This window comes from Brevibacillus sp. GCM10020057 (genome assembly GCF_042683565.1).
Taxonomy (GTDB): domain Bacteria; phylum Bacillota; class Bacilli; order Brevibacillales; family Brevibacillaceae; genus Brevibacillus.
This window is the reverse complement of record NZ_JBHUJW010000011.1, coordinates 113,279-167,389: the sequence shown is the minus strand read 5'-3', so window position 1 is coordinate 167,389 and position 54,111 is coordinate 113,279. Positions and strand designations below refer to the sequence as shown.

At 54.5% G+C, this 54,111-nt stretch carries 64 protein-coding genes, 1 pseudogene, 1 riboswitch and 1 other annotated feature (1 of these 67 running past the window's edge); of the genes and pseudogenes, 25 read left to right on the top strand and 40 right to left on the bottom strand.

The window, feature by feature from the left end; translation table 11 throughout:
- The 4 genes from ACFSO0_RS04390 to ACFSO0_RS04375 form a co-directional block, all read right to left on the bottom strand.
- Positions 1-770, bottom strand: the 5' portion of a protein-coding gene (locus ACFSO0_RS04390; protein ID WP_376876932.1) for an ABC transporter permease. 28 nt of this gene lie to the left of the window's left edge; the window shows 770 of its 798 coding nt (coding positions 1-770); the start codon lies at positions 768-770; its stop codon lies beyond the left edge, outside the window.
- 15 nt (positions 771-785) lie between these two features.
- Positions 786-1,580, bottom strand: coding sequence for an ABC transporter permease (locus ACFSO0_RS04385; RefSeq protein WP_376876872.1), 795 nt, complete (start codon positions 1,578-1,580; stop codon positions 786-788).
- Entirely contained in the window at positions 1,573-2,583 is a 1,011-nt protein-coding gene (locus tag ACFSO0_RS04380) for an ABC transporter ATP-binding protein (protein WP_376876869.1), read from the bottom strand. Before ACFSO0_RS04380 ends, ACFSO0_RS04385 begins: the two co-directional genes overlap by 8 nt.
- 102 nt (positions 2,584-2,685) lie before the next feature.
- On the bottom strand, positions 2,686-3,528 hold the full coding sequence (locus tag ACFSO0_RS04375) for a protein phosphatase 2C domain-containing protein (RefSeq protein WP_376876866.1): 843 nt from the start codon (positions 3,526-3,528) through the stop codon (positions 2,686-2,688).
- A gap of 149 nt (positions 3,529-3,677) precedes the next feature.
- Between ACFSO0_RS04375 and ACFSO0_RS04370 the strand changes: the two genes are divergently transcribed.
- The 6 genes and pseudogenes from ACFSO0_RS04370 (at position 3,678) to ACFSO0_RS04345 (ending at position 8,047) form a co-directional block, all read left to right on the top strand.
- Positions 3,678-4,970, top strand: coding sequence for a glutamate-1-semialdehyde 2,1-aminomutase (locus tag ACFSO0_RS04370; RefSeq protein WP_376876863.1), 1,293 nt, complete (start codon positions 3,678-3,680; stop codon positions 4,968-4,970).
- Between the two features lie 151 nt (positions 4,971-5,121).
- Positions 5,122-5,262, top strand: coding sequence for a hypothetical protein (locus ACFSO0_RS04365; RefSeq protein WP_376876860.1), 141 nt, complete (start codon positions 5,122-5,124; stop codon positions 5,260-5,262).
- A 316-nt stretch (positions 5,263-5,578) separates the two neighbouring features.
- Positions 5,579-6,259 (top strand): zinc metallopeptidase, encoded by a 681-nt coding sequence (locus tag ACFSO0_RS04360; RefSeq protein WP_376876857.1) that lies wholly within the window; start codon positions 5,579-5,581, stop codon positions 6,257-6,259.
- Between the two features lie 91 nt (positions 6,260-6,350).
- Positions 6,351-7,169: a pyrroline-5-carboxylate reductase dimerization domain-containing protein gene (locus ACFSO0_RS04355; RefSeq protein ID WP_376876854.1), complete on the top strand. Its 819-nt coding sequence runs from the start codon at positions 6,351-6,353 to the stop codon at positions 7,167-7,169.
- A pseudogene (locus ACFSO0_RS04350) lies at positions 7,166-7,663 on the top strand (NAD(P)-dependent oxidoreductase); the annotation flags it as partial. The gene ACFSO0_RS04355 and the pseudogene ACFSO0_RS04350, both read left to right, overlap by 4 nt.
- Positions 7,640-8,047, top strand: a complete 408-nt coding sequence (locus tag ACFSO0_RS04345) for an NAD(P)-dependent oxidoreductase (RefSeq protein ID WP_376876929.1) — start codon at positions 7,640-7,642, stop codon at positions 8,045-8,047. The pseudogene ACFSO0_RS04350 and the gene ACFSO0_RS04345, both read left to right, overlap by 24 nt.
- Positions 8,048-8,317: 270 nt before the next feature.
- On the opposite strand, the gene ACFSO0_RS04340 is transcribed toward ACFSO0_RS04345, so the two are convergent.
- The 6 genes from ACFSO0_RS04340 to ACFSO0_RS04315 all read right to left on the bottom strand — a co-directional run bounded on the left by ACFSO0_RS04340 (position 8,318) and on the right by ACFSO0_RS04315 (position 13,726).
- Complete coding sequence (locus ACFSO0_RS04340; RefSeq protein ID WP_376876851.1) at positions 8,318-8,863, bottom strand: flavodoxin family protein; 546 nt, start codon at positions 8,861-8,863, stop codon at positions 8,318-8,320.
- A 5-nt stretch (positions 8,864-8,868) separates the two neighbouring features.
- Positions 8,869-9,552, bottom strand: a complete 684-nt coding sequence (locus ACFSO0_RS04335; protein ID WP_376876848.1) for an MFS transporter — start codon at positions 9,550-9,552, stop codon at positions 8,869-8,871.
- Between the two features lie 38 nt (positions 9,553-9,590).
- On the bottom strand, positions 9,591-10,808 hold the full coding sequence (locus ACFSO0_RS04330) for an MFS transporter (protein ID WP_376876845.1): 1,218 nt from the start codon (positions 10,806-10,808) through the stop codon (positions 9,591-9,593).
- Positions 10,809-10,882: 74 nt separating this feature from the next.
- Entirely contained in the window at positions 10,883-12,667 is a 1,785-nt protein-coding gene (locus ACFSO0_RS04325; protein ID WP_376876842.1) for an ABC transporter ATP-binding protein, read from the bottom strand.
- Positions 12,668-12,727: 60 nt separating this feature from the next.
- Positions 12,728-13,264, bottom strand: a complete 537-nt coding sequence (locus tag ACFSO0_RS04320; protein ID WP_376876839.1) for a DUF402 domain-containing protein — start codon at positions 13,262-13,264, stop codon at positions 12,728-12,730.
- Positions 13,265-13,312: 48 nt separating this feature from the next.
- Complete coding sequence (locus ACFSO0_RS04315; RefSeq protein ID WP_376876836.1) at positions 13,313-13,726, bottom strand: GNAT family N-acetyltransferase; 414 nt, start codon at positions 13,724-13,726, stop codon at positions 13,313-13,315.
- 649 nt (positions 13,727-14,375) lie between these two features.
- On the opposite strand from ACFSO0_RS04315, the gene ACFSO0_RS04310 reads away from it, so the two are divergent.
- A complete protein-coding gene (locus tag ACFSO0_RS04310) occupies positions 14,376-14,528 on the top strand; it encodes a hypothetical protein (protein WP_376876833.1) in 153 nt (50 codons plus the stop codon).
- Between the two features lie 140 nt (positions 14,529-14,668).
- Positions 14,669-14,836, top strand: coding sequence for a YrzI family protein (locus ACFSO0_RS04305; protein WP_376876830.1), 168 nt, complete (start codon positions 14,669-14,671; stop codon positions 14,834-14,836).
- Between the two features lie 210 nt (positions 14,837-15,046).
- Here the strand turns inward: ACFSO0_RS04305 and mutY are convergent, their stop codons facing one another.
- Positions 15,047-16,150 carry an A/G-specific adenine glycosylase gene (gene mutY / locus ACFSO0_RS04300; protein ID WP_376876827.1) on the bottom strand — a complete coding sequence of 368 codons (1,104 nt, stop codon included), beginning with the start codon at positions 16,148-16,150 and terminating at the stop codon, positions 15,047-15,049.
- Between the two features lie 31 nt (positions 16,151-16,181).
- Positions 16,182-16,463, bottom strand: a complete 282-nt coding sequence (locus ACFSO0_RS04295) for a hypothetical protein (protein ID WP_376876823.1) — start codon at positions 16,461-16,463, stop codon at positions 16,182-16,184.
- Between the two features lie 189 nt (positions 16,464-16,652).
- Between ACFSO0_RS04295 and ACFSO0_RS04290 the strand changes: the two genes are divergently transcribed.
- Both ACFSO0_RS04290 and ACFSO0_RS04285 read left to right on the top strand, forming a co-directional pair.
- Positions 16,653-17,648, top strand: a complete 996-nt coding sequence (locus ACFSO0_RS04290) for a metal-dependent hydrolase (protein WP_376876820.1) — start codon at positions 16,653-16,655, stop codon at positions 17,646-17,648.
- Between the two features lie 162 nt (positions 17,649-17,810).
- Entirely contained in the window at positions 17,811-18,368 is a 558-nt protein-coding gene (locus tag ACFSO0_RS04285) for a pyridoxamine 5'-phosphate oxidase family protein (protein ID WP_376876817.1), read from the top strand.
- 83 nt (positions 18,369-18,451) lie between these two features.
- Here the strand turns inward: ACFSO0_RS04285 and mle are convergent, their stop codons facing one another.
- The 8 genes from mle to ACFSO0_RS04245 form a co-directional block, all read right to left on the bottom strand.
- The gene (mle, locus tag ACFSO0_RS04280; protein WP_376876814.1) at positions 18,452-19,315 is read right to left on the bottom strand and encodes an alpha/beta fold macrolide esterase; all 864 of its coding nucleotides are present in this window, start codon (positions 19,313-19,315) and stop codon (positions 18,452-18,454) included.
- 371 nt (positions 19,316-19,686) lie between these two features.
- Positions 19,687-20,133: a carboxymuconolactone decarboxylase family protein gene (locus tag ACFSO0_RS04275; protein ID WP_376876811.1), complete on the bottom strand. Its 447-nt coding sequence runs from the start codon at positions 20,131-20,133 to the stop codon at positions 19,687-19,689.
- 78 nt (positions 20,134-20,211) lie between these two features.
- The gene (locus ACFSO0_RS04270) at positions 20,212-21,009 is read right to left on the bottom strand and encodes a dioxygenase family protein (RefSeq protein WP_376876808.1); all 798 of its coding nucleotides are present in this window, start codon (positions 21,007-21,009) and stop codon (positions 20,212-20,214) included.
- A gap of 135 nt (positions 21,010-21,144) precedes the next feature.
- Positions 21,145-21,552 carry a DUF2000 family protein gene (locus tag ACFSO0_RS04265; protein WP_376876805.1) on the bottom strand — a complete coding sequence of 136 codons (408 nt, stop codon included), beginning with the start codon at positions 21,550-21,552 and terminating at the stop codon, positions 21,145-21,147.
- Positions 21,553-21,615: 63 nt separating this feature from the next.
- The gene (locus ACFSO0_RS04260; RefSeq protein ID WP_376876802.1) at positions 21,616-22,392 is read right to left on the bottom strand and encodes an AraC family transcriptional regulator; all 777 of its coding nucleotides are present in this window, start codon (positions 22,390-22,392) and stop codon (positions 21,616-21,618) included.
- A gap of 16 nt (positions 22,393-22,408) precedes the next feature.
- Positions 22,409-22,984, bottom strand: a complete 576-nt coding sequence (locus ACFSO0_RS04255) for a LysE family translocator (protein ID WP_376876799.1) — start codon at positions 22,982-22,984, stop codon at positions 22,409-22,411.
- Between the two features lie 190 nt (positions 22,985-23,174).
- Positions 23,175-24,869 carry a glycerol-3-phosphate dehydrogenase/oxidase gene (locus ACFSO0_RS04250; RefSeq protein WP_376876796.1) on the bottom strand — a complete coding sequence of 565 codons (1,695 nt, stop codon included), beginning with the start codon at positions 24,867-24,869 and terminating at the stop codon, positions 23,175-23,177.
- A gap of 218 nt (positions 24,870-25,087) precedes the next feature.
- Entirely contained in the window at positions 25,088-25,696 is a 609-nt protein-coding gene (locus ACFSO0_RS04245) for a superoxide dismutase (RefSeq protein WP_376876793.1), read from the bottom strand.
- Between the two features lie 194 nt (positions 25,697-25,890).
- Between ACFSO0_RS04245 and ACFSO0_RS04240 the strand changes: the two genes are divergently transcribed.
- A complete protein-coding gene (locus ACFSO0_RS04240; RefSeq protein WP_376876790.1) occupies positions 25,891-26,661 on the top strand; it encodes a TSUP family transporter in 771 nt (256 codons plus the stop codon).
- A gap of 93 nt (positions 26,662-26,754) precedes the next feature.
- Here the strand turns inward: ACFSO0_RS04240 and ACFSO0_RS04235 are convergent, their stop codons facing one another.
- Entirely contained in the window at positions 26,755-26,940 is a 186-nt protein-coding gene (locus ACFSO0_RS04235; protein ID WP_376876787.1) for a hypothetical protein, read from the bottom strand.
- Between the two features lie 18 nt (positions 26,941-26,958).
- Positions 26,959-27,189 carry a YneF family protein gene (locus tag ACFSO0_RS04230; RefSeq protein ID WP_376876784.1) on the bottom strand — a complete coding sequence of 77 codons (231 nt, stop codon included), beginning with the start codon at positions 27,187-27,189 and terminating at the stop codon, positions 26,959-26,961.
- 153 nt (positions 27,190-27,342) lie between these two features.
- Here ACFSO0_RS04230 and ACFSO0_RS04225 point away from each other — a divergent pair, with 153 nt between their 5' ends.
- Both ACFSO0_RS04225 and ACFSO0_RS04220 read left to right on the top strand, forming a co-directional pair.
- Positions 27,343-28,164, top strand: coding sequence for an N-acetylmuramoyl-L-alanine amidase family protein (locus ACFSO0_RS04225; protein ID WP_376876781.1), 822 nt, complete (start codon positions 27,343-27,345; stop codon positions 28,162-28,164).
- 16 nt (positions 28,165-28,180) lie between these two features.
- Positions 28,181-28,483, top strand: a complete 303-nt coding sequence (locus ACFSO0_RS04220) for a hypothetical protein (RefSeq protein WP_376876778.1) — start codon at positions 28,181-28,183, stop codon at positions 28,481-28,483.
- Here the strand turns inward: ACFSO0_RS04220 and prpE are convergent.
- The 7 genes from prpE to ACFSO0_RS04185 all read right to left on the bottom strand — a co-directional run bounded on the left by prpE (position 28,468) and on the right by ACFSO0_RS04185 (position 33,838).
- Positions 28,468-29,289, bottom strand: coding sequence for a bis(5'-nucleosyl)-tetraphosphatase PrpE (gene prpE, locus ACFSO0_RS04215; RefSeq protein WP_376876775.1), 822 nt, complete (start codon positions 29,287-29,289; stop codon positions 28,468-28,470). The two genes, ACFSO0_RS04220 and prpE, sit on opposite strands and share 16 nt — an antisense overlap.
- Positions 29,290-29,386: 97 nt before the next feature.
- Entirely contained in the window at positions 29,387-30,016 is a 630-nt protein-coding gene (locus tag ACFSO0_RS04210) for a response regulator (protein WP_376876772.1), read from the bottom strand.
- 7 nt (positions 30,017-30,023) lie between these two features.
- Positions 30,024-31,172, bottom strand: a complete 1,149-nt coding sequence (locus ACFSO0_RS04205; protein WP_376876769.1) for a HAMP domain-containing sensor histidine kinase — start codon at positions 31,170-31,172, stop codon at positions 30,024-30,026.
- 13 nt (positions 31,173-31,185) lie between these two features.
- Positions 31,186-31,983 carry a cell wall-active antibiotics response protein LiaF gene (liaF, locus tag ACFSO0_RS04200; RefSeq protein WP_376876766.1) on the bottom strand — a complete coding sequence of 266 codons (798 nt, stop codon included), beginning with the start codon at positions 31,981-31,983 and terminating at the stop codon, positions 31,186-31,188.
- Positions 31,984-32,018: 35 nt separating this feature from the next.
- Positions 32,019-32,576, bottom strand: coding sequence for a class I SAM-dependent methyltransferase (locus ACFSO0_RS04195; RefSeq protein WP_376876763.1), 558 nt, complete (start codon positions 32,574-32,576; stop codon positions 32,019-32,021).
- Positions 32,577-32,667: 91 nt separating this feature from the next.
- Positions 32,668-33,363, bottom strand: a complete 696-nt coding sequence (locus ACFSO0_RS04190; protein ID WP_376876760.1) for a PspA/IM30 family protein — start codon at positions 33,361-33,363, stop codon at positions 32,668-32,670.
- A gap of 73 nt (positions 33,364-33,436) precedes the next feature.
- Positions 33,437-33,838, bottom strand: coding sequence for a LiaF transmembrane domain-containing protein (locus tag ACFSO0_RS04185; protein ID WP_376876757.1), 402 nt, complete (start codon positions 33,836-33,838; stop codon positions 33,437-33,439).
- Positions 33,839-34,145: 307 nt separating this feature from the next.
- A riboswitch (cyclic di-AMP (ydaO/yuaA leader) is annotated at positions 34,146-34,285 on the top strand.
- A 4-nt stretch (positions 34,286-34,289) separates the two neighbouring features.
- Here ACFSO0_RS04185 and ACFSO0_RS04180 point away from each other — a divergent pair.
- The 3 genes from ACFSO0_RS04180 to ACFSO0_RS04170 all read left to right on the top strand — a co-directional run bounded on the left by ACFSO0_RS04180 (position 34,290) and on the right by ACFSO0_RS04170 (position 37,137).
- Entirely contained in the window at positions 34,290-34,811 is a 522-nt protein-coding gene (locus ACFSO0_RS04180) for a C40 family peptidase (RefSeq protein WP_376876754.1), read from the top strand.
- Between the two features lie 220 nt (positions 34,812-35,031).
- Positions 35,032-35,754, top strand: coding sequence for a response regulator transcription factor (locus tag ACFSO0_RS04175; protein WP_376876751.1), 723 nt, complete (start codon positions 35,032-35,034; stop codon positions 35,752-35,754).
- Positions 35,755-37,137: a sensor histidine kinase gene (locus ACFSO0_RS04170; RefSeq protein WP_376876748.1), complete on the top strand. Its 1,383-nt coding sequence runs from the start codon at positions 35,755-35,757 to the stop codon at positions 37,135-37,137. It abuts the gene before it with no gap.
- Between the two features lie 174 nt (positions 37,138-37,311).
- Here the strand turns inward: ACFSO0_RS04170 and ACFSO0_RS04165 are convergent, their stop codons facing one another.
- From ACFSO0_RS04165 to ACFSO0_RS04155, 3 genes are all read right to left on the bottom strand, one after another.
- A complete protein-coding gene (locus ACFSO0_RS04165) occupies positions 37,312-38,655 on the bottom strand; it encodes a cytochrome P450 (protein ID WP_376876745.1) in 1,344 nt (447 codons plus the stop codon).
- Between the two features lie 131 nt (positions 38,656-38,786).
- Positions 38,787-39,350: a biotin transporter BioY gene (locus ACFSO0_RS04160; protein WP_376876742.1), complete on the bottom strand. Its 564-nt coding sequence runs from the start codon at positions 39,348-39,350 to the stop codon at positions 38,787-38,789.
- Between the two features lie 92 nt (positions 39,351-39,442).
- A complete protein-coding gene (locus tag ACFSO0_RS04155; RefSeq protein ID WP_376876740.1) occupies positions 39,443-40,009 on the bottom strand; it encodes a hypothetical protein in 567 nt (188 codons plus the stop codon).
- 157 nt (positions 40,010-40,166) lie between these two features.
- Here ACFSO0_RS04155 and ACFSO0_RS04150 point away from each other — a divergent pair, with 157 nt between their 5' ends.
- Positions 40,167-40,475 (top strand): hypothetical protein, encoded by a 309-nt coding sequence (locus ACFSO0_RS04150; RefSeq protein WP_376876737.1) that lies wholly within the window; start codon positions 40,167-40,169, stop codon positions 40,473-40,475.
- A 181-nt stretch (positions 40,476-40,656) separates the two neighbouring features.
- Here the strand turns inward: ACFSO0_RS04150 and ACFSO0_RS04145 are convergent, their stop codons facing one another.
- The 5 genes from ACFSO0_RS04145 to ACFSO0_RS04125 form a co-directional block, all read right to left on the bottom strand.
- Positions 40,657-41,181: an ankyrin repeat domain-containing protein gene (locus ACFSO0_RS04145; protein WP_376876734.1), complete on the bottom strand. Its 525-nt coding sequence runs from the start codon at positions 41,179-41,181 to the stop codon at positions 40,657-40,659.
- An 84-nt stretch (positions 41,182-41,265) separates the two neighbouring features.
- Positions 41,266-41,430: a hypothetical protein gene (locus tag ACFSO0_RS04140; protein ID WP_376876731.1), complete on the bottom strand. Its 165-nt coding sequence runs from the start codon at positions 41,428-41,430 to the stop codon at positions 41,266-41,268.
- A 30-nt stretch (positions 41,431-41,460) separates the two neighbouring features.
- On the bottom strand, positions 41,461-41,622 hold the full coding sequence (yhfH, locus tag ACFSO0_RS04135; protein WP_376876728.1) for a protein YhfH: 162 nt from the start codon (positions 41,620-41,622) through the stop codon (positions 41,461-41,463).
- Between the two features lie 182 nt (positions 41,623-41,804).
- The gene (gene ilvA / locus ACFSO0_RS04130; RefSeq protein ID WP_376876725.1) at positions 41,805-43,061 is read right to left on the bottom strand and encodes a threonine ammonia-lyase IlvA; all 1,257 of its coding nucleotides are present in this window, start codon (positions 43,059-43,061) and stop codon (positions 41,805-41,807) included.
- 92 nt (positions 43,062-43,153) lie between these two features.
- Positions 43,154-43,420, bottom strand: a binding site (T-box leader).
- A gap of 191 nt (positions 43,421-43,611) precedes the next feature.
- Entirely contained in the window at positions 43,612-43,953 is a 342-nt protein-coding gene (locus ACFSO0_RS04125; RefSeq protein WP_376876722.1) for a hypothetical protein, read from the bottom strand.
- Positions 43,954-44,131: 178 nt separating this feature from the next.
- On the opposite strand from ACFSO0_RS04125, the gene rlmD reads away from it, so the two are divergent.
- The 7 genes from rlmD to ACFSO0_RS04090 all read left to right on the top strand — a co-directional run bounded on the left by rlmD (position 44,132) and on the right by ACFSO0_RS04090 (position 51,477).
- Positions 44,132-45,514, top strand: a complete 1,383-nt coding sequence (gene rlmD / locus ACFSO0_RS04120) for a 23S rRNA (uracil(1939)-C(5))-methyltransferase RlmD (RefSeq protein WP_376876720.1) — start codon at positions 44,132-44,134, stop codon at positions 45,512-45,514.
- 2,004 nt (positions 45,515-47,518) lie between these two features.
- Positions 47,519-48,088 carry a DUF4256 domain-containing protein gene (locus ACFSO0_RS04115; RefSeq protein ID WP_376876718.1) on the top strand — a complete coding sequence of 190 codons (570 nt, stop codon included), beginning with the start codon at positions 47,519-47,521 and terminating at the stop codon, positions 48,086-48,088.
- Between the two features lie 291 nt (positions 48,089-48,379).
- Positions 48,380-48,943, top strand: a complete 564-nt coding sequence (locus ACFSO0_RS04110) for a cupin domain-containing protein (RefSeq protein ID WP_376876717.1) — start codon at positions 48,380-48,382, stop codon at positions 48,941-48,943.
- Between the two features lie 248 nt (positions 48,944-49,191).
- A complete protein-coding gene (locus ACFSO0_RS04105) occupies positions 49,192-49,506 on the top strand; it encodes a YciI family protein (RefSeq protein ID WP_376876714.1) in 315 nt (104 codons plus the stop codon).
- Positions 49,507-49,727: 221 nt separating this feature from the next.
- Entirely contained in the window at positions 49,728-50,072 is a 345-nt protein-coding gene (locus ACFSO0_RS04100) for a YojF family protein (RefSeq protein ID WP_376876711.1), read from the top strand.
- A 22-nt stretch (positions 50,073-50,094) separates the two neighbouring features.
- A complete protein-coding gene (gene bshB2, locus ACFSO0_RS04095) occupies positions 50,095-50,751 on the top strand; it encodes a bacillithiol biosynthesis deacetylase BshB2 (RefSeq protein ID WP_376876926.1) in 657 nt (218 codons plus the stop codon).
- Positions 50,752-50,928: 177 nt separating this feature from the next.
- A complete protein-coding gene (locus ACFSO0_RS04090) occupies positions 50,929-51,477 on the top strand; it encodes a histidine phosphatase family protein (RefSeq protein ID WP_376876708.1) in 549 nt (182 codons plus the stop codon).
- A gap of 71 nt (positions 51,478-51,548) precedes the next feature.
- Here the strand turns inward: ACFSO0_RS04090 and ACFSO0_RS04085 are convergent, their stop codons facing one another.
- The gene (locus ACFSO0_RS04085) at positions 51,549-51,740 is read right to left on the bottom strand and encodes a DUF2992 family protein (RefSeq protein WP_376876923.1); all 192 of its coding nucleotides are present in this window, start codon (positions 51,738-51,740) and stop codon (positions 51,549-51,551) included.
- A gap of 96 nt (positions 51,741-51,836) precedes the next feature.
- Between ACFSO0_RS04085 and ACFSO0_RS04080 the strand changes: the two genes are divergently transcribed.
- Positions 51,837-52,379, top strand: coding sequence for a superoxide dismutase family protein (locus ACFSO0_RS04080; RefSeq protein WP_376876705.1), 543 nt, complete (start codon positions 51,837-51,839; stop codon positions 52,377-52,379).
- Between the two features lie 83 nt (positions 52,380-52,462).
- Here ACFSO0_RS04080 and ACFSO0_RS04075 read toward each other — a convergent pair whose 3' ends face one another.
- Entirely contained in the window at positions 52,463-53,293 is an 831-nt protein-coding gene (locus tag ACFSO0_RS04075) for a 1,4-dihydroxy-6-naphtoate synthase (RefSeq protein WP_376876702.1), read from the bottom strand.
- Positions 53,290-53,955 carry a futalosine hydrolase gene (locus ACFSO0_RS04070; RefSeq protein ID WP_376876699.1) on the bottom strand — a complete coding sequence of 222 codons (666 nt, stop codon included), beginning with the start codon at positions 53,953-53,955 and terminating at the stop codon, positions 53,290-53,292. Before ACFSO0_RS04070 ends, ACFSO0_RS04075 begins: the two co-directional genes overlap by 4 nt.
- Positions 53,956-54,111 lie beyond the last annotated feature (156 nt).

Here is a 54,111-nt window from a genome sequence, read left to right as displayed (position 1 = left end):
ACTCCCCAGTTCCAGACGAGCAGCCCGAGGCCGAAGAAGATCACGGCCATCACCGGCGTCATGAACGCGTAGCTGTACCACGTTTCCTTGCGCAGGAAGTATGCCGCCGGATAGACGCCGACAAAGGCAAACGGCAGCACGTACGTCAGCATGAATCGGATGATCTTGTTGTAGACGTCAACCGGGTAGCGGCCGTATTGCTGAATGTTGTAAATCATCGGCGTAATCCCCGTCCGCGAATCGGAGAAAAAGCTGATGGCAGAAATCGCCGTGTACACCCCGCCGTAGATCAGTGCGCCGCTGACCGACAAGACGATGAAAATGAACGGATCGTACCAGGTAAAGCTGAGCTTGAGCTGAATGGCCGCATACCCCATGATGATCAGACCGGAGATCACGCCGAAAATCCGGTCCGGCGCGATCGATTCCAGACAGACCTGCGCCAGGTTGTGAATCGGCCTTGTGAGAATGCGGTCCATTTCCCCGCGAATGATGTAGCGCTCGTTGAAGTCCCAAAAGCCGAAGAAAATCGAGAACAGCGCGTACGGCACGAGAAAAAATCCGTAGATGAAGATAATCTCGTCGCGCTTCCAGTCGCCCATCAGCGGCACGTGCTCGAACACGACGATGATAAAGACGAGGTTGATCATCTCGGAGATCAAATTCGATGCCAGATCGCCTAGGAAGTCCGCCCGGTAGGCGAGTCTCGTCTTGAAATACTGCACCAGATAGTCGGCAAAAATGCCAAAGATGTGCTTCATGTTTTGCAGCTTTTGCATGTCTCCCTACCCCCCCTGCACGACCAGCCGATTGCGGGCCAGTCGCCATAACATCAGGATCGGGACGAGAATGACGACCATCCAGACGGCCTGAAAGCCGATCAGCTCCCACGCCCTGGCCGGGGTGATCGCCCCGGTAAAGATCAGGCTGGGATAGTAGTTGATCGCCTGGAACGGCAGCAAGCCCATCACGGTCTGGGCCCACCCTGGGAAGAAGCTGATGGGCAGCACAAGCCCGGACATCAGGTCGACGATGACCCGCTTGGCCCGCATCATGCCGTCGTTGCGGAACAGGAAGAACGTGAACAGCCCGGTCAGGAGATTCACCTGCGTATTGATGAAAAAGGCAAGCAAGAGGCTCAGCAGGTACAATCCCCAGCCCTGCGCAGTGGCAGGGAAATGAAACGGGATGATCAGGCTGACCAGAAAAATACCCGGACCCGCGAAAAACAGGAAGCGAAAAATGCCTTCCCCCAGCGCCTGCGCCGTCTTGACGGACAAGTAGTTGTACGGCCGGATCATCTCGATGGCGACCTTTCCTTCCCGCACATCCTGGGCGATTTCCATGTCAATGTTGTTAAAGTAAAAGGCACGAGACATCCAGGCGATCGCTACGTACGATGTCATCTGTTCGACAGACAGGCCGCCGAGCTGCTGCTGTCCGTTGTAGATCGCTCCCCACAAAAAGTAATACGCCCCGATGTTGATAGCGTAAATGATAATCCCGCTGTAGTAGTTCACCCGATAGGCCAGCATGGTCAAAAAGCGCATGCGGATCAGTTCCATGTAGAGTCTACGCATGACTGGCTACCTCGCCGTCTGTCTGGTAAATGTTGCGCACGATATCCTCGGTGCTCGTCTCCATGATTTTCACGTCGCTCACATCAAAGGACGACATGACAGTAGACAGGACGTAGGGGAGCATTTCCTGGCTGCGCGCCACCTGTACGCTCAAGGTATACTCGTTGACCTGCTCGATCCGACAGGGCAGATCGCCGAGCACGCGGCGCAGTTCGATCGACGGGGTGCGCTTTTTCATCTGGAACTGCACTTCTGTCCCATTGCCCCAGCGCTCCTTCAGATCGCTCAAGAGGCCGTCGAAGATCAACTTGCCTTTGTCCATGACCAGCACCCGTTTGCAGAGCGCTTCAATGTCGGACACGTCATGTGTCGTCAAGAGAATGGTCATGTTCTCCGTCTCGTTCAGATTGCGGAGAAAATCGCGGATCTTTTGCTTGACCAATACGTCCAGTCCGACCGTCGGCTCATCGAGGAACAGCAGCCTTGGCTTGTGGATCAGGGCAGCCGCCACCTCGCAGCGCATCCGCTGGCCGAGACTGAGCTTGCGTACCGGCTGGCTGACGAACGAGCCGATATCGAGCTCCTCGATCAGACGGTCCAGCCATTTGCCGCCCTGCTCGTCATCTACCTTGTAAACGCTCTTGAGCAGGCGGAACGATTCGAGCGGAGACAGGTCCCACCATAGCTGCGAGCGCTGCCCGAAGACGACCCCGATGGAGCGCACGTACTCTTCGCGCTCCCGGAACGGGACGAAGCCGTTGATGACGATGTCGCCGCTGCTCGGGGTCAGGATGCCCGTCAGCATTTTGATCGTCGTCGACTTGCCCGCCCCGTTTTCCCCGATCAGGGCGAACATCTCCCCTTCCTCCACCGTGAAGGAAAGGTTGTCGACTGCCTTGACCGTCTTGTACTCGCGGCTGAACAAATCGCGAAAAGCACCACCGAGACCCGACCGGGACTGGTGAATGCGGAATTCCTTTTGCAACTGCTTCACTTGAATCATCGGTTACCTTCCTTTTGATTGCTTCTGCAAGATTCCATCTGTAAGTGTATATGAGCGTGTGCGATTTGTGCAAAAATCAATGTGCTGGAATTAATGGTTACGTTAATCCATGTACAGCACAATCCCCGTCTTGTCGTCTGATTTCTTGAAGCGCACGTACTTGAGGCATTCCGGATCGCTGTTTTCCAGCGCGAGCAGCTCATCCGTGTACCGCTGCAGCCCTTTGTGTACAATCGGCAACACGGTTGCTTCCCAGCGCGGCGTTTCTCCGCCGTACGGGCGCGGCATGAACAGGCCGTCCGTCAAAAGGACAAGAGCATGAAGATGAATCCGGTTGATCCGGCCGTATTCTACAAACGCCTTGCTGGCCACATCTCCGTTTAGCACGCCGTATCCCCCGGCAGCATTGGCCAGATAACGGTTGGCGCACAAAATGTCCCGACACTGCTCCATCAGCTCGGTCCGTTGCGTGATGCCTTGCTGAATACACGACTCCCATCTGGCAAACGCCGCCTGCTCCAGATGGCTGACCTGCGGGTGCGTGAGAGGCCGTACCGTATCGTCTGCATAGACAGCGAAAATCATACAATCCCCTGTCTGCGCGAACTCGATGTGCGAATCCCCGACCCGGACAAGCGCACATGCAGCTCCCCACAACGCTTCTTTTTGCTCCAGATCAATCCCTTCCTCGCGCATGCACGCACCAAGCCGCTCATTGGCAGCGACCAGCAATTCGGTCAGATCCTGTTCCTCTCCCGCTTCCTCCATCTGCTGTTTCACGATTTGCGCGGCCAGCGCACCTGCCGTCAGCCCTTCTTCGTTTTCATAAGGCGTAAGAGAAGAAACCCCATCCACCACTGCAAAAAGGCGCTTCCCCTGATTCGCGACGTAGGCATCCTCGTTTCTTTTCCCGCTTCCTGCAACAGAGATGCATTCCATTTTCATCGTGACAACCGCCTTCTCCCTCGTATTCAATTGCTGAAAAATTGTATCATTTTTCCTTTTTCCCTTCCATACATCTCCGCTGCTGTCCACTGATTCCCAAGCATGTGGTAAGATAGTGGAGACCTTTTGGACAGAAAGAGGGAAAAAACATGAACCGTGAAAAATCCGCACACCTGCACCAGCAAGCCCTGGACGTGATTCTCGGGGGCGTCAACAGCCCTTCCCGCTCCTTCAAGGCAGTAGGCGGCGGTGCCCCTGTCACTATGGAACGCGCTCAGGGAGCGCACTTCTGGGACGTGGACGGAAACCGATACATTGACTATCTGGCAGCGTACGGCCCGATCATCACCGGACACGCCCATCCGCATGTGACCAAGGCGATCTGCGAGGCCGCTGCCAATGGCACCTTGTACGGCACGCCGACCCCATGGGAAGTGCAGTTCGCCACGATGATCCGCGAAGCGATCCCGTCGATGGAGCGAATCCGCTTCAACAACTCCGGTACCGAAGCCGTCATGACGTGCATCCGCGTCGCCCGCGCCTACACCGGACGGGTGAAAATCATCAAGTTCACCGGCTGCTACCACGGCCACTCGGACCTCGTGCTCGTGGCGGCAGGCTCAGGACCGTCCACGCTCGGCATCCCGGACAGCGCAGGGATTCCGCAGAGCATCGCCAATGAAGTGATTACCGTACCGTACAACGACATCGACGCATTCGCAGAGGCGATCAGCCGCTGGGGCAGCGAGACGGCGGCTGTACTCGTGGAGCCAATCGTCGGCAACTTCGGGATCGTCACACCGGAGCCAGGCTTCCTGGAAGCTGTGAACCGGATCGCGCACGAAGCCGGAGCGTTGGTCGTGTACGACGAAGTGATCACGGCCTTCCGCTTCTGCTACGGCGGAGCGCAAAACTTGCTGGGCGTCGAACCGGACTTGACAGCGCTCGGTAAAATCATCGGCGGCGGCCTGCCGATCGGGGCATACGGCGGTCGCAGGGAGATCATGGAACAGGTCGCGCCGCTCGGACCTGCATATCAGGCCGGAACGATGGCCGGGAACCCCGCTTCCATCCGCGCCGGCATCGCCTGCCTGGAAGTGCTGAAGCAGCCCGGCGTCTACGATGAATTCGAGCGGCTGGGCGCGATGCTCGAAGCCGGCATCCGCGAAGCTGCGCAAACACATGGCATTACCATTCAGCTCAACCGCGTCAAAGGGGCATTGGCCGTATACTTTACCGACGAGCCTGTCCGCAACTACGCCGGGGCGCAAAAGGCTGACGGCGAGCTGTTCGCCCGCTTCTTCCGCCTGATGCTCGACGAAGGCATCTGCCTCGCTCCGTCCAAATACGAAGCCTGGTTCATCACTACCGCGCATACAGAAGCGGACATCCGCGAGACGATTGCAGCCGTCGACCGCTCCTTTGCAGCGTTGAAAGCGTAAGGCTGTCGGGACGAGAGCGGCAATTCAGGGAAAAGCGGGGCGGCGGACAGGAAGCCTGACGGCACAGCTTATGCGTGGGAACGGTTCCCTCGCACCTGCCGCTCGCCTGCGGGAATACTACTCATGCAGTTACCCGCAAGGAGGGATCTTCGTGTCGAAAGGTGAACATACGTATCCGCAAGCTCCGGAAAAGACGCTGGACTCCAAGATGAGCTCCAAAATGATGGAAGTCGTCGGCTTTCAAAAGCCGAGAAAAACCGAACATCACAAGACGCAAAATCACGATCGTTAACTTGCCGAAACAGGCATATCCCGCCTCTCTCCTGGTTGGATGTGCCTGTTTTTTTCTGCCCGCAGAGCGACGAAAAAGACGCAGATGGACCTTTCGCATCCACGCAATGTGGTACTCCTCCTGCACATGAGGAGTATGTTTCCGCCATGCATATAAGCAGGTGATAATATTGTCAAAACCGGTTGCGAATTGTACAATAAATGGTGAAACTGCTGCTTGATATTTTCGTATATAGACATGTGGGATACAAATGAAATGAAAGGTATAAAATCGCAATCGTGACGTATATGAAGATAACTGTAAGGAGTGATGGTGAATGTTTTTCCATCCCATGGACTTTCTGATTATCATTGCGTTTGTGCTCTCTCTCTGGGCACAGTACCGGGTAAAGGGCACGTTTAACGAATACGCGAATGTCCCTGCCTCCTCCGGAATGACTGGCGCAGAGGCGGCGCGGCGCATGCTGGATGCCAACGGCTTGACGAATGTACCGGTCGAACACATCCCGGGTACGCTGACCGACCATTACGATCCGCTGTCGCGCGTCGTGCGTCTGTCCGATCCCGTGTACTTCGGCAACTCGATCTCATCCCTGTCGGTAGCCTGCCACGAGGTGGGGCATGCCATCCAGCACAAAGTGTCTTATCCGATGCTGGTAGCGCGCCACCGGATCTTTCCGGTCGTGAACTTCGCGTCGGGTGTCGCTCCACTGCTGCTGCTCGCCGGGTTCTTTTTGAAAATGGCTGGTCTGCTGCTGCTAGGCATCATTTTCTTCTCGGCGGCTGTCGCGTTTCAGCTGATTACGCTGCCGGTCGAGTTCAACGCCAGCAGCCGCGCGAAAAAGCTGATGGTGCAAATGGGCTTTATTCGCAACACCGAGGAGCGCGACGCCAGCAAGGTGCTTGGCGCAGCCGCCCTCACGTACGTCGCAGCAGCGTTGATTTCCGTCCTGGAGCTGGCGAAGTACATCATGATTTTCCGCTCCGAAGAAGACTGATACACAGATGCAAAAGGTACAGCCTCCCCGCTGCGGGCGCTGTACCTTTTTTGCATGGCTTGCGCTACAATGGCAGGGAGGAGGTTGGACCATGAATATCGGAATTATCGGATTGGGCAGTATTGGCCAAATGCTCGTGGCGGCTTTTTGCAAAAGCGCTGCAGTCGCTCCCGGGCAGCTGGTCGTATTCAACCGTACGCGGGAAAAGGCAGAACGTCTGCAGGCTGACTATCCGGTATCCATCGCCGAATCGGCCCAGGAAGTGTGCCAGCAGGCGGAGATCGTCTTCGTCTGCACGAAGCCTCTCGACATATTGCCTCTTTTGCGCGAGCTGTCGATCCCCGCAGGAACCCACGTCGTCTCCGTAGCGGCAGGCGTCAGCATCGCCGATCTCGAGCGTGTACATACAGGAGCGGTCAGCAAAGTCATCCCAACCGTCACTTCACAGGTGCTGCGCGGCGTCTCGCTGTACACTTGCAGCCAGCGCCTCACCCTGCAGCAGCGGGAAGCATTCTTGAGTCTCCTCTCCGCGATCAGCGTGGCCCAGGAAGTATCAGAGCGGGAAATCGAGACCGTGACGATCTTGACGAGCAGCGCCCCTGGCCTGATCGCAGGGATGCTCGAGTCGTTCGCCCAGGCCGCCGTACGCCGCACGCCTGAGCTGTCGATCGAGTTGGCCCGCAGCATGCTGGTCGAGACGATGCTTGGCACGGCCCTGCTGCTGCAAAAAGAACAACTCGGCTTTGACCAGCTGATCGAGCGGGTCGCCACGAAAGGCGGCATCACCGAAGAAGGACTGCGCGTGCTGGACAAGACGCTCCCGCGCGGCTTCGACGAGCTGTTTGCCATGACCGAATCCAAGCATGGCGCACTCAAACAAATGATACAGCAGCAAACTTCACCCCAATGATGCGTAAAAAGGAGATAGCAACGATGAAAATAGGATGGATCGGTTTGGGAAACATGGGCGTTCCGATGGCAAGCAACCTGCTCGCGGCAGGCTACGAGCTGTCCGTCTGGAACCGCACTCCGGAAAAGGCGAAGCCCTTAATCGCCAAGGGCGCGCGCATGGCTCCTTCTCTCTCCCGACTGGTAGAATAATCCGACATACTGTTTACAATGGTCAGTGACGATGAGGCTGCGCGCGCAGTCTACACCGGCCCCGAGGGAATACTCGCCGCTTCGTGCGCGGGCAAGCTGGCAATCGACATGAGCACGATCTCTCCACAGACGTCCCGCAATCTCGCAGCACGCTGTCAAGAGGCTGGCATGCGCTTTCTCGATGCCCCTGTATCCGGAAGCGTAGGGCCTGCCAGGGAAGGCACTCTCGTCATCATGGTCGGCGGAGAACAGGCGGACTACGAAGAAGCCAAGCCGCTCCTGGACAAGCTCGGCAAAGTCGCGTTCCATCTCGGCCCCAACGGCGCAGGCACTTCTGCCAAATTGGCGATCAATCTGCTGCTCGGCATCACCGTCCAGGGCGTCTCCGAAACGATTCTGTTCGCCCGCTCGCTGGGCATCGGCACCGAGCAGATGCTGAACATCATCTCCGAAAGCGCAGTCGGCACGCCACTCATCCGGGGGAAAGCAGCCTCCATCCTCGCTGACGACTACCCGGCTGCCTTTGCCCTCAAGCATATGGCCAAAGACCTGCGGCTGGCGAGCGAAGCCGGAGTATCTACACCACTTGCCGAGTCAGCGAACGCCAGCTACCGCCACGCTCTGGAAAGCGGACTGGGCGAGCTGGACCTGATGGCGATCCTCAAGCATTTGGAAGGCAGCAAGTAACGAGCCGGAGCATTTTTTGTCCGGCTGCACGGGATACGGCAGGAAATAACGGCCCCTGTTTCAGTCGCATTTTGCGTTGAAACAGGGGTTTTGTTCATTTGCACGCTACCGCATTTATTCGCCTGTACGCCGGGCCGGGGAAGCGACGAAGACACCAAAAAAGACCGGCACACAATTACCGGTCTTTCGCTGTCTCGATTCGCCTCCGCGCAGAAAGCAGACTGCACAGGCGAGCTGCCCGACAGACAAGCAGCCATTCTCGCGTGTCGCCTATTGCTCTGCCTTCAGAATCGCGTTCAATATTTTGGCATCCGCCAGCGCCCGTTTATCCTCGAGGACATCTCCCGGCTTGTTGCCCTGCCCGATAATGTACCCTTCAAACGGCGTGCCGACAAAGCCGAAAATGTACTGGAACTGCTGAATGAGCGGCAGTCCATTCACGCGTGGCTCATCGCCGCCTGTCGCGATCACGTACGCCTTCTTCTGCGGCATCGCCAGCTTGAAGTTGTAGCGCTTGTCGCGAAGCGTCTGCGACCAGCGATCGACGAAGTTTTTCATATGCCCGGACATGCTGTACCAGTAAATCGGCGTGGCGAAAATGAGCACGTCATGGTCCAGCACAGCCTGGATGACCTGGTCGTAGTCATCGTCGACTGGCGAGAAGCCTTCCGGATCGTGCCGCTGATCGCAAATGGGGCGAATCTCCTTTTCGCGCAGCAAGATTTGGGTGTGCGGCACCCCCTCCAGCACGAGCTGTGTCAATTGCTCCGTATTGCCGTTTTCCCGGGAACTGCCTTGCAAGACGAGTATTTTCATGTCTCTCACTCCATCTGTTCTACCTTCAGTGGCGGCGCTGCGCTCGGCTGACGCAGCCGCCATGCAAAAACCGCTGCGAAGCACAGAAAGCCCGCCGATAAAAAGTACGCCGTACGCGTGCCCAGCCATTCGGCGATGCCCCCCATGGCCAGGGCGGAAAAGCCAAAGACTGCAGAATCTATCGCTCCTTTGGCCGACATGACGTACGGAAGCCTGTCGGTTGCCGCAGCCTGCTGCAGGACGGTTTGCTTGGAAATGAGCAGCATTTGATAAAGCGGTCCCAAAACAAAAGAAAAGAACAGGGCCAGCAACGGATGTGTGCTGCTGCCAAAGCAAAGGGTCACGCCCCCTGCGCCGAGCATGCCGACGACAATCCAGCGCGGCAGTTGGCTGTTCATCCTGTTCGCAAAGGATAAAAGCAGCACGCTCCCAGCGATAGAGCCGAGCATATAGGCTGCGTTGATGTAACCCCACCACCGCTCCCCTGCTCCCAGTTCCTCCACCACAAACGGCAGCATGATCGCCGCGATCCAGACAGCGCTGGCTACGCCCATCAGCACATCCAGCGTGACGACCAGACGTACCGTGCGAACATCGCGTATGAACCGCCAGCCCGTCAGCCAATGGCCTTTATCCGAATCACTCTTATCATGCGCCGGTGCAAATCGTTCAAGCCGACGTCCAATCACAAGGGAGGTGCACCTCATTTCCAGGAAATTACCTCCAATTATAGTTCAGAACCCGTTCCCTGTACAGGAGTACGGCGGAAGTAGGTGTAGTACACCCAGCCAGCGTTGATCAGCAAAAAGACGCTCGTCATGAAGAAGACGCCCTCGATGCTGACGTAGCCTGCCAAAAAGCCGCCGATCATCGGGCCGAGCATGCTGCCGATGCTGACGAAGCTCTGATTGTAGCCGTAGACCCGGCTGACCATATGGGCAGGCGTCGCTCTGCGCAGCAAGGCGTTGACAGAGGGAAGCAGTCCTCCCAGAAAAAGCCCGAGCAAAAAGCGCAGGATGACCAGTTGCCAGACCGCTGAGACCAGCCCTTGCGGAATGAAGATGACCGCCGCCGCCACGAGCGCGAACAGCAGCACTTTTTGCGAGCCGAACTGGTCACCCAGCTGCCCCAGACGCGGGGATGCGAAGACGTTTGCCACCCCCATCGCCGCCTGGACGATCCCTGCCCACAGCGCGACCTTGGCGCCTTCCGAGCCGACCAGCTGGGAGATGTAGATCGGCAATACCGGCACGATGCTGAACAAAGCGAACTGAATCATCACGGTTACAAAAAAGAGCGCCGGCAGCTCCTTTGACGAGAAGATCATCCGGAAATCTTCCCGCAGGTTGGACCGGTCCTTTTTTTCCGGTGGAACAAAATTCTCTTTTACCGTAAACGTAATGACCAGTGTGGCCAAAAGCAGCAAGCAGCCCGTAATGACGAAAATCATGCGAAAGCCGATATGTCCTGCCAACACCCCGCCAAACAGCGGACCCATGATCGTGCCCGCCGTCACAGACGACTGGAGCATCCCCTGCGCCCAACCCGTTCGCTCCTTCGGGACAGACGACGCGACCAGGGCGGTGCTGGCCGGGATGATCCCCCCGACAAGCCCGTTAATCAGGCGCAAGGCCAGCAGCTGCCAAAGACTCCCGGCAAACCCGGTGAGCGCTACCGTGATCGACATGAAGTAGCCGGAGCGCAAAATCATGATCTTGCGCCCGTGTTTGTCTGCGAGATTCCCCCAGACGGGAGAAACGAGACCGGCCGTCAAAAAGTTGGCCCCAAAAATAAGCCCTGCCCACGTTGTCACCTGATGCGGGTCTTCGATGCCGAAGTCCTGCTGAATATACAGCGGCAAAAACGGCATGATCATACTCATTCCCATCATGACGACAAACAGGGAACTACATAACACGTACAAGTTGCGCCGCCATACTTCCATTGCATGCGCCTCCCTTCTCTCTACGCAGGAACCGTACGGCGCAAACCCGCAAAGCAATCAGCCATGTCATGCCCTTACGATCCCTGCTCCTGCACAGGGGCATTCCCCAGGTCCTGCACGCTCCACAAGCTGTAATAAACGCCCTGCTTTTCCAACAGCTCCTCATGCCTGCCCTGCTCGACGATGCGCCCTTTTTTCAGCACCACGATTTTGTCTGCATGGGTAATCGTCGACAGGCGATGGGCCACGATGATCGTCGTCCGACCCTTGGTCAGGCGGGACAGCGACTCCTGGATCATGTGCTCCGACTCCAGGTCCAGAGCGGAAGTAGCCTCATCCAAAATCAGAATGCCCGGATCGCGGAGAAATACACGCGCGATAGCGATCCGCTGCTTTTGTCCACCAGACAGCTTGACGCCGCGCTCTCCCAGCTCCGTGTCGTAGCCGTTGGGCAGCCCGCTGATAAACTCGTGGGCATTCGCCGCTTCCGCCGCACGCACGACCGCTTCCTCGTCCGCTTCCGGATTGCCCATCAAAATGTTGACCTTCGCCGACTCGCTAAATAAAATGTTGTCCTGCTGCACCATCCCGATGTGGCTGCGCAGGCTGCGCTGCTTAATATCCCGCACATCGATGCCGTCAACGGTGATCCGCCCCTTTGTCACATCCCAAAAACGCGGCAGCAGGCTAATCAGCGACGACTTTCCGCCGCCAGACATGCCGACGAGCGCGACGGTCTCGCCCGGCTCAATCGTCAGGTTGATGCCGTCCAGCACGAGCGGGCCATCGTCGCGGTAACGGAACGACACGTTTTCAAACCGCACCTCGCCGCGAATCCGTCTGGTCACCGGATCGACTGGCAGATCGATTGCCTGCGGCCGGTCGACGATGTCGTAGGACTCATCCATGAATTCAAACATCCGGTCCATGGAAGCGATCGCCTGCGTCAAGACCGTAGAGGAGTTGACGAGCCGGCGCAGCGGCGTGTACAGTCGATCGAGATACGCGTAAAAGGCGACGAGCGTCCCGACACTCATCGAACCGCCGATGACCTGATACCCGGCGTAGGCAATCACCAGGAGCGGAGCGATGTCCGTCACCGTATTGACGACCGCAAACGTATTGGCATTCCAGCGGGTGTGCGTCAGTGCCTTTTGCAGAAAATGGTTGTTTTCCCTGGCGAACTGCCTGTTCTCATGCTCTTCGAGGGCGAAGCTGCGAATGAGCGGCATCCCGTTGACGCGCTCGTACAAATGACCTTGCAGGCGGGCCAAAGCGGCCGATCGTTCTCTGGTCAGCTGGCGCAAACGCTTGTAAAAATATTTGACGGAAATGCTGTACAGCGGAAAGACGACGACCGCCACAACCGTAAGCTCGAAGTCCATGAAAAACATGATCCCCAGCGCCAGCACGATGGTGATCAGATCGAGCCACAGGTTCATGAGTCCCGTTTCCACAAAGCTTTTCGTCGATTCCACGTCATTGATGACACGGGAGATGACCTCCCCCGTTTTCGTGTTGTTGTAGTAGCGCATGGAGAGACGCTGCAGATGGGAAAACAGCTGATTGCGGATGTCAAACAAAATTCGGCTGGATACCCATTGTGCGTAATACTGCCGGATGTACTCCACAGGGGCGCGGACGACAGTAAACAGCAGAAAAGCCCCCAGCATGAGCCAGAACAGCTTCGTCATTTTTTCCGCTTGCGGGATGGGACTGGGAAGCAGGTCGTCGATGACGTACTTGATGAGGAGCGGCAGCAGCAGCGGAATGGAAAACTTGATGATCCCGATCAGGATCGTAGCTGCAATCTGCTTCCAGTAGGGCATGACGTACGTCAAATAACGTCTTATGCTCAAATCTTACACGCCCCCCTTTGCAAACAAGGAAATCCCTCCCCCGGATTCACAGGAAAGGGATTATTCCTCATCGTCTCGTACTAAAAGATAACGCTCGTACCAACGTTGAACGAAACCGCTTTGAAATGGCCCGCGCCGCGCACGTACCCAATCCAGCACCTCTCTCAAAGCGATCTGTACTTGTTCCATGACGACGGGAGGATAGTTCATCTGCTTGCTGTGCAAAAGAAACTCCTCTTCGTCCAGAATGGAATACGTCATGTCAGGATAGACTTTTACATCCAGATCGTAGTCTATGTAACTAAGCAGCTGCCCCTTCATGCTGAATGGCGAACCGATGTTACAGTAGTAGTAAATGCCGTCGTCACGAATCATGGCAATCGTGTTGAACCACTGCCCCCGGCCGAACGTACAAATAGCCGGCTCGCGCGTACGCCACTCCCGCCCGTCTGCTTCTGTCACCTTGACCCGATCGTTTCCCCCAATCACCACCGCATCACTGGTATGAATCAACGTGGATTTGTCCCAAATGCGGTGCAGCGAATGGTCGTGTTTATAACTTTCAATGCGGATATTGGAGCCCGGAGTTGGCGACATGACTCTCCCCTTTCTTCTCTTCACTATTTGAATGGGGACAAGCCTCCTTTAGGAAGAGAGTTTTTTGGAAAGTGTAACATATTTTTGCACCTCATAGCCAAGTGAATGATAAAATGGCAGAACTTCTGGGTTATCCTGATTCACCATAATCAGAACTCGATTGACGCCTCGTTGCTTGAATCGCTTCTCGATTGCTTCCACCAGTTGTCTGCCAATGCCTGTTCCTTGTTCACTTGGTAAAACGGCCAGCCGGTAAAAAAAGGCGCGAGACCCATCAATGGTGCCTACGACGACCCCGACCACCCTTCCTTCTTTTTCTGCAACCATCACCAAATCGCTGTCCCACGCCAATTGTTGGGCCAAATCGTTCAACGACTCCGCCTCCGATTGGTCCAAACCGGTTTCCCGCCAGATGCTTGTAATAGCCGCATAGTCACCGAGTCGAAACGGACGAATCAGCATACGTTGCCTCCTTCGTAGCCTTCTTCTACTATTGTACACCACTTACACAACTTTGTCTTGTCCGTCAGCAGGTCGAGTCTGCCGTCCCCGCAAGCAATACCGCCAGCGAGAACGCATCCTTTTCCACCAGAAGTTAATTATACAACTCCCCTCCTGCTCGCGCTACCCATTCGCAAGGAAGCACATGCTCCCTCGCGCTGCGTCCGGCAAGCCCTCCCTCCGCCAGGGAAACGGCAGCATGTCCTCCCTTTAATTTGTCAGAATTCATTTACTTTTGGAAGTTGGGCAAAAAGTGCTTTACATGAAGAAAAATTTCCCATATTCTAAGAATACGTTTTGCACACGACTACACCAAAGAAAGGAGGCACAACAATATGCTAACACTGCAAATTGTTCGTACTGTATTTATGGATCGCCCTCTGGCAAGTAAAACTGAATACGGCAGCGCCTCCTGGATCGACGAATTGTAGTTGTTCATTCGTATCTTCGACATTTTCTTTTCGTCAAATACCAGACCCCAGGCGTTGCAGCTTGTGGTCTTTTCTAATCAGCAGGCTTTTCTCCGAGACCGCATGACGTTGTTTTGCGGTTTTTCTGTGCTTAATATCATCCATTTTTTACCATTTTATTTGAGAGGAGGTGATTGCACATGGTACTTCACTTTTTGTTCTTTACCATCAAAATCGAGCGCAACCAGCCGAAACCGGCCCAGCGCATCGCCGCTTACGAGCGCTCCCGTTATCTGGAGCAGCGCGCCGAGGCTCAAGCTCTCGAAGCCGCACAGCTGATGATCCGCATCTAATACCACGACCCAATAACGTTCAGGAGGGATGATTTTTATGAAAAACAACAAAAGAAAGCGTCAGATGATGAGATTTACAGGGGTCAAATCGATAGACGGCGGCTGACTGACCAATTCCGTACAGATAGGAGGGAGATAGCATGTACATTCCCTTGATTTTTTTCTCGATTACCATTTCCATTGAAAAGCGGAAGTTGACTACTGCGCAGCAGGAAGCAAAATACAAGCAAAAGCTGGCGATTGCCCAGATGGAAGAAAGACAGCGCATGATCGCCTGTCAATATCCGGAATTTTGGTTCCGGTCATAAACAAGCGGCGGCAACCTGCCGAACCCGGAGGGCATGACCGCTTGGTTGCGCGCTTCCGAGGCGGCCGCTAAAAACGGGGCGTCCACCAGTCAGTTTACACTGACTTTCTGGACAGCCCCGTTTTTTTTGAGAAAGTGATCTTCCGGTGAAATGGCACCGAGAACTATTGCATTGGCACCCCGGACTTTCCGCTTTTGCGGTGCGTCGTTCCTAGCGCATCAGATCCCGAATTTTGTGGTGCGCCATGGGAAAAGTATAAGTATCCAGCTCTTCTGCCGGGACAAAGCGCGCATGCGGCGGCAGGTCGTCACCCTCGATCCACGAACAGGACCAGACTTGCATGTTCCATTGCAGATGGGAAAACGTATGCGTGACTTCTCCGAGCGCCTCCAGCACTTCAACTTCAACCCCGAACCGTTCCCGCAGCGCGTCGCAGAGCACGTCCTGTTTGGCAGATTCGCGCACGACGTCAGTCTCGACCATCGGAAATTCCCACATGCCGGCGAGCAGGCCTGTCTCGGGTCGCTTGTTGATCAAAACCTGCCCGTCCCGCATCACGACACCCACTTGCAGATGGACAGGGCGGGGAGGCTTCGCCTTTCCTTTGATCGGCAAGTCTTCCTGGACGCCTTCCTGCCGTGCGATGCAGTAGTCGAACACCGGACAGGTCAGACATTGCGGGGTGCGCGGCACACAGACCATGGCCCCCAGCTCCATCAGCGCCTGGTTGAAGTCTCCGGCCCGGCCTTGCGGGATGACCTGGCGCACGAGATACTCGATCTTGACCCGCGTCGCCGGCTTGGCGATGTCGTCTGTCAGGTAGAGCAGCCGGGAAAAGACGCGCATGACGTTTCCGTCGACTGCCGGCTCCGCTTTTTCGTAGGCAATGCTCAGGATCGCACCTGCTGTATACGGACCGATCCCTTTCAAGGTGGAAATTTCCTCTGGCGTATCGGGGACGACTCCACCGTATCGGGCCTGCACTTCCCGCGCAGCCGCCTGCAGATTGCGCGCCCGCGAGTAGTAGCCGAGCCCTTCCCACGCCTTGAGCACTTCCTCCTCGGGAGCTTCTGCCAATGCGCCTACGGTCGGGAATTTCTCCATGAAATTCGCATAATAAGGTTTGACCGTTTCCACGCGCGTCTGCTGCAGCATGATCTCCGACACCCAGACGCGATACGGGTCGCGGTTGATCCGCCAGGGCAAATCGCGCTTTTGCGAATCGTACCACGCGAGCAGGTCCGACGAGAACCCGAAGACGTGGAACTGCTCCGGCAAGGTATACGGCAACTCTTTTGGTTTTTTTCTTGCCATTTTTGGTATGAATGCTCCTTTTTCGTTATCGTTAGATGTCGCGGAATGCCCAGACGTGCAGCTTGGCAGCTCCTCCCGCTACGCAATCGCAAAAGGCTTCGTCCGCCTGTCGCCACGCCTTGATCTGCTCGTACTGTTCGGCAGAAGAGACCGCGAATGACTCGACGAACAATCCCGGCTGGTCGATACCCTCCATGCAGCGGTAGCCGGTTGCTCCCAGGGCAGCCAGCCGATCTGCCATTCCTGCGAGCTGTGCCAGCGCTGCCGATCGCTTGGCGGCATCGAGCCTGTATTCGATAAACACCGTCAGCATGCTTGTGTCCTCCCTTTCGAGGTCAATTCATTCTTCATCATACTTTTTTGCGGAATGCGGGACAAGGTCGCAATTTTTTTCAAGTGGGGCGGGAATTCTCCTGTCCTCCACGCTATAATAAACAATAAGCAAACCTGTATCACGAAAGCCACAGATTGCGAGGAAGGAAAGGAGGAGTACTCCGATTCCATGGATACCGCCACGCACTTTGCCATGGGCTTCGGATTGGCCGGTCTCGCCTATCTCGATCCTGTCGTTGCAGCTACTCCCGGACTTGCGGAAGCTGTCATGCTCGGCACTGTCATAGGTTCACAGGCGCCTGATCTGGATGGCCTGATCCGCATACGCGGCACCGCAGCTTACGTACGGAACCATCGGGGCGTGTCACACTCTGTCCCGGCTATCTTTCTTTGGACAGGAGCCCTGTTCGCTCTGATTCAGGCAATGATGCCACAGGCTGCATGGCTCCATTTATTGTTCTGGATCTTTTTGGCGGTCTGCCTGCACGTCTTCGTCGACTTGTTCAACTCCTACGGAACCAAGGGGTTGTACCCGTTTCGGGACAAATGGGTTGCGCTGAACGCCATTTTCATTTTTGATCCGTTTATTTTTGCGGCTCATCTCGTGGGCTTCCTGCTCTGGGCCGCCGGGCAGCAGCCGGGACGAGTGTTCCTGTTCATTTACGTCATCATCGCTGTCTATTACTACTGGCGCATTCAGGCACAAAAGCGGACAACAGAGCTTGTCCGGCAGCGAATCGGCAAATCCGGTACCTATACGATTATCCCCACGATCTCGTGGAACCATTGGACGTTCGTCGCCAAAACGGAGCATCATTGGCATGTGGGCGAAGTTCATTCGGGCGATGTCATCATCCTAGACACCTTTGCCATCAAGCCGGAAAACGCGGTCGTCGCAGCTGCCAAAAGAAGCCGCAAAGTGCAATCGTTCCTCTCGTTTACCCATCACGCCCACGTGGAGACAACGGAGCGGCCCTTCGGCTACGAGGTGAAGTGGATCGACCTGCGCTACCGTTCGCGCTACCACGGAAAGAGCCATTACATGTTCGTCGCAGTGGTATACCTCGACTACGATCTGCAGATTCGGGATGAATTCGTCGGCTGGATTCACCGCGGAGAAGAACAGCTGACCAAAAAAATGAATCCGAACCGCCAGCTTGGCTAAATCAGTCGCCGCCTTGTTCCGGGCGGTTTTTTTGTGCCATTTGGCGCAGCGAAACATTCTGGCATGCTGACCTGCTCTTTCTCCGAAAAACTGCCCCTTTTGAGCATATCAACATTCTTCTACGATAGGGCTATCGATTTCAGTCAAGATGGAGGGAATTGCATGATGCCACTTCGTTATGCCAAACGTACGCTGACCGACCAGGAGCAGATCGATGCCTTTCTGGCCCGGGCCAAGGTCGGCAGCCTGGGATTGTCCAACGGCTTTGCGCCGTACATTATTCCGCTGAACTTCTGCTGGTGGAGGGGCAACATTTACTTTCACGGCGCAGATTCCGGTCGCAAGGTGGAGATGATCAACGCCAACAGCCGGGTGTGCTTCAGCGTCTGGGAGGAATACGGAACGATCGCGGCCCCGGTGCCCGCCCATACGGACACCGCGTACATGAGCGTCTTTCTGTCCGGGACGATCGAGCGCGTCGTCGATCCGGAAGAAATGCGGGATGCCATGCAGGCGATGCTGGACAAATACGTCCCCGGCTACTACTCGGAACCGCTCTCGCTGCAGCATGTGGAAAAATACCGCTCTTCCCTGGGCAGCTTGACCGCCGTCTTCCGGATCACACCCGACAGCCTGACAGCCAAAGGCAACCCGCTGCCCGAGGAAAAGCGTTTTTATCCCGGGCGGACGGTCGAAGCGGACACAAGAAAGAAAGACTGACGCCGCTTTGGGAGAGTGCATATGAAAGAAGGGTTGCCATCGGCTTCGCACCGATCGCAACCCTATTTGTATGAGCAGATGTTTTACTGCCCGCCTCTGGCGGTATGGGCGAAAACAGCCCGGATGATCGTTTCCCAATCATCTGCATGGATTTCATGCCCCGTTCCTTCAAGCGTCAGCAGCTCTGCCCCCGGGATGGAGGCCGTCAGTGCCGTCGCATGTGCAAACGGGAGCACTGTATCATGCGTCCCGTGAATCACCAGCGTCGGAGCGGCGATCTTGGCCTGCATACCCTCGAATGAATCGTCTCCGCGGAGCAGCGCGTGGTTGAACATGCTCAGCAACTGCTTTGCCCGCCTGATTTCCGCCGTGACCTGCCTGTGTACCCGCTCTTCCTCGAACACATGCGCCGGACCGCAGAGCAGCGCGGAGCCCGCAACGAGGTACCGAGCCACCGCTTCTGTGTCCGCCCAGTCCAGGCTCGCCCCCTTCGCATGGTAGGCGAGAATGCGTTCATCCATCGGCGGCAAGCCGCGATGATTTTCATCCGAGCCATACAGGCTGGAGGCAATCAAGGTCATGGTCTGCACACGCTCTGGATGGTTCACGGCGATCACCTGCGCGATCATGCCGCCCAAGGACATCCCCACGAGATGCGCCTTTTGCACCTCGTACGCATCCAGCAAGCCAACCGCGTCCTCCGCCAGATCGGCAACCGTGTAGTTCGACGTCCCCGGCGGATAAACCGTCGAGCGCCCGACATCGCGGTTGTCGTAGCGGATGACAAAGCGCCCCGTATCGGCCAAGCGCTGGCAAAATTCTGTATCCCAGTATACCATCGAGCACATGGCTCCCATGATCAAAAGGATTGCCGGATCACGCGGATCACCAAAGCTCTCTGCACAAATTTCCACGCCATTTACGTGATGAACGGTTTCACGACCCATGTTTCATTCCTCATTTCATTCGCTATGTTGATTTGCTTATCGTTCCAGCCCAAAGAAACCCATGCCTCTTTCCTGAAAAAAAAGCATGCGTCTGTCCATGTAAGCAATGAACGATTAGCGCAGGCGAATGAAATGGATAATCATGTTTCGTACACTCCTCGCGTTCGTGTGCGGGTTTGCACCCATGCTCATTGTAGCACATCTCTCCCACGATGAGGCTGCCAAATGAAGCAGTTTTTCACTGCGGATATTTTGCAAAAAAACAGCGGCACACGAGATTTACCCGCGTGCCGCTTCTGTGGCTTGTGATGCTTCTATCATTTGCCTGCAAACATGCTGGTGTCAACCAGATAAGCGTTCAGCCCCGCGCCTTACAGTTCGGCCGGCGCGGTCATTCCGGTCGTAATCGCCAGCCGGTTCCACGCGTTGATCGTGTTGATCGCCATAAGCAAGGCGACAAACTGTTTCTCGTCGAAATGCTCCCGGACCTGTGCGTACAGTTCATCCGAGACGCCTCCCAAGGAAATTTGCGTCACGGCCTCTGTGAGCGCCAGGGCAGCCCGCTCCGCATCCGTGTAAAACGTCGCTTCTCTCCAGGCGTTCAGCAAATAGATGCGCTGCTCGGTTTCCCCCAGCTTGCGCGCGTCCTTGGTGTGCATGTCGAGGCAAAAGGCGCATCCGTTGATTTGCGAAGCCCGGATTTTGACCAGCTCCATGAGATGTTTGTCGAGACCGCACGACTCAACGTACTTCTCCAATTGCAGCATGGCTTTATACGCCTCTGGATTGGCTGCACGGTAATTCATTCTTGCTTTCATGTGGATCGTTCCCTTCTTATCGAAATTGGTTTTACAACTTCAAGACGAGGGACGCTCCAGCTTTGTGACAACGCAGCATTACGCTTCGTTTTTGCCGAACTGCCAGATCGTATGGCTCAAGCTGCCGTAGCGGAAGCTCATGTGCAGACGAGTGGCGACGCGCTCGTCATCGGCTGCCCCCATGGCGTACACGAGCGGAATGAAGTGCTCGGTGCCATAGGCGGGAACTGCCTTCTCCGCATGCGGAGCCAGGGAGCGGTACTGCGCCAGATCGGTCACATTCCAGTCCGTCAGTGTCTTTTCCAGCCAGTCCTCAAACTGCAAGGCCCATTCAAACGCTCCCTCCGAGGTCTCCCGCATATTCAGGTACGAAAAGTTATGGATCGTACCGCCGCTGCCGATGATCAGCACGTCTTTGGCCCGAAGCGGACTGAGCGCTTTGCCGATTCGGTACTGCTGCTCCACAGTCAAATTCGGATTTACCGACAATGACACGACCGGGACATCCGCATCAGGGTACACTTTGCACAGCACGACCCAATGGCCGTGATCGAGCCCGCGCGACTGGTTCAGCCGTGCAGGAACGCCGGCAGCCTGCAGCAGTTCCAGAGCTTCTGCGGCAATTTCCTGATCGCCTTTGGCCGGATACTGGATTTCATACAATTCCTGGGGAAATCCGCCGAAGTCGTGAATGGTCGGAAACTGCTCCATAACCCCGACTTCTTGCGCAAAAGACTCCCAGTGCGCGGAGAACATGACGATCGCGCGGGGGCGGCGAGGCAAGAGATTCGGCAAATTGCCCAAGGCTTGTGTATAGGAATTGTTCTCGATCGCGAGCAAAGGCGCTCCGTGAGCGATAAACAGGGATGGCATCATGAGCGGGACACTCCTGTCTTTAGTTTTTTTATTTGGTTACTTTTCATAAGTATTATAGCTCATTCTGCCGTTCAGTGATCATGATGTACAATTCTATATAATCTGATATTTCTTTTAACGCAATCAGCTGCTTCTTTATTTATGCAAATCAAACCCCTTTAGCAATCTATCTACTTGATTTTTCTTGCCTCTTAAACCTATTCCAACAAGATTTAGTTCATTTGTTTTGAATTTCGCGACCATCGCACGATTGTCCTCGTCATTATAAGTATGAAACAATTCTTCGGTATATATGGTAATAACTACGTCTTTTGTTAGAGCTTTTTCTAATAGCTCATTCATTCGTTCGCCAGTAGAAGAATGAATGATAATGGGTTGCTGTGACATGGGTAAATATTGAACATGATCCTTATCCAAATAGGGTTGTCCAATAATATCTTGAGTTCCCGCAATTCCACTCATGAGGAATGCCGTTACGTTTAATTTTTGCCACATCTCAAGGTCTTCCCTTAAAACAATTTTAATTTTGGTATCGAATTCCATAATTACTCTACACCTTTCTTTATAACCCAATTTTCAAATTGTAAACGAAGTAGTAAGATCCCTTCAGTTTAAACATGATAAATATTCAAATGCTGTCGTTCCATATACACTTTTGAAATGTTTATTTAGATGAGTTAAATCAACAAAACCACATTCAGTTACTGCTGAATAAATATCCCTATTTTTTTCGATTAACTGTTTTGCCCGTTCTATCTTGCAATTAAGGAAGTATTGATATGGTGAAATTCCAGTATGGGCTTTGAAGAATCTGATAAACTGAAATTTTGATAACCGAAGTTCTTCACAAATCTCGTCAAGTTTCAGTACCTTGTCTAGGTTGGAATGAAGCATATCCTTTGCTTTTCTAATTAGAGGGGCATCCTTCTTATTATTTGTAGAAAGTTCCGTTTGAATAAGGCTATCTGTGAGAGACAAAAGTAATTCACTGCACAAAGCCTCGTCTTTTTCGGTTAGGATTGCATGAGAAAGACTTACTATTTTTTGTTTCAATCTATGATCATACACAATAGGAGTCGAAAAACGCACGATATCCTTTCGCTCGATCACCTGTAAAAACAATTGCGGGTCAATATATAACATCACATAATCAAGACCTGTTTCATCATGTGCCATTCCGTCATGTGCCTGTTCTGGATTAAAAAGCATAACACCATTTTGATAGGATAATTGTAAACTGCCTTCCAAGTTATATTGTTGAATTCCCCGCAGGGTTACACCTATTGCATACTCCTCGTGACAGTGTTTTTTATACGCAAAAGTAGTAATACTTGCTGACAGCGCGGTAATACCCGCCGACTTTTTATAGATAAATTTGCTCATCCCACTCACCTCTTCCCTACATCCAAATCATGATTGCAGCAAAAGCTAAAAATAATGCCATCATTACATTAACAGTCTTTTTACGTTTCTGTAAAAAGTGTTTGAATATTGTACCAAAAAGAACCCACGTAACAAATGCTAAAAATCCAATTAGCGTTATCGCTATCACACTTAGTGTCACCGCAGGCATTGCGCTATAGTACGGCATAACATAGCTGGGAAATACAGTCATTGTAAAAAGGACCACTTTTGGATTTAAGAATTGCATAAGAAAGCCTGATATAAAGGTGCCCGTTTGGTTTACAGTCGGTCCTGATGTATCCATTTTGTAAATTTGATAAGCGAGGTAGAACATATAAATGGTTCCGATGATCTGCATAATCATTAAGATTTTAGGTATGAGCGTAATCAGCATGGTATTTAACATGGCAGAAACTGCAAGTAATACCCCAAAAGCAATTGTTGCTCCATAGGTGTATTCCATTGCTTTTTTTGTACCAAAATTATTCACGGTGGATAATATAACGATGTTAGTAGGTCCTGGTGTAAAAGTAACAATAATACAATATATCAACAAAGATGTAATATTCATGAGAAAAACTCCTTTCAAGTATTCTCATGTAATTTACACCTTAATTTGAAACGGGATATAGTATATTATTGCAGGATGCTTCTATACCGTTCACTCTGCAAATTTTCGTGCAGAAAAAAAGCGGAGGAAGAGAACCGGATGCGAACCGGACACTTTTTCTCCGCTTTGCCTGCTCTACTTTGCGCGATGCTCACAATTCTTTTGCCCCTGCGAGCTCCTGCTCGTTTTCAGGAAGGCGGCAGAGCGTCTCCAGCAGTTGGTCGACCGCTAACCTCTCTCGCTCCCGCTGCGCGTCACTCCAGCCCAGCCTGGCCCCCATCAGGCGGATAACCGCGTCGGCCCTGTCCTTTGCCTTCTTCACCTGAAAATAGGTCCAGCTGGTGCGCAGTCGCAGGAAATCGACTGCTGTCACTGTCATCTCCTCTTCGATAGCATACGACAACTGCGCCTGGAGCAGCTGTTCTTCCCCCAGCTTTTGCCCTTTTTCCCGGACGGCTCCCAGACGGTTGTAAATCTTCACTGTATTCGTACCGTATGTGTCGATCCATTCCTTCGCCGTCTCAGAATCGACTCCTTTGGCTGCGCCCATGCGCAAAAGCTGCTGCCTGCAATCCGCATAGCTGTCGTGGCCCATCCGCTCCCCCCCGCTGATGACGGTCTGTTCCGTGCGGCATGCGTCAAACCGGCGTCCCTGCTCCTTTGACAGGTCGGCCGCCACCAGATCCACCACTTTCTCCGCCATTTTGCGATAGCCCGTCAGCTTTCCGCCCGCGATGCTAATCAGACCGGATTCGGAGAGAAAGATCTCGTCCTTGCGGGACAGTTCGGACGGTCCTTTGCCTTCCTCGTAAATGAGCGGGCGCAGCCCGGCCCAATGCGAGACGACGTCCTTTGCTTCCAGCTGTGCGTCCGGGAACATCGCAATTACGGCTCGCAGCAGGTAATCGCGGTCTTCTTTTGTCGTCCGCGGCTGGTCGATGTCCAGCTTGTAGCTGGTGTCGGTCGTCCCGATATACGTGATGCTGCCCCGGGGAATGACAAACACCATGCGGCCGTCCGGGGTATCAAAGTACGTCGCTTGCGCCACAGGCAGCTTCTCTTTTTCCACGACCAGATGGACGCCTTTCGTCAAATAAAGGCGCTTTCCTTTGAGCGATTTGTCCAGCTCGCGCACCCCGTCCACCCACGGGCCCGTTGCATTGACGATTTTTTTCGCGTAGATGTCGTACGTCTTGCCGGACAGGCGATCTGTTACCTTGACGCCCACTGCCTTCTCGTCCCGGTACAGAAATTCGATCATCTGCGCGTAGTTGACGACGCTCGCTCCCTTGCTCCAGGCCGTCTTCATGATGTCCAGCGTAAGCCTCGCGTCGTCGGTCCGATACTCGTAGTAATAGCCTGCCCCCTTCAAGCCTTCTTTTTTCAACAGCGGCTCGAGGCGCAGCGTCTCTTCCCGGCTGAGCATCTTGCGCCGTTCCTTGCGCTCTACCCCTGCCAGCCAGTCGTAGATGTAGAGGCCGACCGAAGCCGCCAGATACCCGTACGTGCCCCCTTTGTATACAGGGAGCAGCATCGGTGCCGCGATGACCAGATGCGGCGCGTTTTTGTACAGGATCGCCCGCTCGCGGCCTACCTCCCGCACGAGCTTTACATCCCCCTGCTTCAGATAGCGCAGCCCGCCGTGAATCAGCTTCGTGGAACGGCTGCTGGTGCCAAAGCCAAAGTCGCTTTTTTCCACCAGCCCGACGCGAATGCCGCGCTGGCATGCATCCAGAGCAATTCCCGCTCCGGTAATCCCTCCACCGATTACAAGCAGGTCCAATTCCCTCTCTGCCATCCCGGCGAGAACTGCAACCCGGTTATTCGCTGAAAAATTTGTGTCCATCTCCGCTCTCCCTCCCCTCCAGCATACGCTGAACCCAACTCATCCTTTCTTGCTGTGCACAAAAGAAAAACCCCCGATGGAAAAAAGCAACCTGATTGCGTCAAACTGCAGTTTCTCCAAAGGGGGGCCTGTTCTCTGCCCTCTCGTCCCTTCCCGGTTGTATAAAAAGGCTTGCCGCACGAATGCGACAAGCCTTTGCTTTTGCCGATGAACCGCAATTACTTCGCAGCAGCGAAGCGTTTGCTTACTTCATCCCAGTTTACAACGTTCCAGAACGCGTTGATGTAGTCAGGGCGTTTGTTTTGGTATTTCAGGTAGTAAGCATGCTCCCAAACGTCCAGTCCGAGGATTGGCGTTTTGCCTTCCATGAGCGGGCTGTCCTGGTTTGGCGTGGAAGTGATCGCTACTTTGCCGCCATCTGCTACCAGCCAAGCCCAGCCGGAACCGAAACGGCCGGTTGCTGCTTTTGCGAATTCTGCTTTGAAGTTGTCGAAGCTGCCGAAAGCTGCGTTGATCGCATCAGCCAGTTCGCCAGTTGGTGCGCCGCCGCCGTTCGGGCTGAGGATTTCCCAGAACAGGGTGTGGTTCGCATGTCCGCCGCCGTTGTTGCGAACTGCCGTGCGGATCGCTTCTGGCAGAGCGTCGAGGTTGCTGATCAGCTCTTCGACGGATTTGCCTTGCAGGTCAGCGTGGCCTTCGAGAGCGGCGTTCAGGTTGTTCACGTAGGTTGCGTGGTGGCGTCCATGGTGAATTTCCATTGTTTGAGCATCGATATGCGGTTCCAGGGCATTGTGCGCGTAAGGCAATGCAGGAAGTTGATGTGCCATTGTAACACTCCTCCTCGAAATATGTATGGGTCAATCTTCGCCTTTATTATAATGCATCGCGTCCACTTTTACAACAAATCGGTATGCTAAGTATCGTAATCTATTATTTTTTGTTTCATAGTTTTCCATCTTGCAAACCATTTCGTCCGTGCTAGACTTGGAGTATTACAAACATAGAAAATCAGGTGATTGACGTGGACATGGATGTAACGACCATACTGTTTCTCGCACTCTTTGGCTTTGTAGCCGCCTTCATCGACAGCACCGTGGGCGGCGGCGGCCTGATTTCCCTTCCTGCGCTGCTCGGTCTGGGGATGCCCCCTTACCTCGCACTCGGCACGAACAAGCTGGCAGGCACGATCTCGTCGGCTACGAGCTCTGTCACGTTTATCCGCAGCGGGAAGTTCGACAAAAAACTGATGCTCATCCTCTTTCCGGTCTCGCTGATCGGCGCCTGCTTCGGGGCCAAGACGGTGCTGTTCGTCCCCCAGGAACTGTTGAAAGTTCTCGTCATCATCATGATGGCGCTTATTTTCGTCTATACGCTGTTTAACAAGCGATTCGGCGAAATGTCCAACTTCAAGGGCTACACCAGCTTCACCCTTGGGCTGGGCATCCCGCTGACGTTTTTGATCGGTTTTTACGACGGATTCTTCGGACCAGGCACCGGTTCCTTTTTCGTTTTTGTGATGGTTCTCTTGTTCGGCTACGATTTCGTGATCGCTGCCGGCAACGGACGCATCCTCAATCTGGCGAGCAACATCGCCGCGCTCACGGTATTCATCCTCGAAGGCAAGGTGATTTTCGTGACCGGGCTGGTCATGGGGGTAGCCATGCTGCTCGGTGCCTCGCTGGGCGCGCGCATGGCGATCAAAACCGGCGTGCGCTACGTGCGGCCGCTCTTTTTGATCGTTTCCATCACGCTCATTACCAAGATGGTGTACGAGTTGATTTTTTCTTCCTGACTTGGGTGCGGCAAACAGAAAAGAGGCGTCCGGCGATTGCAGGCTGGACGCCTTTTGGCATGAAAAAAAGCCCGGCCTGCGCCAAGCTTCCCTTTACTCTTCCTTGCCTTTTCGCTGCTTCACTCGCAAAATGATGCCGTCGATCAAAAGGCCGATGCCCGCTCCGTAAAACGGGGCTGCGAAACGGGTACCTTCGCCCAGCGGCAACTCTTTCAAATACACGATGAACACGCCGAGAATAAACCCGATCATCGTGTAACGCAGACGGGTCGGACCCATGAGACATCCCTCCGCCTTTTATTTCCCGAATTTATTTGGCATTTTCATATTTTTCATGGTGCGGCTCATCTGCTTCAGTTGTTTCTGGTTCAGATTCATGCCCATCGAACGAGCCATGGCTTGCAGCTGCTTTTCATCCATTTGCATGTTTTGCACTTGCTTTTTCAAATAGTAGACGCCCCCGGCAAAACCGCCTGCCAGGCCAAGCAAAAGTGTAACGATCGGGATTACCCAGTTGTACCAAGCCATCAATACATTACCATCCTCTTTGCGTAATTACGAACCCTTTTATTGTACCATAGTTGGCCGATCTGTACATTGTTGCCCGGGAGAAAATGATGAGACTGCCCTCGGCATGTTTTCATCCCTGCGCATATGCTGATGACAAGAGGTGATGAAAACATGGCTCCGATCATCGTGATAGACGCCGGACATGGCGGCGTCGACCCGGGCGGGGGAAACAGCCCGCAGTTTACAGAAAAAGCGATGACCTTGAACATATCCCTCTACCAATACCGTCGATTCCAGGAACTGCAAATACCCGTCGCATTGACGCGCTCCTCTGACGTTACGCTGCAGAGCGAAGAACGAGCTGCTCTCGTCCGCAACAGCGGGGCGAAATACTGCATTTGCAACCACATCAATGCGGGCGGGGGACGCGGCTCCGAGGTAATCTATTCGATCTACGGCTCTGCAGCGTTGCCGCGCCTGATCGCCAATGAACTGGAAGCTGCGGGAATGCCGAACCGCCGCGTCTACACCCGTACGCTCCCCAACAATCCGAAGCAGGACTATTACTACATGAATCGCGATACGGGCAGTGTGGAGACGGTCATTATCGAGTACGGATTTGCCGACAATCCGCTGGATGCGGATAAGCTCGCCAAAGACTGGCAAAGCCTTGCGGAAGCGGTCATTCGGGCGTTTTGCGAATATGCGGACCTGGCCTATCAGCCGCCGAAAACCGCTCCGCCAAAGACAGGTGGAGGCGGCAACAGCGGTGGAGGCGGGAATGCCGGTGGCGGCAACAATCCGCCTGGCAACAATAGCCCAGGCACCGGAGGAGGAAGCAGCGTACCTGACTGGAAGCAGGAAGCGATCGACTGGATGTTCGCCGCAGGACTCTTGACCAACGAAGACTGGCGCAGCCAGGCTGACAAGCCGCTCCCGCTCTGGGCAGAAGCCGTGATCTTGAAGCGATTGTACGAAAAATTAAAACCTTGATGGGAGATGGGGCCCTATGGGATTTGACCTGGGCTTGATTATTGCCTTTGCCCTGGCGGCCACCGCTACCCTGTCCGATTTTCTTCGCATCCCCAAAAAGCTGCGCAGCTGGGTAGCAGTGGTCTTGATCGTCGGACTGTACATGGTAAACCAGTGGCTGTACGCCCCGAGCTTCGACTGGAAGACCGCCTTGATGGAAGGCGTCACCGCAGGACTCGCCAGCGTCGGGATTCATTCGTCGACGAAAAACACGATCGAGCACTGGACAGGATCGGGTTCAGACCAAAAGAACAAGCAGGACTCTCAATCCGCGGTATAGCGCGTCAGCGGCGTATCTGCCAAACCCGAATAGTTTTTCTTTGCCGGCACACTCACGAGTTCGTCCTCCGGGTAGCGGTAGGCGGTCAGCTTGCCGCCAAACACGCATCCCTGGTCGATGTTAAGCGTGCCGTTTTTTCTTTCCGGCTCCGGCCGAGGGTCGTGCCCCCAGACGATCAACGGCTGCCGCTCCTTTCGCTCCCTGGCCCAGTCTCTTCGGATCGGACGGCCATCCGGTCCGGTACCGGCCACATCGCCGTAGCGGCAAAACGTGTACACGGCCGGCGATTCCATCCCTATGTAATCATCCCGGATTCCTGCATGAACGGCGACGAGGACGAGCTTGCCGTTGCGTTTGACCATCATGTGGGAGGGGGATGAGAAAAGCAGTCTGCGGCTTTGCTCCCGCAGCAGGGAAGCCTTTTTGGGGCCGAACTCCTGCTGGTAGGCGCGAAATTCTTCCTCTACTTTTTCGTCGCCATGAGCGAGTGTCACCGGGCGGCCGTCCAGCCAACGGGCGACCTTCCACCCGTGGTTGCTGTCCACCATTTCCGCCAGCCCGGTAGAGAGGTGCTGAATAAAAAATTGCAGCATTTTGATAGAATGGGGACCTCTGCTCGTAATGTCACCGAGGGAAAGGAGCTTTCTGCCCTGGGGATGGCGAAATGTACCGTCCTGACTTCGCTCGTAGCCCAGCCGCTGCAGCAATTCGATAAATTCGTCGTAACAGCCGTGCACATCGCCGACGATGTCGACGCCGTTGTCAGCCGAAAGCACCTTGGAGCGCGTTTGAGGTTTGTGCCTCATAGCCCGTCCCCTCCTTTCCAAATCTATTACTTACTATCTTTACCACATAAACGAAAAAAACTCATCCCCTTATCGCGGGATGAGCGATTTCTGCCGTTTATCCAAGGTTGTTCGTATGGACGTAGATCGCCGCCTGTGTGCGGTCTTCGACATTGAGCTTGGCTAAAATGTTGCTGACGTGCGTCTTCACGGTTTTGATGCCGATGATCAGCTCGTCGGCAATTTCCTGGTTGGACTTGCCTTTCCCGATCAGCTTCAGCACCTCCAGCTCACGCGGAGTCAGCTGCTCGTGCGGCAACGATTCTTGTCCATGGCGGAAGCGTGCCATGATCTTCCCTGCCACTCGCGATTCCAGTACCGGCTCGCCAGCTGCGGCGGAGCGGATCGCCCTCGCGATTTCCGCAGCCCGGGACGTTTTCAGCAAGTAACTGAACGCCCCTGCCTCAATCACCGGATACACCTTTTCGTCATCGATAAAGCTGGTCAGCACGATGACCTTGCTGGAAGGACAAGTATCCCGGATTCTTCTGGTCGCTTCCACGCCGCCGATTCCTTCCATGACCAGATCCATCAGCACGACGTCGGGACGCAGCTCTACCGCCAGGCGCACGCCTTCTTCGCCGCTGCTCGCTTCCGCCACGACCTCGATGTCGTCCTCCGTGGACAAATACGCCGCCAATCCCATCCGTACCATCTCGTGATCGTCTACCAGTAATACGCGAATCACGGACCTCTCACCCTTCCCTATCCGTCTGTGGCATCAGGGGAATCCGCACTTCGATTTGCGTCCCCTTTCCTTGCGCCGAGTAGATCTCCATCGATCCACCCACCTCTGCTACCCGCTCCTGCATACTGCGCAGGCCATACGACGTCAGCTTTTCCCCGTCGGGGTCGAAGCCCACGCCATCATCCGTGACCCGCAGGCGCACCTGATCCTGCAGCGTAAACAGCTTGACCGCAATGCGGCTCGCACGGGCATGTCGGAGCGTATTGGAGAGCGATTCCTGCAAAATGCGGAACAGGTGGTCCTCGATGCCGCTGGGCAAGCCCTCTACTGATTCGATCTCCCCCGTGATTTCGAGCGCATTTTTGCGCGTCAGCTCATCCAGCAGCTCCAGGATCGCATCCTTTAGCGTCTTGTTTTGCAACGTAGCCGGACGAAGATGCAGCAAGAGCGCGCGCATCTCCGCCTGGGCGGCCGCCGCCATTTCCTCCACCAGCTCGATCTGCTGGGCAGCCCGCTGCGGATTTTTTTCGACCAGCCGCTTCAAGGCTGCCGTCGTCATCGCGATCGCAAACAACTGCTGGCTGACGGCGTCGTGCAGTTCCCTCGCCAGACGCTGCCGCTCCTCCGTCACCGCAGCCTGCCGAAGCTGGTCTGCCAGTGCCGCGTTGTGATTGGACAGGCGTTGCAAAGAGGCGACCTGCTCCTCCCACTGCGAAGCCAACCGGTTCAACTGCCAGCCGAGCTCCCCGATCTCATCGTAGCCCAGTTCGGGCACGCGGTAGGACAGCATCCCCCGCCCCAGCTTCATCGCGGCTTCCCACAGCACGATGACCCGTTTTTTCAACAAATTCCCGAATATATACGAGGAGATCAGGCCGACCAACGCTCCGACAGGGAGGGAGACCACGACCGCCGCCAGTTGGACGACCCATTCCGGATCTTGCGGCAGCTGGATTCCCAAATACTGCATCGTCCACAGATTGACTTGCGAATCGCGAATCAGTCCGGAATACCAGAGGTGCAGACCGGCATCGTCTTTCCATACCGCCTGAAGCCAGAAAAAGCAGAGAAACGCGACTGTGACCGTAGCCAGGGACAACCCCATGCCATACCGGACACTTTTCCATTGAATACTCGCCAATCGCTGTCGACGCATTCGCCAGTACCTCCTAGATGTACTTGACTTTTATATCGCCGACGAGCAGCGAGATATGCAATTTCACTTTTTGCACCGCCTGATCGTAATGCTCTGAGCGAATCATGATGCTGCGGCTGATCCCGCCCTGGCGGTTGCTGAACACTTCCAGGTCGCCGACTGACAACTCCGCCAGTACAGCCACAGGCAGATCGACCGGCACGTAGATCGTGACGTCACCGATCCACCCCTCGACACTAAGCAGCGCCTCCTCCTGCACCAGCATTGCGCGCGACAGGTCGACCACCACGTTCCCGATGCCGTGCCATACATGCAGATAGCCTAGCTCGAAGCGCCCGGAAGTCAGGTGGAAGTCCCCGATCAGCGAACTGCGGGAGTCTTTGGGCAACGCCTTCCCGCGAATGGTAAATACAGGATCGTCACTCCTTGCAGCGCCATCTGTCCACTTGCTCTCGGGAGCCTGCTCCACATAGGTGACTCTGCCCGGGTGCGCCTCCCGCTCCCGCGATTTTCCCCGTATCAGCCGGAAGCCAAAGTAAATGAACAAGGCCGGGATCGCCACATGGAACAGTTCGTGGAACCCGATGCCAAACCATATTTCCAGGGCAATGATAATACCCAGGCAAATCAGGATGCCGCCGCCGACTCGTTTCTGCTGGCCCCAGAGTCGTAAGCCGAAGTAGACCAGCGCCATCGGCCACAGATCAAACAAACCGAACGAAATAATATGCAAACTGTCTAAAAGTAGACCAATTCCCGTCAAGATGATCAGGACACCAGCCAACATTTTGTGCACGCGGGACAGCTTCACGAAAGACTCCTCTCTTACGCCCCATGCCGACGTTTTCACTTCTGTCCGTTACGACATGTATAAATGAATGCAGGAGGAATGTTCAGCAGGGTAAAACTCGTTTCAACCCACTGAAAACGCTCCTGTAGCTCAGCCTGGAGTTGTAGCGAATATTGAAAAGTGATGAATAGCCCGCCAGGAGCCAGCACAGATTGAACTTCATCCAGGATGGCTGTCCGCAGACCTTCCGGGAAGTTGGCAAAAGGAAGACCCGAAATAATGACGTCTGCCTCGCCAATCTTCAACTCCTCCAGGTAGCGGCGTAGCATGGTCGCTTCTTCCCGAATCACAGCTTCGGGAAAACGGGACTGCAGCATGGTCCGAAATTGGGCATCGCGCTCCACGAGCACGTAATGCGTATGTGGAAGTATGTTTTGATAGATCGTTTGCGTAAATGCACCTGTCCCCGGTCCCAGTTCTATGATGACATCTGCCTCATCCCAGTTGACTCGGCTCAACATGCGCTCACACAAAAAACGGGAGCTGGGAGCAATACTGCCGACACGTCCGGGATCAGCAATAAACCGTCGCAAAAAGACCAAAAAATCTGCCAAGAATAGGACCTCCTAGGGGAAAAGCAGCCTGAAGGTCAGGCTGCCGATTGCCACAATCTATTCTACATCCGGTGCCCTAGTTCCTGTCCGTTCAGGATGGATCTGCTGGTGTCACCGTTGTTTTTTTCTCTTGCATCGCTGCCTTGATCTTTGCCAGTTCGGCATCGAGATCGTCTTTTTCCAGATCAGACAAGGCGTTGTCCAGGCCAAAGCTCGTTTGCCGCCATTGTCCGCTCATTTGCGCTTCTGCTTCCATGCGCATGACTTTTTCTTCCATGCGGGCAAATCCCCGACCGGCTGTCTGGTTGCCTATCCCTGCCACTGCCTGGTTCACCTGTTTTTGCGTACGAGCTACTTGTGCTCGTGCCATCAGAGTAAATTTTTTCGCTCGCATCTTATAAAATTCCTCTTTTAGCTCGGCCAGTTTTTCACGCATTTGGCCGGCAGCCTCCGCAGCGGTCAAGTAGAGCGTCTCATATTCCTGGGCGCGGCTTTCGTACTGCTTTTTGTCTGCGAGCGCACGACGCGCCAATTCGTCTTCGCCTTCCGTCAGGGCGAGCTTCACCTGGCGATCGCGTTTTTCGACGAGTGCGGTCGCTTCCTCCCACTGCTGACGGAATTTTTTCTCCAGCGCTACCTGACGGGCGACTGCCACTTCGACCTGCCCGATTTCCACTTCCATGTCACGCATGTACTGGTTGAGCATGACGACCGGGTCTTCCATCGAATCCAATGCATCGTTCACCGAAGCTACAGTCAGGTCACGCAAACGTCTAAAGATACTCATGTTCTTTTTCCTCCTCATCATATCACATCATTTTTCCTCATCCAAAATCCAATGCCTGAAAAACCAATTGCAATTACTGCCGATTTCGCGTCACTGCTCTTTCCCAAAGATCGAGGTCGTCTTCCTTCAACATGCGCTTCGCCCACCGGCTCTCCCACTCGGATGGTCCCTGTGGCGGTGTCGGCTTCTGTCGAATGAGGCGGTACCCCAGGTAGATCACGCCGATCGCCACGATGCTGTGGAACAGCAGATGCAGCTTTCCAGACAGCAGCAAGAAACCCAAGAGGAAGACGATCACTCCCCAGAAGCGGGAGCCGTGACCCAAAATTTTGCGCGCTCCGTACAGCATGAGCACGCCGGGAATCAGCAGTCGCAAAATGTCACCGCTGTCGATACCGAATTGGTCGAGCAAAACCAATCCGCCAATGAGCAGCAGAACCAGCCCGAGCAGAAACTTTCCAGACCGTTCGCTCATTCCTTGCTTCCCTCCAATCGCCCTTTGCTGGTGCAAATGTGAACCTTATGGCCTTATTGTAGCCTCGCAGCCAACCTCCCCATAACGGGCGGGCGGTTGGTTTTTGTCTCCGTCCTTGGACGGATGGCGCTTCCTGCCGCAATCGGACGAGCCTGCTTCCCCCTTTTTCTCACAGCCGTTTCCCTGCTTTGCCGAACCATTTCGTTACAAGATCAGACAAAATTTTGTGACAAAATCGTGAACAAACACTTCAAAAAAAGGAAAAGCCAGTCAAATAGAGAACTTCGATAAGGTGCGTGTAAAAAAACATCGAAAATAGCCGAGTTCCGCTTGTCGGAAACGGGGGAACCACGTTTTTGGGGTGAATGGCTGTCTTTTGCGGCAGACTAGGGAGTCCTTTCGACCGAACCCTTCAGCTAACCTCGTAGGCTTCTGAAAGGAGCAGTTTCTTTTGCGCAAGTTGTTCGTTTCTCTGTTTATCGCTGGATTGCTTGCAATGGGAGCAGGCGCTGTACAAGCTGCCGAGGAGTCCACTCCTTTGACAGATGTCGTCAGCGACCTGTACGGCGTCCCTTACAAAGCATCCGGCACATCAAAAAAGGGCTTTGACTGCTCCGGATTTACGCGCTACGTATTTGATGCGTTGGGTGTAGACCTGCCACACAACTCGGCCGCCCAATTCAATTTGGGAACGCCTGTCGCCAAAGCTGACCTGCAGCCAGGCGATCTGGTATTTTTCCAAACGAACGGTCAAAGCATCTCGCATGTGGGCATCTACATCGGAAATGGCACATTCGTGCACTCGGAGTCAGGGCGTGGAGTCGTCAACACCAAATTGAACGACCCCTACTACTGGAGCAAGCGTTACGTTGGCGCCAAGCGTCTGAACGTACCTGTTCTGGAAGCCGCTGCTCCGAAGAAGGAAAACGCGGTGCAAGCTGCGTCGCTGCCGGAAAATCAAGCAAAAAAGTAGTCATTCGGCAAAACAAGAGCCAGGGACTTCGTGTCTCTGGCTTTTTCTGACGAAATTTAGGACCAGGTGTCAGTATGTGACCTTATTTCAAACCACCAGTAATAGGTTGCCTTCACTTGCAATCGGCATGTTATGATAGAGTTATTAAATTTTTTTGATCGCTTATTCACGAACGGTTATTTTCTTATATTATTATAGAAGCAAGTGGGGGGAGTTTTCCGTGAAAGAGCATATACTGATTGTGGATGACAACCTGGAGATTATCGAAATGCTTGAAGATATTTTGGAAAATGAAGGTTTTGAGGTTTCGTCCGCCGACAGCGGGGAAGCGGCCCTTGAGCTGCTAAACAGCGGCGAGAAAAAGCCCAGCCTGATCCTGCTCGACATCATGATGCCGAACATGAGCGGCTACGAGCTCTGCTCGCAGATTCGCCGCGAATGGGATTTGCCGATCCTCTTTTTGAGCGCCAAAGGGAGAGCTGTCGACAAGGTCGTCGGCTTCGAGATCGGCGCTGACGACTATATTACCAAGCCGTTCGACACCGAGGAACTGCTGGCCCGCATTCGCGCCCATCTGCGCCGCTACGAGCGCATTCGCAAGCATACGGAAGAACAGCCGGATAAAGACTCGGCAAACTCGCCGATCACGGTATTGAAATTCAAAGACCTGGAAATTCATAAGGAGACCTACTCTGTCTACGTCAGCAACCAAAAAATCGACTTGTCCACCAAGGAGTTCCAACTGCTCACCTTCCTGGCGGAAAACGCGGGCATCGTCTTTACGCGCGAGCAAATTTACGACCGCGTCTGGGGATATGGCTACGGCTCCCTCAACACCGTCACGGTCCACATCAAAAACTTGCGGGAAAAGCTGGAGATGAACCGGCAATTTATCAAGACACAATGGGGAACAGGCTACGTATTCATCGGGGAGAAGCTGTAGATGAGCCTGCGCAACAAACTGTTTCTGTCCTTCCTGGGCCTGCTCGCGCTCAACATCCTGTTGTTCAAGTTTGTCTTTCAGGACATTATCATCGAACAGCTGAAAAATGACCGGCATACGCAGTACCAGTATGAAAAGGAGGCCGCTGACAAGGTCCGCCTCAATCAGCTGCTTCGCTCCAGCAGCTTCAAAGACCCGATCGAGCGTACAGAGTTGGACAAGCAACTGCCGGAAGACGTCATGTACCGCATGGTGGTCAAGGATGCAAACGGCAATACGATCCACTCGAAGAACTCGAAGGCACTCGACCTGAAATGGACGATGCCCAACCAGCAAAACAAACTTTCTTCGCAGCAAGGAGATCTGAAGGTCGTCGCGGAATACCACTTTCAGCAGGAACCCCCGCGTGAAGGGGAAACGGTCATCTACTTCTACACGGACGATTACGACATCCTGGCGACCAAAGGCGTCTCCATGATGCTCTGGTTTATTTACGGAAGCATCCTGCTCGTCGGACTCGTGCTGCTGGCGCTGTACGTCCGCTGGATTTTGCGCCCGGTGAACGAGTTGTCGCGCGTCACCCAGGAAATCAAGGAAGGGAAGCGCCTCGTGTCCTTTACGTACCGCTCGCATGACGAATTTGGCCGGCTGTTCCGCTACTTCGGGGACATGGTGGACGAGCTGCGCTATTCCGAGGAGCGCCAGTCCGAGCTGATCGCCGCGATCGCGCACGATTTCCGCACGCCGCTGACAACCATCAAAGGATATGCGTCCTATATCGGCTCCGGCCGTGTAACCGACCTCACCCGCATCCAGAGGCAAATGAAAAAGATCGAGATGAAGATGCGGGATCTGGAGCATCTGCTGGACGAACTGCAGGATTACACCCAGCAAAGCATCGAAGTGCGGCTCAATATCAGCCGGATACACGTAAAAAATTTCATGAAGGGCATCATCGAAGACTACCTGACCCGGATTCAGGAAGCCGGGCTGTCCTTTCATTGGAAATTGCGCGTCTCCAACGAGCTGCACATCGAGGCAGACGAGACCAAGCTTCGCCGCGTCATGGAAAATTTGATCAACAACGCCATCCACTACAACAAGCCGAACGGCTCTATCCTGATCACCTGCGACCAGCGGGAAGGACATGTCCTGTTTTCCGTGATCGACAAAGGCGAGGGCATTGCCCAGGAAGATCTGCCCAAGGTCTTTACCAAGTTTTATCGGGCGGAAAAATCCCGCAACCGCAATAACGGCGGGACGGGCCTCGGCCTGACGATCTGCCAGAGCATCGTCCGCCGCCACGGCGGCGAAATCACCGTAAACAGTGAATTGGGGATAGGAAGCAGCTTCTCCTTCACCATCCCCTTCTACAACAGCTAGTTTATTTTGATTTATGACCAGTTAACATATTCTTTATTTTTGTTTGATATAGTACAACTTGTAAGCACGTTGCTTTCAGTGATAAATAACCCCCAGTTCGGTATCTGACACAGTGCGGCGCATCCGCAAGTGAAAAGATGCCCTTTTTTTTGCCCGCAATTGCTCCTTGTACGTCTACCTGCGCATCTCCAGCCGCATCGGAAGCCCGTTTTTCGGGCGCAGCGTCACGAGCGGCTCCGGCGCAACTACCTGGTTCGGCTCCGCCAGACGCAACCGAAAGCGCTGCGCGATCGTCGCCAGCAGCAGGGCCGCCTCCATCAGTGCGAAGTTGTTGCCGATACATACGCGCGGTCCGCCGCCAAATGGAAAGTAGGCAAAAGCCGGGATTCGCTTCAACAGATCGGTGGCAAACCGCTCGGGCATGAAAGCCTCGGGATCATCGTAAAAGCGCTCGTCGCGGTGCATCGCATACTGGCTCATCATCAGCGTATCACCCGGCTGGTACGTGTGCCCCCCGATCTCGACTTCCTCGATTGCCTCCCGATTGATCATCCACGCCGCCGGGTACAGCCGCAGCGTTTCCGAAACGATCAGATTGGCGTAGGTCAGGTGCGGAATATCCGCTACGGTCGGCAGTCTGTCCCCCAGCACGGCAGCCAGTTCAGCGTGCAGCTTCTGCTCCGCCTCCGTGTGCCTGGACAAAAGATAGAAGATCCACGACATCGTGTTGGCTGTCGTCTCGTGTCCGGCCACGAAGATCGTCATGACCTCGTCGCGCACCTGCTCATCGGTCATACCTGTCCCGTCGTCCTCATCCCGCGCCGCCAGCAGCATGCCCAAAAGGTCGCCCCGGCCGGTATCGCCGCTCCGTCTGCGCTCGTCAATCAAGGAGTAAATCACTTTGTCCAGCAACTCGTTCGATTCGAGAAACCGGCGATTGTTCCTCGTCGGTACAGACAGCGGAATATCGATGAACGACGACGCCTTGTTGGCGACGTATTTAAGCCCCACGTCGATTGCATGCCGGATTTCGTCGGCGTTTTCCTTCACGCTTTTGCCGAACATCGTCTCGGTGATGATCGCGAGTGTGACCTTCATCATGTCTTGATGGATGTCGCGTACCTCGCCGTCCTTCCAATCCGCCATCAGACTGGCCGCCTGGCGGACCATGACGTCTCCATACGCGGCGATGCGCTCCCGGTGAAAGGCTGGCTGCATCAGCCTGCGTTGCCTAAGATGCTTGTTCCCTTCGCTCGTCAGGATGCCATCCCCTACGACGGCCTTTGCCACTTGCAGCCCTTTGGCCTTGCGGAAGCTCGCTTGCTTGGTGACGAGCACTTCCTTGATCTGATCTGGGTCTGTCAATAAATACACTTTTCGTTTCGGGCCAAAGCGAAACAGCACCACGTCTCCATGCTCCTTGGCCGCCATCTGGATGAATTGCAGCGGATTGCGGCGAAACGACAGCAAATTGCCTGAAATCGGTAGCCCCTTGGGTCCGGAAATGGTCTTGTGCATCATATCCTCCTTGTATTCGTGAGCTGCTACCGATAGTATCCGGCGCGAAAAGGAGTTTATGCGAAAAAAAGCCACCTCCGGCTGGAGATGGCAACAAGCTGTATGAAAGTCTGCAATTTGCCGCTGCCGCTTTAGCGAGACAGCGTTTCCTCGATGCGAATCAAGCGGTTGGCAATCAGGCGCTCCCGCACTTTGATGCCGATAAGCGATGCCAGCACCGCCTTGATCACGCCGACGACCAGGAAAGGAGTCGCCCCGAACGCGATCGCTTTGTCCCACGGAATATCCATCACATACTTTAGCTGAATGGAACCGCACAAAAGGTTAATGAGCATGCCGACGATGTTGGCGATAATGGCATTTTTCAACGTAAAAGAGGTCTTTTCCAGAATCAGCCCGGTAGCGTACACCGTCAAAATAAAGCCAAAGATGTACCCACCTGTTTTGCCGACCAAAACTTGCAAGCCGCCGCTCGCCCCGGCAAAGACTGGCAGTCCGACCGCGCCCAGCAGCGTGTAAATGATCATCGCCAGTGTGCCGTAACGGCTGCCCAGAATGGTCGCCGTCAGCCCTACCGCCAGCGTTTGCCCGGTAATCGGAATCAACGGGAGCGGAATCGTCAGCTGGGACAAAACAGCCATGATTCCTGCGAAAATTGCGGATAAGAGCAACCATCTCAATCGTTCGTTTCTCATGTGTACTGCCTCCATTTTGTTAACTAAAATATAAATCAGGTTAACAAAATGATAATACGCAGCTCGCTATTTGTAAATGCCTTTGCCGCAAATTAGATTTTCCTGTCCAAAAAGGCTTGCAGTTGGCTGAGCGATTGGACCGTATGATCGAGCAAATCCCGCAGGTCCTCGATGTTGCCTTCGTCGATTTTCCGGAAAAAATCGAGAGTAATGTGGTTGTCCACGCGCTGCGGCGGCCACTCCATCCGCTTTTCCTCCAGCTTCGCCTTCAACGTCTGCGTAATGTACGGACGATGCCCCCAAATCTCGTTGAGCAGCGCCGCAATCGCCTGCGTATCCTCCGGAAGCTCGCGGGAGGCAGCCATCGGCATGTGAAAATGTATGCAGATCGTGCAGCCAATCTGCTCAGTCAAAGGCTGCTCCAGCTGCTCCGCGGCAATATCCGCCAGGCTGGTGCGCAGCTGTATCTGGGCACGGACGACCTCTTTGCGTCCGGGTGCGTCAGCCAGTTGGAAGTCGATCTGAAACAGCCGATGAAAGGTCGCCAAGTCCATGACATCGGAACGCCCCGTAATGGTGATCGCGCCGTCGAAGTCGCGGTCGTAGACGGCTCCCTCCAGCACGACCCGGATGTTGTCGAATACAAGGGGATGAAACATGCTCTCCCTCCTCTTTCTCTATGATTTGCCTGTCTCGCCGTATCCATCACTAGAATGCCCGCTTTTCGCGGCTATTGCAAGCGGCCGGACTTCCCCGTGGCACAGACGCCCGGTCAAGTGGTAACATGGGAGGGAACCAACCTATGAGGTGACCGCCATGTTTCTGATCGGAATTTTGATCGTCGTCGCGATCTTCGGAGAAATTTTGCACAAGCTGAACCCTTGGAAAAAGCCGGAGCCGGCCTACGACGACCTGGTCGCGCAGATCAAGCAGGCTCACTGGTATGTGGATCTGTCCAAGGATGCCGCCTGCAGGCACGTCCTGGAGAACGACCCGCACGTCCTCGCCTACTACTCTGGCACATACGAAGCCCAGCGCCTGCTCACCCAGGAGGGCTTCCAGCTCGGCCTGATCGACTACGTCAAAAAACAGGCAGGCGCGGCCAACTCGGCCGAGCCCCGGTAAGAAAACGCCAAAAGCCGCTGCGATGTGCTCTGCAGCGGCTTTTGCGTGAAGTTGACAGTCTTTTGGTAGCAGCGACAGCGACCAAAACTAGCCAGAAACGGCGGCGCGCGCCGTTTTCCCTTCTCTGCCTGGCATGCTGCCATTCATTTGCTGCCTTGCGGATGCCGCCCTCGTCCCGGGCTTACACAGCGCCATTCTCCCGCAAAAACGCGGCGATGCGGCTGTTTCCCTTTTCCACAGCGAGAGCCAGCGGCGTTTGCCGTCCCTCGTTTTGCGCAGGCTCATTGACATGGGCACCGTGCGCCAGCAAGAGCCGAATGATCTCGATGTGCTCGTCATGAAAGGCTGCCGCATGCAGGCAAGTATGCCCGTTGCTGTCAAAGGCGTTCGGGTCGGCCCCTCGCTCCAGCAGCAGCCGGATGACCTCCACGTCCCCTTCCCCAGCGATCGCCGCATGCAGTGCCGTATTGGACGGAATGTACGAAATTTTCGAGTGGGACAGCGCCTGCACATCTGCCCCGCAGTCCAGCAGCACCTCAACCGCTTCCTTTCGTCCAAAGTGGGCAGCGTACCCGAGCGGCGTCAGCCCTTCTTCATTTTCCTGATTGGCCAGCGCCGGCTGCGCGGACAGCAGCTCCTGCAGTTTGGGAGCATCCCCTGCTTGTGCCGCCTGAAACAGTTCGCGAATGGTCTGCTTCATGTTCATGGAGTCCTCCTGCATGTTTGTCTTTCTCGTTTTATTCGCGCTGGCAGCCTCCATTTCCTTCCACCCAAAGGGGCTTGCCATCCATCAGGCGATGTTCTCTCCGCCTCGCAGCTCTTCGTCCTCCGAAAGAATTTTGTCAAAAGCAATTTCTGGCTGCTGCTTGCGAAAGCCATTGGTGAGGAAGAGCAAACCAACGCCCATCCGTCTTTCCCCCGCCCAAACAAAAAAGGCGTACCGAACGGTTTTCACCACGGCACACCTCATCTATGGTCAGCTACCCTATTTTTTCTGATGGTAGTGCTTGTAAGCATCGTAGCTCATTTTCTCCTGGCAATTGGAGCATTCTGTCGCATACGATTCGGCCTGCTCGTGAATGATTTGGCCGCAAGCAGCACAGCATTTTGCTTCCAGGTTGCGAAAGAAAGTCGTGATCGGCGTCATCGTTAAAACCCCCTGTTGTGTTATTAACTGTATTGTAATATAACAGTAACTGTTTTATAAAAGTTTGTTATATCACATTGCGCCCCGCTAGCTTTCTCTCGCTCCGGTATTCTGCTGCATGCTCTTATTTTCGCTGTATTCATACATTTTTGCATTTTCTCGATCTGTTGTAACACAATTCCTCAGATCAACAGGTTGAACAAGTACGGATCATGGGTGATCTCCACGTAACGGATGCTGTGCTGCTTCATCCGCGCCACGAGAGGGCCGTAGTCGTCCTGGCACTTCAGCTCGATGCCGACCAGGGCCGGTCCGTTTTCCTTGTTGTTCTTTTTCGTGTACTCAAACCGGGTGATGTCGTCATGCGGGCCCAGCACCTTTTCCATGAACTCGCGCAAGGCACCGGCGCGCTGCGGGAAGTTGATCACGAAGTAGTGCTTCAGCCCTTCGTGCAGCAGGGAGCGCTCCTTGATCTCCTGCATCCGGTCGATATCGTTGTTGCCGCCGCTGATGACACACACCACGTTCTTGCCCGCGATCTGGTCGCGGTACAGATCGAGCGCCGCAATCGACAAGGCTCCGGCAGGCTCTACGACGATCGCGCTGCTGTTGTACAGCTCCAGAATGGTCGTGCACACCTTTCCTTCCGGCACGAGCACGATGTCATCCAGCACGTCCCGGCAGATGCTCATGGTCAGCCGCCCGACCTGTTTCACCGCGGCTCCGTCCACGAACTTGTCGATCTCATCCAGCGTCACGACATCGCCCTGCTCCAGCGCCGCTTTCATCGACGGCGCACCGGACGGCTCCACCCCAACGATCTTCGTCGCCGGACTCACACCTTTTACATACGTCCCGATGCCCGCCACCAGACCTCCTCCGCCGATGCTTGCGAAGACGAAATCAGCAGGCTCCTCCATGTCGTTCAAAATTTCCAGCCCGACCGTACCCTGACCCGCCACCACCAGTGGATCGTCGAACGGGTGGACAAAGGTGCGGTCTTCCTGCTGGCAGTATTTCATCGCTTCCGCAAACGAATCGTCGAAAGTGTCGCCGACCAGCACCACTTCCACATACGAGCCGCCAAAGTGCTTGACCTGGGACACCTTTTGCCGCGGCGTCGTCGTCGGCATGAAAATCGTGCCCTGAATCTGCAACTGCTGGCACGAATACGCCACTCCCTGCGCATGGTTGCCCGCGCTGGCGCAGACAACACCCCGCGCGCGCTCCGTTGCAGACAGGCTGCGGATGAAATGATACGCGCCGCGAATTTTAAACGACCGGACGACCTGCAAATCCTCCCGCTTCAGGTAAACGTTGCAGCCATAGCGTTCGGACAGCACCTTGTTCCTTTGCAAAGGCGTTTTTTCTACCACGTCTTTCAGCGCATGGTTGGCAACGACGATATCTTCTACTCGGACAGTTGAAATGGTTTGCATATCGGTGATGCTCCTCTCCTATCAGAATCTGACAAATTCTCATCTGTATAAAAAAGCTCCCGCCCTGCCAGCAGCGCTATTCATGCACGGCTGGCTGAGGCGAGAGCATCGCGGTACCACTCAGCTTTTCTGCTTTCCTCACGAAAAACAGACTTATGGAAGTTCAACGTGGAACTCCCGTCCGGTAACGTGGACGAATCCGTTGTCCTCTACTGGGAAGTCGGCAGTACGCCCACTTCTTTTCCAGGACACCGCTCCAAGGTGATTTTCGATTGCAGGCTGGCGGCCATCTTTTCAGCTTGTGGACGGCTCTCTGTACGCTGCTCACTGCACCTACTCTTCCTTATCAACGCAAAGTTAAACGACTATTCAAATTTTTTCACATTATAAATGGCGGAAGGAGGCGTTGTCAAAGAGAATGTGCTGAACGGACGGTCAGGAACGTGGCGCGAGCGAGCTGGCATTGCCCTTTTCCATTCGCTATACAAAAAGGATGCAGCCGTCCTGGCAACTGCATCCTTCTTCTTTTTGCTTTGTATGTCCTTTTTCCTTACACGGCTTCGTAGATCGCTTCGTAACGCTTGCCGATCTCTTCGTCGTTCAGGCCGGCTTCGCGCAGGCGGTTGATCAGTGCATTTGCCCAAATCTCGGAGCGCTGTGCCATTTTCGCGTATTTTTTCGCTTCCTTTGTCTTGCGCTTGGCGCGGTCTTCCCCGTTGGACTTGAGGTTGTCGAGGACGAACAGCATGTGCATCGTTTCGTCTTCATTCAGGCTTGTCCAGTTGTCGCCAAGGAACGCCACCACTTTTTTATAGTATCCGTCAAACTCATCGAAGGAAATCTCGGTATCCATGTTGAGATATTCTTTCATTTTGTCAAATAGCTCTTGCATCCAGCGTCACAACTCCCTCATCAATTCTCCGCATTATTATAACAAAAACAAGGCTGGGGAGGAAGTTGCCATTATTTGTGAAAGGCAAGTCCGCCGCAAGCTCCGCGCCCGCATGCACCCGCGCCGGATTTCCTCTATAATAGGGGGACAATCCAACGTGTAAGGGGAAACAAAGCAGATGAAACCGGTTCAACAGAAACAAGACGCCGCCATCCGCGTCGGCCAGCAGATGACCCTGACGATCAAAAGCCTGGGGATCAACGGCGAAGGGATCGGCTATTTCAAACGCAAAATCGTATTCGTCGACAAAGCCTTGCCCGGCGAAGTGGTGCATGCGGAAGTGACGGAGGTCAAGGAAAAATACGCGTTCGCGCGGCTGCTGCGGGTCGTAGAAAAATCGAAGTCCCGCACCGTACCGCCCTGTCCGGTCTACGAGGAATGCGGCGGATGCAGCTTGCAGCACATGGAATATCAGGCGCAGCTTACGAGCAAGAAGGAAATCGTCGCAGAGTCGCTGCGCAAATACGCCCGTCTGGACAATCCCCCCGTGGCAGACACGATCGGCATGGAAAATCCGTGGGGGTATCGCAACAAGGCGCAGTTCCAGGTCGGCCAGCAGGGCGGCAAGCTCATCGCGGGCCTGTACCAGGCAGGCAGCCACAAGCTGGTGAATCTGGAAGGCTGCCAGGTCCAGCACGAGGCGACGAGCCGGATCGTTCAGACGGCCAAACAGGTGCTCGAGGAACTGGGCATCCCGATATACGACGAGCGCAAACGAAAAGGCGTCATCCGCACGATCGTAGCGCGGGTCGCATTCGGCACAGGAGAGACGCAGCTGACACTGGTCACGGCCACGCCGGACATCCCCCGGATCAAGGAGCTGATCCTGGAGCTGCGCACACGCCTCCCCCAGTTGACAGGCATCACGCAAAACGTGAACAGCCAGAAGACGTCGCTGGTCTTCGGTGACAAGACTACGGTCCTGTGGGGCAAGCCAACCATCACGGAGCGGCTGGGCGAGCTGTCGTTTGCCCTGTCGGCCCGCGCGTTTTTCCAGCTCAATCCGGAGCAGACGAAAAAGCTGTACGACGAGGTCAAAAAAGCGGCCGGCCTGACGGGCAGCGAGCTGGTGCTGGACCTGTACTGCGGCACAGGCACGATCGGGCTGTGGCTCGCCCCCTACGCTCGCGAGGTCCGAGGCATCGAGCTGATCCCGGAAGCCGTCGACGACGCCCGCCGCAACGCTGAACACAACGGCATCGCCAACGCCACCTTCCACGTCGGCCGCGCCGAACAACTGATGCCCAAATGGGCGAAGCAGGGCGTCCGCCCGGATGTCGTAGTGGTGGACCCGCCGCGGACAGGACTGGACGACGCGCTGATCCGCTCCCTGCTGGACGTAACGCCGGAAAAGATCGTGTACGTGTCCTGCAACCCGTCCACGCTGGCGAAGGATATTGCCAAGCTGCAGGCGAAGTACAAGCTGGTCAATGTGCAGCCGGTGGATATGTTTCCGCATACGGGGCATGTGGAGTGCTGTTCGCTGTTAGTGAGGAAGTAAGAATTCTGAGATGTATTGGCGTAATTAACGAATAGAGGGGAATATCCCCTCTCTTTGTCTAGAAATGCAAATCAAAATATATCTTATCCAAGCCTACAATAGCTTATGCACACTTGCAAAAAGAAGGTATGTAAAGAATCTGTCTAGTGTGGTGTTGACAGTCCAACTCTTGGTTTTGCAAGTTGGTGGGACTTGTCAGCGAAATGCAGGAGCCTCCTTCTTTTCATGCACCAACCTGCAATGGACGAAGCACTTTCGGGGGGATGCGAATCCATTCCGTCACTGTACGAACTCCTTTCCAGAAGTTAAACCACACGTCTTCAAGGCAGGGGGTATGAATACGAAAAGTCGGAGCTTCTTGTGCAACTGGATTTCCCTGTTACACCAAGAATAACTTAAAGCTATCATTTGAAAATCACACCATGAGAACGGAGGTCGCAATGGAGAATCATCTGAATCGAGTGCATTGGTTGGCAGCGGTCGCTACTTTTTGTTCTTTCTGGTTTTTATTGTGGTTCACCTTGTTCATTATGTTTCTACTTGAACTAATCACTGTTACTGAGGGACATGAGGACATGCCCTGGTATTCCGTCTGTCTTGTCCTGTTTGGCATTTTTGCGCTAATGACAGCTTTCCGGGGATGGAGCCGCCTACAGCTGCTTAGGCATGGACGGCGCGTTACAGTGGGTCTTGACACAGAAGAATATGAGAGTTATGACGAACACACAACGACGAGGAACAAAAGGTACCATTATCAATTCAAAGCGAAGGGGAAGACGTACAAAAACACGATTTATTTCAGGCCGATACGCAAAGGGGCAATCGAAATAATTTATAACGTAAATAAACCAGAAGACAATGCGCCCGTTTTCCACCTCCCCGTTTACTTCAACGCTTCAAAAAATGCATGGTACGCGTCGATATGGCGTGTTGTCCTGCGATTAGCGATATTGGTTGCCGTTTTTGTATATGTTTCAGTCATGTGACTTTGATGAACTGCTCAATGGCAGCTATAATACTATGGTATATATATATAGAAAATGCAAAGAGGGGCTCTCACCCCTCTATTTTTTTACTTATGCACCCATTTCAATACTTTACGGCTTGCTAAACCCAGCCCCTCCGTTGTGACAAAACTGGTGATAAACTGGTGATAAAGTATAACATCAGCCAACATAAACTAGAACATCCTCATAATAAAAAATATTACTCGGAATGATTACAAATGACTACACTGCATTACAGTACAGTAATATTACGGCTCTGTAACAAGCAATTTCAGTGATCTCAAAGCATAAACAGTTGTACGAAAGCTTAAATAGTCGTGCCACCAGCCGAGCGAGATGCGGGTATCCACTCCTGTTTTTCCTCGGCTTTTTTCGTAAATCAGGGGAGAGGATTTATTATGAGGGGAGAAGAAGGAAAGCCCTGTGGGGCAAGGACTTCGAGCATTTTTCTCCTGTTTTATCTCGATCAATTTCTCCGATTTTTTCTCCGATCAGTGTCTCAAACCTAAGCCCAATCCCCCGCTCTTTCCCGTGCCTTTCACACGACATTAATTGCTTTTTTGACCCCGATTTTCTCCGTTCTGGCTCCGATTTTTACCCTGCTCTTGTGACGACTTTAATTACAGGGGAAAACTGGGAGGAGGGGAGAGGGAAAGGCTGTGAAGCCTTGCGGCTGTAAGGCGGAGTAGGCGGTGGGGGAAAGGTGACATGGGCGAGATGACTATTTTTGCTGATGACAGGCTCTTGGCATTGAATAATATTTCACAACGATACTTATCTCTGAACAAGAAGGAATTAAGAAACGGATTCACAAATTTTTATACGAGCACTAGAAAATCTTGAGGTAAAACCAACAGAGAGCATTTAATTAGGCACAAATGACTGATGCAGGGGTCGCGAATGCTGCCACATCAAGGTTGTCCATTTAACCGCAACCCACCCATCGCGAAGTGCTGTGCGCTGCTCATCAAAACCACATTTGAAGGGAGAAATAAACATGGCAACCAGTGAGAAAAAGGAATTATCGCCGGAACAACGCGAAGAGCTGCTTCACACCTTGAAAACCCGCTTCGAGAAAAACATGAACCGCCATCAAGGGATGGAATGGGCCAATGTCCAGGCAAAGCTCGAAGCTCATCCCGAAAAACTGTGGGCGCTTCATGAAATGGAGAGAACTGCCGGCGAACCGGATGTTGTCGCTTACGACGAAAAGACGGGCGAATACATTTTTTACGATTGTTCGGCGGAAAGTCCCAAAGGTCGCAGAAGTGTTTGTTACGACCGCGAAGCGCTGGAGTCGAGGAAGGAACATAAGCCGCAAAACAGTGCGGTTGAAATGGCAGCCGCCATGGGCGTTGAGCTGTTAACAGAAGAACAGTACCGGGAGCTGCAGAAGCTCGGCGCTTTCGATTTGAAAACGTCAAGCTGGGTGCAAACACCGGCCAGCATCAGAAAGCTTGGCGGAGCCATCTTTTGCGATCGTCGTTACGACACGGTTTTCGTGTACCACAATGGCGCCGAATCCTACTATGCTGCAAGAGGATTCCGCGGTTCGCTGCGGGTCTAGGAAGCAGCGGGAGTTGGCGTTGTGCTTTTGCTCCATCCAAGCATGAGCGGGTGGTGTGGCTGTTGACGTTACCATAGCATTGAAGGAGGCTAAACTCTGAAAACCGGGTTTGGCCTTTTCTTTTGGGCAAATCTGCGAAGTGGAGAACGCCCTTCGTCTGAAAGCTGGCAGGCAGGTTCACGGTTGTCACGCGTAGGCCCCCGCCCATTCTTGCCAATTTCGGTATTCATTCCATTAGGCAGGCGCATACAACTAGGGTAGACCATGAAGAAGTGAGGAGACGAGGATCATATGTACAGTCATGCGTGGTATCACGATCAGTGGTTTTATCCTGTTCAGGGCAGCTGGAATAACAGCCTGTGGAATTATCAGTGGAACCCCCATTTGTACAGCTGGCAGTACAGCCACTGGCATCCGTTTTACGACGGAATTGCCCTGCGGGATTACGGGCCGAATCCCTTTGTCGTGAACATCGACCAGGCTGCCAAGCAAAACACCAATTATCGCACGGCTTTGTGGACAGGGAAGCATTTTCAGGTGACGGTGATGAGCATTCCGGTCGGGGACGACATCGGTTTGGAAGTTCATCCGGAAACCGATCAATTCATTCGGATTGAAGAAGGCCAGGGGCTTGTCCAGATGGGTGACCGCAAAGATCGGTTGGATTTTGAAAAAATGGCCTATGCGGACTATGCCATTATGATCCCCGCAGGAAAATGGCACAACGTAACCAATACCGGGAACACTCCGCTGAAAGTTTACGTCATTTATGCGCCACCTCACCATCCATATGGGACTGTCCATGAGACGAAGGCCGATGCCATGTCAGCCGAAGAAAGCCACCGCTCCCAATGATGGGAGCGGCGCGGCAGGTTTTGGACGGGCCTATACCGGCCTGCACGCTGTAGCACTTCGCGGGAGTCTTTCGGCTTGACTGCAAGCATGACAATATCGGACGCCTCCGCCAGCGCTTCCGTTATCGCTTATGGAGTACCGTGTTAGAATGGAACTATATGCCTTTTTCCAGTCGATGTTTTCATCGATATGAGTGCACACGAGTGTAGCCTTGTCCCTTCAAATTTGTTAAAAAGCGAGGTATCCCCATGACCCAACAAACTTTCATCTACGTACTCCGGCTGCTGCCGGCCTTTCATAACGAGAAAAACTGGACGGACGAGCACCGGGAGATCGTCGGGCGGCACTTTCACTACCTGAAAAATTACAGGGAGCAAGGCACGCTGATTATGGCCGGGCGGACGTCTCCGGTGGATGAGACCACATTTGGCATCGTCGTGTTCAAAGCGGCCTCCTTGGACGAAGCGCGGGAAATCATGGAGAACGATCCAGCTGTCGTCGGCGGCGTCATGAAGGCAGAGCTGTTCCCGTTCCATGTGGCGCTGTCCAGCCTGTCGCAGTAACGGCTCGTGCATACAGTTCCCGGAACACGGTCCCTCCCCCCCTTCCCCGTCTGGACGCGCCAGGCCGACTTGCTGGATATTCTGGCCGTAAATACCCTGCTGCACCAAACTCTTGCTTTCGCACTTCTGCGGGCTGTGCCATCTTGACATCGGAGTAGAGGTTTTCTAATGTTAGGGAAAGTAAGACCGCTGTTCCATATTTTTAGATAGGGGGCACAACGATGCAGCTGATCCAGCCAACGGAAGTGCAGCGCAGAATCGACAAGCTGAAAGATCAGGATTTGTACATCCATCTGGAAATGACTACGGGCGCGTATGCCGCTCATTTTGATAGCACCAAACACCCTGCCGCAACCTTCATCACCAACGCCGTCGTCCGCTTTTCGCACGGCTCGATCTCGGGGAATGGACCGTACCGCGTCGGGCTGAAGATGGAGCACGGCTGGGTCTACTCCGAAGGTCTGACCCACTACGAAGACACCGAATCCGAACGGTTGATCCTGGCAGGTCACGACAGCCAGGGCAAATTGATCGTATCCTTGCAGTTAAGCCGACAGCCTTTCTAGGGAAGAGGAGATGAACATGACCATGAAGCAACATATACTTGTTGTGCTGCCTCATCCGGATGACGAGGCATTTGGCTTATCCGGCACACTGGCCAAGCATATCAAAGACGGCGCCACGGTTACCTACGCCTGCCTCACGCTGGGCGAGATGGGACGAAACATGGGGGTTCCTCCTTTTGCCACACGGGTGACGCTCCCTTCCATCCGTAAAAAAGAGCTGGAGGCATCGTGCCAGGCCATCGGCATCCAGGACTTGCGCTTGCTCGGATTCCACGACAAGACAATCGAGTTCGAGGATCAGGATTTGCTGGACGAAAAGATCAACGCCATCATCGAGGAAGTGCGCCCAGCGGTGATCTATACGTTCTATCCCGGCTACAGCGTCCACCCCGACCACGATGCGACCGGAGCGGCTGTCGTGCGGACGGTAGGAAGACTGCCAAAGGAGCAGCGTCCGCGCGTGCTCTGCCTCGCCTTCGCCAAAAACCTGGAGCAAGGCATCGGCAAACCGGACGTGCTGGTAGACGTAATGGAGTTTTTGCCGCAAAAGGTCCAGTCGATTCTCGCGCACCGCTCCCAGTTCCAGGTCGCAGAACTGCTAAACGGTGCAGACCATACATCCAAAGAGATTCAGCAGCGCTTCGGGACCGAACGCTTCTGGACCTATCGCGTTGAGTAACACATCACGAAAAAGGATAGAGTCGTCAGCATGAACCGCAGATGCTCTGTCCTTTTTAGATTCTTCCCCTTCCCGTGACAGAAACGGCGGAATGAACAGCCAAATGATTTCCTGACGGCAGCAAAGTGAACGCTGCTGTTTCTCCATTGCCTTATCCCCAAGAAAAGGAGTGCCCCCATGAAACAAATCTATCTCGTGCGCCACTGCAAAGCTGCCGGGCAAGCGCCTGACGCTCCCCTGACAGAGCTTGGCGTGCAGCAAGCAGAGCGGCTCGCACAGTTTTTCTCTGATAAAACCGTCGATCTCATCCTCTCCAGCCCGTTTGAAAGAGCAGTCCGGACCATCCAGCCGCTTGCCGACAAGATGGGGCTGGACATCACACTGGATGCGCGATTGGCGGAAAGGGTGCTGGCTGATCGGGACCTTCCCGACTGGTACGAGCTGCTTCGCAAATCTTTCGATGACCTCGACTTTTGCTGCCCCGGCGGCGAATCCAGCCGGGCCGCGATGAAACGGGCCGTCGCTGTCGTCGAGGACGTCCTTTGCAGGGAGTGCCGATGTGCGGTCATCGTCTCCCACGGAAACCTGCTCTCGCTTCTGCTCAAATATTTCGACGACAGGATCGGCTTTGCGGAATGGGAAGCGCTCACCAATCCTGATGTGTACCTGCTCACCTTCTCGCCCGGGCAGGATGGCCCTGTCCCGCGGCGCATTTGGACAGAGTGACTCGACCGTCATAAGGTACATCGGCCAAAAAAAATCCCCCTCACCTCACAGGGCCGAGGGGGCTGCATGCCTTACTTTCCGCGATGCTTCGCTTTTGCTTTTTGCACCTTGAGCTCTCGCAGGCGCTCTTTTCGTTCTTCCTTTTGCTGGCGGGAGCAGGTCCGCCTCTCCTTTTTCCTCGCTGCATGCTCCAGCTTCAAAGCTTCCTGGGCGTAGGTGGAGACGCCTCTTTGCGCCATCTCGCGCGCGACCTGCCTCGCCAGGTTCTCCCTCTCCCCTCCGGCACGTTCTGGAACCTGACGCCCATCTCATTCATATAGGTAAAGAGAATAATCCAGACAGCGAGGATGAAGTTTGGCATGAACTGGTATCGACCATACGGGTATCAACCATATGGATATTACCCGCAGGAAGTTTCCTCCAGGCACACCTATACAACAGTCCCTACCCAAGCCTTTGCAGACATCTACGGCGGACCACTGGCTCCCAACTTGCGCGGAATTGCCGTGTTCGCCGACGTCCCCTATGGCACAGAAGTGCTCGTAGAAGTCAGCGGTCTTCCCGAATACCGGCCTGCGAGCGGCGACCAGCAGCCGATCGGCCCATTCGGTCTTCATCTGCATGACAAAGGCGCCTGCATCATCGGCGACCCGAACGATCCGTTTCAATCCGCCGGCTCCCACTGGAACCCGACCAACCAGCCGCACGGCAACCACGCCGGCGATTTTCCCGTGCTCTTTTCCAACGACGGCTATGCCCGCATGACCTTTTTCACAAACAAATTCCGCGCGGCAGACGTCATCGGCAAGACGATCATCATCCATCAAAATCCGGACGACTTTCGCACCCAGCCATCCGGCAATTCCGGCAAGCGTCTGGCATGCGGCGTCATCTACGCCTGATTCGGTTCAACCTGGTCCCACGGCAAAAAAGCTCTGCAACGACCTTTCTCGCTGCAGAGCTTTTCTCTCTCTTTCTTCCCAAACTAGCCGCGCAAAAGGGCAGGATCGAATTGCGGAACAAGCCCCTCGTCTGCCGCGCGGGTGAGCAGGCCCGTGATCGCTGCGAAGCCGTCTTCGCCCAGGTCGCGGGTAAATTCATTGACGTACAAATCAATATGCGCCTGGGTCACTTCCGGAGCCAGCTCCTGGGCGTGGCTGGCCACGTATCCCTTCGATGCTTCCGGATGCGCCCACGCATATTCGACGGATGCCCGCGTCCAGCGGGTCAAAGCCTCGATGTCCATGCCGCGCCGCGCGATGATCGCCCCCAGCGGAATCGGCAGGCCCGTATCTGCCTCCCACCAGCTGCCAAGGTCGGTCATCAGCGTCAGGCCGTAGTTTTGGTACGTAAACCGCGCTTCATGGATGACCAGTCCCGCGTCCATCTTCCCGTCGCGCACAGCCGGCATGATTTCATGGAACGGCATGACGACGATCTCGCCGACGCCCCCCGGTACGTTTTGCGCCGCCCACAGACGGAACAGCAGGTAGGCTGTGGAACGTTCGCTCGGAACGGCCACCCGTTTGCCCGAGAGCTGCGCAGGGTCGCTGCTGTCCTGCGTCAGGACGAGCGGACCGCAGCCTCGGCCGAGAGCGCCGCCGCACGGAATGAGCGCGTAGTCCTGCAAAACCCACGGCAGAGCCGCGTAGGAAATTTTCATGACCTCGGGGCCTTCTTTGTTAATCGCCAAATGGTTCGTAATATCGATATCGGCGTACATCACATCAAGCTCGGGGGCACCGGGGATCAGGCCGTGCACCCAGGCGTGAAAGACAAACGTGTCATTGGGACATGGAGAAAATGCGATCTTCATTGAATTACCTCCCGTAGTACGGAGCTGGCCGCTTCCAGCGCAGCCAATGCGTCCTTGATTCGCCAAGCAGATTTGTCGCGCGGGCCAATCGCGTTGGATACCGCCCGAATTTCCAGCACGGGCAGTCCGGCAGCCTGTGCGGCGACGGCCACGCCGTATCCTTCCATCGCTTCTGCGGCCGCTTCCGGCATCCGTCTGGACAAGGCCGCCGCCGTCTCGGCTGTGCCTGTCACCGTCGACAAGGTGAGGACCGGTGCCAGCTTTGCGGGCAGTCCTGCTTCCTGCAATCTCTCTGTCAGCCGCGCCGCCAGCTTCTGTTCCACCGGGACGCGCGCCGAGCCGAAGCCGAGCTCGTCCAGGCTAAGAAAGCCTTCCGCCGTCTCTGCCCCAAGGTCGGCGCACACGATTTCACTGGCCACGACCAGCGAACCGACTTCTGCATGCTCGACGAAGCCGCCGCTGATTCCGGCGCACACGACCAGATCGTACGGCCCCTCGGTCGCCGCGATTCTCGCCGTGCTCGCCGCCGCTGCCATCGGCCCCACTCCCCCGACGCGCACAGCAAACCGGGTGTCGCCGCCCAGTCCGCACAGAACCGCATCACGCTCCGCCTCCACGGACGTTACGACGAGCACCCGCTTTTCTGTTTGTGCTGCATCCATGCACTTCTTCCTCCTTTCTGTCTCCTGCTGTTTTTGCTGATTTGACATTCATTCCACTCCCAACGTTATCGCTACTTTCACTCGGTGTAAAGTTGTTTGGACAGTTTGTCAAATTCCAGAAAAAATCTGCAATGAGCTGCCCAAATCTACGGGTCG

What these genes read in the sequence shown, in the direction of transcription:
- ACFSO0_RS04385 (WP_376876872.1), bottom strand. Translation starts at nt 1,580, where the DNA reads ATGCGTAGACTCTACATGGAACTGATCCGCATGCGCTTTTTGACCATG.
- ACFSO0_RS04380 (WP_376876869.1), bottom strand. Translation starts at nt 2,583, where the DNA reads ATGATTCAAGTGAAGCAGTTGCAAAAGGAATTCCGCATTCACCAGTCC.
- ACFSO0_RS04375 (WP_376876866.1), bottom strand. Translation starts at nt 3,528, where the DNA reads ATGAAAATGGAATGCATCTCTGTTGCAGGAAGCGGGAAAAGAAACGAG.
- ACFSO0_RS04370 (WP_376876863.1), top strand. Translation starts at nt 3,678, where the DNA reads ATGAACCGTGAAAAATCCGCACACCTGCACCAGCAAGCCCTGGACGTG.
- ACFSO0_RS04360 (WP_376876857.1), top strand. Translation starts at nt 5,579, where the DNA reads ATGTTTTTCCATCCCATGGACTTTCTGATTATCATTGCGTTTGTGCTC.
- ACFSO0_RS04355 (WP_376876854.1), top strand. Translation starts at nt 6,351, where the DNA reads ATGAATATCGGAATTATCGGATTGGGCAGTATTGGCCAAATGCTCGTG.
- ACFSO0_RS04340 (WP_376876851.1), bottom strand. Translation starts at nt 8,863, where the DNA reads ATGAAAATACTCGTCTTGCAAGGCAGTTCCCGGGAAAACGGCAATACG.
- ACFSO0_RS04330 (WP_376876845.1), bottom strand. Translation starts at nt 10,808, where the DNA reads ATGGAAGTATGGCGGCGCAACTTGTACGTGTTATGTAGTTCCCTGTTT.
- ACFSO0_RS04320 (WP_376876839.1), bottom strand. Translation starts at nt 13,264, where the DNA reads ATGTCGCCAACTCCGGGCTCCAATATCCGCATTGAAAGTTATAAACAC.
- ACFSO0_RS04315 (WP_376876836.1), bottom strand. Translation starts at nt 13,726, where the DNA reads ATGCTGATTCGTCCGTTTCGACTCGGTGACTATGCGGCTATTACAAGC.
- ACFSO0_RS04310 (WP_376876833.1), top strand. Translation starts at nt 14,376, where the DNA reads ATGGTACTTCACTTTTTGTTCTTTACCATCAAAATCGAGCGCAACCAG.
- ACFSO0_RS04305 (WP_376876830.1), top strand. Translation starts at nt 14,669, where the DNA reads ATGTACATTCCCTTGATTTTTTTCTCGATTACCATTTCCATTGAAAAG.
- mutY (WP_376876827.1), bottom strand. Translation starts at nt 16,150, where the DNA reads ATGGCAAGAAAAAAACCAAAAGAGTTGCCGTATACCTTGCCGGAGCAG.
- ACFSO0_RS04295 (WP_376876823.1), bottom strand. Translation starts at nt 16,463, where the DNA reads ATGCTGACGGTGTTTATCGAATACAGGCTCGATGCCGCCAAGCGATCG.
- ACFSO0_RS04290 (WP_376876820.1), top strand. Translation starts at nt 16,653, where the DNA reads ATGGATACCGCCACGCACTTTGCCATGGGCTTCGGATTGGCCGGTCTC.
- ACFSO0_RS04285 (WP_376876817.1), top strand. Translation starts at nt 17,811, where the DNA reads ATGATGCCACTTCGTTATGCCAAACGTACGCTGACCGACCAGGAGCAG.
- mle (WP_376876814.1), bottom strand. Translation starts at nt 19,315, where the DNA reads ATGGGTCGTGAAACCGTTCATCACGTAAATGGCGTGGAAATTTGTGCA.
- ACFSO0_RS04275 (WP_376876811.1), bottom strand. Translation starts at nt 20,133, where the DNA reads ATGAAAGCAAGAATGAATTACCGTGCAGCCAATCCAGAGGCGTATAAA.
- ACFSO0_RS04270 (WP_376876808.1), bottom strand. Translation starts at nt 21,009, where the DNA reads ATGATGCCATCCCTGTTTATCGCTCACGGAGCGCCTTTGCTCGCGATC.
- ACFSO0_RS04265 (WP_376876805.1), bottom strand. Translation starts at nt 21,552, where the DNA reads ATGGAATTCGATACCAAAATTAAAATTGTTTTAAGGGAAGACCTTGAG.
- ACFSO0_RS04260 (WP_376876802.1), bottom strand. Translation starts at nt 22,392, where the DNA reads ATGAGCAAATTTATCTATAAAAAGTCGGCGGGTATTACCGCGCTGTCA.
- ACFSO0_RS04255 (WP_376876799.1), bottom strand. Translation starts at nt 22,984, where the DNA reads ATGAATATTACATCTTTGTTGATATATTGTATTATTGTTACTTTTACA.
- ACFSO0_RS04250 (WP_376876796.1), bottom strand. Translation starts at nt 24,869, where the DNA reads ATGGACACAAATTTTTCAGCGAATAACCGGGTTGCAGTTCTCGCCGGG.
- ACFSO0_RS04245 (WP_376876793.1), bottom strand. Translation starts at nt 25,696, where the DNA reads ATGGCACATCAACTTCCTGCATTGCCTTACGCGCACAATGCCCTGGAA.
- ACFSO0_RS04235 (WP_376876787.1), bottom strand. Translation starts at nt 26,940, where the DNA reads ATGGGTCCGACCCGTCTGCGTTACACGATGATCGGGTTTATTCTCGGC.
- ACFSO0_RS04230 (WP_376876784.1), bottom strand. Translation starts at nt 27,189, where the DNA reads ATGGCTTGGTACAACTGGGTAATCCCGATCGTTACACTTTTGCTTGGC.
- ACFSO0_RS04225 (WP_376876781.1), top strand. Translation starts at nt 27,343, where the DNA reads ATGGCTCCGATCATCGTGATAGACGCCGGACATGGCGGCGTCGACCCG.
- ACFSO0_RS04220 (WP_376876778.1), top strand. Translation starts at nt 28,181, where the DNA reads ATGGGATTTGACCTGGGCTTGATTATTGCCTTTGCCCTGGCGGCCACC.
- prpE (WP_376876775.1), bottom strand. Translation starts at nt 29,289, where the DNA reads ATGAGGCACAAACCTCAAACGCGCTCCAAGGTGCTTTCGGCTGACAAC.
- ACFSO0_RS04205 (WP_376876769.1), bottom strand. Translation starts at nt 31,172, where the DNA reads ATGCGTCGACAGCGATTGGCGAGTATTCAATGGAAAAGTGTCCGGTAT.
- ACFSO0_RS04190 (WP_376876760.1), bottom strand. Translation starts at nt 33,363, where the DNA reads ATGAGTATCTTTAGACGTTTGCGTGACCTGACTGTAGCTTCGGTGAAC.
- ACFSO0_RS04185 (WP_376876757.1), bottom strand. Translation starts at nt 33,838, where the DNA reads ATGAGCGAACGGTCTGGAAAGTTTCTGCTCGGGCTGGTTCTGCTGCTC.
- ACFSO0_RS04170 (WP_376876748.1), top strand. Translation starts at nt 35,755, where the DNA reads ATGAGCCTGCGCAACAAACTGTTTCTGTCCTTCCTGGGCCTGCTCGCG.
- ACFSO0_RS04165 (WP_376876745.1), bottom strand. Translation starts at nt 38,655, where the DNA reads ATGCACAAGACCATTTCCGGACCCAAGGGGCTACCGATTTCAGGCAAT.
- ACFSO0_RS04160 (WP_376876742.1), bottom strand. Translation starts at nt 39,350, where the DNA reads ATGAGAAACGAACGATTGAGATGGTTGCTCTTATCCGCAATTTTCGCA.
- ACFSO0_RS04155 (WP_376876740.1), bottom strand. Translation starts at nt 40,009, where the DNA reads ATGTTTCATCCCCTTGTATTCGACAACATCCGGGTCGTGCTGGAGGGA.
- ACFSO0_RS04150 (WP_376876737.1), top strand. Translation starts at nt 40,167, where the DNA reads ATGTTTCTGATCGGAATTTTGATCGTCGTCGCGATCTTCGGAGAAATT.
- ACFSO0_RS04145 (WP_376876734.1), bottom strand. Translation starts at nt 41,181, where the DNA reads ATGAACATGAAGCAGACCATTCGCGAACTGTTTCAGGCGGCACAAGCA.
- yhfH (WP_376876728.1), bottom strand. Translation starts at nt 41,622, where the DNA reads ATGACGCCGATCACGACTTTCTTTCGCAACCTGGAAGCAAAATGCTGT.
- ilvA (WP_376876725.1), bottom strand. Translation starts at nt 43,061, where the DNA reads ATGCAAACCATTTCAACTGTCCGAGTAGAAGATATCGTCGTTGCCAAC.
- ACFSO0_RS04125 (WP_376876722.1), bottom strand. Translation starts at nt 43,953, where the DNA reads ATGCAAGAGCTATTTGACAAAATGAAAGAATATCTCAACATGGATACC.
- rlmD (WP_376876720.1), top strand. Translation starts at nt 44,132, where the DNA reads ATGAAACCGGTTCAACAGAAACAAGACGCCGCCATCCGCGTCGGCCAG.
- ACFSO0_RS04115 (WP_376876718.1), top strand. Translation starts at nt 47,519, where the DNA reads ATGGCAACCAGTGAGAAAAAGGAATTATCGCCGGAACAACGCGAAGAG.
- ACFSO0_RS04110 (WP_376876717.1), top strand. Translation starts at nt 48,380, where the DNA reads ATGTACAGTCATGCGTGGTATCACGATCAGTGGTTTTATCCTGTTCAG.
- ACFSO0_RS04105 (WP_376876714.1), top strand. Translation starts at nt 49,192, where the DNA reads ATGACCCAACAAACTTTCATCTACGTACTCCGGCTGCTGCCGGCCTTT.
- ACFSO0_RS04100 (WP_376876711.1), top strand. Translation starts at nt 49,728, where the DNA reads ATGCAGCTGATCCAGCCAACGGAAGTGCAGCGCAGAATCGACAAGCTG.
- bshB2 (WP_376876926.1), top strand. Translation starts at nt 50,095, where the DNA reads ATGAAGCAACATATACTTGTTGTGCTGCCTCATCCGGATGACGAGGCA.
- ACFSO0_RS04090 (WP_376876708.1), top strand. Translation starts at nt 50,929, where the DNA reads ATGAAACAAATCTATCTCGTGCGCCACTGCAAAGCTGCCGGGCAAGCG.
- ACFSO0_RS04080 (WP_376876705.1), top strand. Translation starts at nt 51,837, where the DNA reads ATGAACTGGTATCGACCATACGGGTATCAACCATATGGATATTACCCG.
- ACFSO0_RS04075 (WP_376876702.1), bottom strand. Translation starts at nt 53,293, where the DNA reads ATGAAGATCGCATTTTCTCCATGTCCCAATGACACGTTTGTCTTTCAC.
- ACFSO0_RS04070 (WP_376876699.1), bottom strand. Translation starts at nt 53,955, where the DNA reads ATGGATGCAGCACAAACAGAAAAGCGGGTGCTCGTCGTAACGTCCGTG.